Genomic DNA, 57671 nt, shown 5'->3' with positions numbered 1-57671 from the left:
CCGGTGATCGTCATCTCGAGGGTGCGCGGGATCGGCGTGGCCGACATGGAGAGGACGTCGACGCTGGTGCGCAGCGTCTTCATCTTCTCCTTGTGCTCGACGCCGAAGCGCTGCTCCTCGTCGACCACGATCAGGCCGAGGTCCTTGAACCGCACCTCGGCGTTGAAGAGCCGGTGGGTGCCGATGACGATGTCGACGGTGCCGTCGGCCAGGCCCTCCATGACCTCCTTGGCCTCCTTGTCGCTCTGGAAGCGCGAGAGCGCCCGCAGGTTGACCGGGAAGCCGCTCATCCGCTCGGCGAACGTCGAGAAGTGCTGGGTCACCAGCAGCGTGGTCGGCACGAGGACGGCGACCTGCTTGCCGTCCTGCACCGCCTTGAACGCGGCACGGACGGCGATCTCGGTCTTGCCGTAGCCGACGTCGCCGCAGACCAGGCGGTCCATCGGCACCTGCTGCATCATGTCGCTCTTGACCTCGTCGACCGTGCTCAGCTGGTCGGCGGTCTCCTGGAAGGGGAAGGCGTCCTCAAGCTCACGTTGCCACGGGGTGTCCGGCCCGAACGCATGGCCCTTGGTGGCCTGGCGGGCGGCGTAGAGCCTGATCAGCTCGGAGGCGATCTCGCGGACCGCCTTGCGGGCCTTGTTCTTGCGCTTGGTCCAGTCGGCGCCGCCGAGCCGGTCGAGGCTGGGCGCCTCGCCACCGACGTAACGGGTGACCTGGTCGAGCGCGTCGGCAGGCACGTAGAGCCGGTCCGGAGCGGCCCCGCGCTTGGCCGCCCCGTATTCGAGCACGAGGTATTCGCGAGTCGCGCCCTGCACCTCGCGCTGCTTCATCTCGACGTAACGACCCACGCCGTGCTGCTCGTGCACGACGTAGTCGCCGGGCTTGAGCTCGAGCGGGTCGATCTGCTTCTTGCGGCGCGAGGGCAGCTTGCGCATGTCGCGGGTGCTGGACTTCTGGCCGGAGATGTCCTCCCCGGTGAGCACGGCGAACGTCTCGCCCACGAGGCCCTGGATCAGCTGGGCCTGCAGCACGTTCACCACGCCGTCCACGCCCTTCGGTGGTCGAGAAGGGCGCTCTGCGCCCGTATCGAGACCGCCCTCGACCAGGCGGGCCGCGACCTCGTTCTCGCCGAGCACCTCGACGGTGCGCTCGGCGGGGCCGTGGCCCTCGCGGACCACGAAGACCTGCCGGCCAGTGTCGAGCCAGCCCTTGATGTCGCGCACCGCCTGGGCGACGTCGCCGCGGTAGGCCTCGGCCGGGTTCAGCTCGATGACCCGGCTGGACGGAGCATCCGGGTCGAGATCGCCGACGCGGTCGAGATCGTCGTCCAGCCCGAACGGGCTCACCGACCACCACGCCAGCCCCGACCCGATGGCGTGCTCGCGCACCTCGCCGAGCTCCTTGTAGGAGGCGGCACCCAGGTCGATCGGCGCCGTGCCGCCGCTGGCCGCTGCCGCCCACGAGGCACCGAGGAACTCCTCGCTGGTGGCGACCAGGTCGTGGGCCCGCGAGCGCACCCGCTCCGGGTCGAGCACCAGCACGCTGGTTGCCTCCGGCATCAGGTCGACCAACAGCTCCATCTCGTCGACCAGGACCGGGGCCAGCGACTCCATGCCCTCGACCGCGATGCCGTTGGCGATCTTGTCGGTCAGCTCGATCAGCTGCGGGTGCGCGGCACCCAGCTCGGCGGCGCGACGGCGTACGTCGTCGGTCATCAGCAGCTCGCGACACGGCGGCGCCCACAGCCGTTCCACGGTGTCGAGGGTGCGCTGGTCGGCGACCGCGAAGCTGCGGATCTCCTCGACGTCGTCACCCCAGAACTCCACCCGGAGCGGGTGCTCCTCGGTCGGTGGGAACACGTCGACGATGCCACCGCGGACGGCGTACTCGCCTCGCCTCTCGACCAGGTCGACCCGGGAGTACGCCGCATCGTTGAGGCGTCGCGCCACGTCGTCGATCTCGACGGTGTCGCCCTTGTGGATCTCGACCGGCGCCAGGTCGCCGAGCCCCTTGACCTGGGGCTGCAGCACGCTGCGCACCGGCGCGACGACGACCTTGAGCTCGCCCTCCTCGGGATGCACGATGCGGCGCAGCACGGCCAGCCGCCGGCCGACGGTGTCGCTGCGCGGGCTGAGCCGCTCGTGGGGCAGCGTCTCCCAGCTCGGGAAGTAGGCGACCAGGTCGGGGTCGATGAGGTCGGCCAGGGTGGTGACCAGGTCCTCCGCCTCGCGCTGCGTGGCGGTGACCGCCAGCACGGTGCGGCCCTCGCGGACCAGCCCGGCCACGACGAACGGGCGTACGCCGGCCGGCCCGGTCAGGTCGAGCGCGTTGACGGTGCCGACATCGGCCAGCGCTCCTGCCAGGGTCTTGTCGGCCAGCACGACCTCCGCGAGACCTTGCAGGCGCATGCCAGATTCGTTGGGCACGGCGGTTCCTCCACACGACGACAGCCCCCGGCCAGGAATGACAGGGGGTGAACTCGCCCATCCTACGCGGCCACGGGGACAGCCTTCTGTGGGCGGAGCTCGAGGACCAGCAGGGCGCAGCAGAGCACGCCCGCCCACAGCTCGGACCAGGGAACGGACGTGACCGCGACCAGGCCGGCGAGCACCAGGACCAGGGGCCCCCACGTGCGCACCGAGGAGTCGTGCAGCCGCAGGTGCACCGCCCAGAGGGCCATCAGGAACACCGCCGCCGGCCCGGTCACGAAAGCCGAGCTGACCACGTCGCTGATCTCGGAGTGGTGGGAGTAGTAGTCGATCCTCGCCGCGAGACCGGCTCCGAGGGCGGCACCGGAGGCGAAGATGAAGTAGTGGCCGAAGCCCCAGACAAAGGGGTTCACGTCATTGTCGCCCGACAGGACGTCGCCGGTGTCGCGCGAGAAGTAGAGCCACCAGGCGCTGAACACGACCAGCAGTCCCCCGACCACCACGAGGCCGGCCCGCCAGCCGATCGTCTCGCCGTCGATGGCGACCTGGATCGCCACCGTCGTGGACAGGACGGTTTCGCCGAGCACGATGATGAACATCAGGGAGTAGCGCTCGGCGATGTGGTGCGGGTGCCAAGGCGTCGGCCCGGACTGCTCGGCCCAGAACGGCACGGCGAGGTCGGCGAGGGCGAGCACCAGGAAGGCCGGCACGAGAAGGTCGTGGGGAGCCCAGAGGAACACCACCCAGCCGAGTTGCACCGCCACAAGCCCCAGGACGTAGCGGTGACAGGTCGCCCGCCCTCCCGGATGCCCCCGGGAAGCCCGCAGCCACATGGCGACGAGGCCGACCCGCATGATGACGTAGCCGACGACGATGAGGGTGAAGTCCTCCTCGAAGAGCCGGGGCACCCCCGCGGCAACCACCAGCGACCCCGAGATCTGCAGCAGGGTCAGCACCCGGTTGAGCGGGTCGTCACTGTCGAAGGCGGAGTTGAACCAGGCGAAGTTCAGCCACGCCCACCAGATCGCGAAGAACGCGATGCCGAAGAACAGCACCCCGTGCCCGACGTGGTCCTCGCTGATCGCGTGGTGCAGCTGCAGCGCGGCCTGGGCGATCGCGACGACGTAGCAGAGGTCGGTGAAGAGCTCGAGTGGCGTGGCTGCCCGGTGCTCCTCGTGGGGATCACGTGGTCGCAGGGCAAGTCGCGGCGTCACCATGGCGAGCAGTTTTCCATGCGCCCGGCCGGAGAAGTGGACGCGCCCGCGTGGTGATGCGGGCGCGCCCACTGCTCAGGCGGCCTCGACCGCCGGGGCCTCGGCCACCAGCGCCCGCTCGAGGATCTCGGTGACCCGACCGACCGGTGTCACGGTCAGCGCCGCCAGAATCTCCGCGGGCACGTCGTCGAGATCGGCCCGGTTGCGCTCCGGGATGAACACCTCGGCGACTCCCGCCCGCTGCGCCGCGAGCAGCTTCTGCTTCACTCCGCCGATCGGCAGCACCCGACCCGAGAGCGTGACCTCGCCGGTCATCGCGATGTCGGAGCGCACCGCCTGGCCCCGCAGCAGCGACACCAGAGCGGTCACCATCGTGACTCCCGCGGAAGGCCCGTCCTTGGGTGTCGCACCTGCCGGGAAGTGCACGTGCAGGGACCGCTCGAAGGCGCTCGCCGGGATCCCGAGCTCACCCGCGTGCGAGCGCACCCAGGACAGGGCGATGTGGGCCGACTCCTTCATCACGTCGCCGAGCTGTCCGGTGACCGTGAGTCCGGTCTCCCCGTCTGCGGCCGACGTCTCGACGTAGAGCACGTCGCCGCCCATGCCGGTGACGGCCAGCCCGGTCGCGACGCCTGGCACCGACGTCCGCTCCTCCAGGTCCGGCGTGAACCGGGGCCTGCCCAGCAGGCCGGTCAGCTGCTCCACACCGATGTCGACGCGTTCGACCTCGCCCGACGCGATCCGGGCGGTCGCCTTGCGGAACGCCTTGGCCAGCAGCCGCTCGACCTGCCGTACGCCGGCCTCGCGGGTGTAGTTGGCCGCGATCTCGCGCAGCGCCTCGTCGTCGATGGTGACCTCCTCGACGCTCAACCCGGCCCGCTCGAGCTGCCGCGGGACGAGGAAGTCGCGGGCGATGGCGACCTTGTCCTCCTCGGTGTAGCCGTCGATCGAGACCAGCTCCATCCGGTCCAGCAGGGCGGCCGGGATCTGGCCCACCTCGTTGGCGGTCGCGATGAACAGCACGTCGGAGAGATCCAGGTCCAGCTCGAGGTAGTGGTCGCGGAAGGTGTGGTTCTGCGCGGGGTCCAGCACCTCGAGCAGCGCCGCCGCCGGATCACCCCGGTAGTCGGAGCCGACCTTGTCGACCTCGTCGAGCAGCACGACCGGGTTCATCGAGCCGGCCTCCTTGATCGCGCGCACGATGCGACCGGGCAGGGCGCCGACATAGGTGCGCCGGTGGCCCCGGATCTCGGCCTCGTCGCGGACCCCGCCGAGCGCGACCCGGACGAACTCGCGGCCCAGGGTGCGCGCCACCGACTCGCCGAGGGAGGTCTTGCCGACGCCGGGCGGCCCGGCCAGCAGGATCACCGCACCGGAGCCACGGCCTCCCACGACGTCCAGACCGCGCTCGGCGCGACGCGCGCGGACCGCGAGGTACTCGGTGATCCGGTCCTTGACCTCGTCGAGCCCGTGGTGGTCCGCGTCGAGGACGGCCCTGGCCGCGGCGACGTCGGTGTCGTCCTCGGTCCGCACCGACCAGGGCAGGTCGAGCACGGTGTCCAGCCAGGTGCGGATCCAGCCCGCCTCCGGGTTCTGGTCACTGGCCCGCTCGAGCTTGTCGACCTCGCGCAGCAGCGCCTCACGCACCGCGTCGGGGACGTCGGCCGCCTCGATCCTGACCCGGTAGTCGTCGCCGCCGTCGGCGTCACCCTCGCCGAGCTCCTTGCGGATCGCGCTCAGCTGCTGGCGCAGCAGGAACTCACGCTGGGACTTCTCCAGGGACTCGCGGACGTCGGACTCGATCTTCTCGCTGACCTCGGACTCGGCCACGAAGTCGCGCATCCAGTCGACCAGCAGGCGCAGCCGCTCACGCACCAGTGGTGTCTCCAGGAGCTGCCGCTTGCGGTCGTCGGAGAGGTACGGCGCGTAGCCGGCCGTGTCCGCGAGCACGGACGGGTCCTCGATGCGGGTCACCTGGTCGGCGACCTGCCACGCCTCGCGTCGCTGCAGCAGGCCGACCACGAGCTGGCGGTACTCCTCGGCGAGGGCACGGACGTCGTCGTCCACGTCGCCGACGTCGACCGGCTCGACCTCCACCCACAGCGCCGCGCCCGGCCCGGGCACGCCGCTGCCGATGCGGGCCCGGCCCCCGGCCTTGAGCACCGCCGCGGGCTCACCGCCGGAGAACCGGCCGACCTTCTCGACCGTGGCGACCACGCCGTACGACGCGTAGCGGTCCTCGAGCCGTGGTGCGACGAGGACCTGCGCTGACCCACCGCTCTCGCGGGAGGCGATCTGCGCGGCGTCGATGGCGGCTCGGGCGGGCTCGTCGAGCTCGACCCGCACCACCATCCCGGGGAGCACCACGACGTCGGAGAGGAACAGCACCGGAAGCTGAATGGGGTTCGTCATGCCGGGTTCAATGCATTCCGGGCCGGCCGTGTTCCGGCGTTCGCGGACGGCGAACTCGGGAACACACGGGGCTTTCCATGGCCGGGTAGTTTCGGGAGCACCGTCGACAGGAGGCCACGATGACCGAGTTGACCACGGGCGAGCAGCTCGCCCTCACCGATGAGGAGTCGCAGCCGTTCGCCCGAGTGCTGATGGGTCTGGGCTGGGACAAGGAGAAGTCCGCCGGCTTCATCGGCTCCGGCGCACCGGACGTCGACCTCGACGCCTCGGCGGTGGCCTTCGCGCACGGGCAGTACGCCGACATGGTCTTCTACAACAACCTCACCACACGCGACGGGGCCGTCGTCCATCTCGGCGACAACCAGAGCGGTCGGGGCGAGGGCGACGACGAGACGATCACCGTCGACCTCACGAAGGTGCACCCGCAGATCGACACCATCGTCTTCCAGGTCAGCAGCTATCAGGGCCACACGTTGGAGTGGGTGCGCAACGCGTACTGCCGGCTCGTCGACGAGGGCGGCACCGAGCTGGCCCGGGTCACACTCACCAACGGCGTGCCCGAGACCGGCGCGGTGCTGGCCAAGCTCGTGCGCGACGGCGACCACTGGAGTCTGCACGCGATCGGCCAGGGCATCGCGGTGAAGATCCCCTCAGAGTCCGTGGCGGCACTGCTCCCCTACGTGTGAGCGTCGGCCGCGGGCGTCGCCGCCCGGTCGCGCGTTGCCTCTTCGGCGGCGCCGCGCAGCGCGGCGAGCACGTGCCGAACGGCCAGGCGCTCGGCCCGGTCGGGCCGCATCACCGCGAAGATGTGGCGTGCGGTCGAGATGCCGCGCAGCGGTCGTAGGACGACGTCGTTGCCCTGCGGTGAGGTGAACCGCGGGAGGACAGCGACCTTGGCGCTGGCCGCGACGAGTGCCTCGATCAACCGATTGTCACGCATGCGCTGAACGACCCGGATCCGCTTCCCGGTGGCTGCCTCGACGGCCAGCCGCACCGTGTCGAAGGGGAATCCGATCGGCACCCCGATCCACTCCTGGTCGACCAGGTCCTCCGGGCGTACGTCGGCCCGCGCCGCCAAGGGATGCTCTGCCGAGAGGGCCACATCGAGAGGTTCGCGGAGCAACTCGACGGCGAACAGGCGTTCGGTTCCCGCCGGCGCGAGCTGGGTCAGGCTGTGGGCGATCACGATGTCGTGCTCGACGACGAGATCGGCGTACGCGCTCTCCGCGACGTCCTCATCGGTGAAGACCAGGTCGATCTCGGTGCCCTCGAGTGCGGCGAAGGTGCGGGGCAGGAGGTAGGTCGCGGCGCTGGGCAGGCCGGCCACGGCGACGGTTCCCGAGAGGTGGCCCCGGAACGCATCCCAGCGAGCCTGCACCTGTGCGACGACGCGGGCGACGTCCTCGCCGCCCCCGGCCAGCACGTGGCCGGCCGGGGTCAACCGCAGTCCGCGTCCCGCGGGCTCGACCAACGGCGTGCCGAGCTCCCGCTGGGCCGCACGCAGCTGCTGGCTGACCGCTGAGGGAGTGCGGTGGGTGGCCCGGGCGACCTCGGTGACACTGCCGCGGACGGAGAGCTCACGGAGCAGTTCGAGATGACGCACGTCCATGAAGCGAGCCTACAGAGTCGATGAAGAACTATTCGCTTGTCCTTCATCGAGGTGTCAAGAACGATGGAGCGCGTGCCCACGAACCACCGCCTGCTCGCCGTCTGCGTCGCCGTGATGTGGGGGCTGAACTTCATCGCGATCCACGCGTCACTGGAGCACTTCCCTCCCCTGTTCCTCGTGGCCCTGCGGTTCGCGCTGATCGCCGCCCCCACCCTGCTTCTCGTGCCGCGCCCCGACGTGGAACTGCGTTGGCTCCTCGGCTACGGCGTCGGCTTCGGAACCCTGCAGTTCCTCTTTCTCTACTGGGGAATGGCGGCCGGCATGCCGGCCGGGCTGGCCTCGCTCGTGCTCCAGGCCTCGGCACCGTTCACGGTGCTGATCGGCGTGACCATCGGCTGCGACCGACTCGGCGCACGACGCAGTGTCGGCATCCTGGTCGCCGTGGCCGGCCTGGCCCTGGTCGGCTGGCAGCGCGCCGAGTCCGCGGCGCTGCTGCCGTTCCTGCTCGTGCTGGCCGGCGCCTTCGGGTGGGCGATCGGCAACGTCTGCAATGCTCGGGCGAAGGCGCCGAACCCGCTGCACCTCACCCTGTGGATGTCGGTGGTGCCGGTGCTGCCCATGCTGGTGCTGGCGCTGGTCCTCGAGGGACCGCAGCGCATCGCCGACTCCCTGACCGGGCTCGACGATCCCACCGCCGGACCGGCATGGCTGGGCCTGGTCTACACCGTGCTGATCGGCACCGTGGCCGGCTCGGGTGTGTGGTCGTGGCTGATGACCCGGCACCCGGCCGGCGTGGTGGCTCCGTTCTCGATGCTCGTGCCCGTCGTCGGCATGAGCGCAGCGTGGATCATGCTCGGCGAGACCGTGAGCACGGGCGAACTCGCCGGGGCGACCTTGGTCGTGGCCGGCGTACTGCTGGGCAGCCGACAGGCAGCGGCCCTGCCCGCACCGGATCGCGGTCTCGACGCACGAAAATCAACAACTCAACGGGCGAAGATCAACAAGTCGTGGGTCTAGGGGCCGCCGAGCGCGATCTGCTGGGCGAGGTACTGCTGGAGGCCGACCCGCTCGATCGCGTCGAGCTGGCCCTCGAACCAGTCGGCGTGCTTCTCCTCGTCGCGCACCATGTCCTCGAAGACGGCAGCGGTGCCGTGGTCACCGAGGTCGTGGCACTCCTGCGCGCCGGCGTTGAACTGGGTGACCGCCTCGCGCTCACTGGCCAGGGCGAGGGTGAGCATCTCCTCGGCGGTCTCCCCGATCTGGATCGCGCCGAGCTTCTGCACGTTGGGGTGGCCGTCGAAGAGCAGGATGCGGTTGATCAGGTCGTCGGCATCCTTCATCTCGTCGATGGAGAGGTCGTAGAACACCTTGCCGAGGTTGGAGAGACCCCAGTTGTCGAGCATGCGCGCATGCAGGAAGTAGGTGTTGGTGACCGTGAGCTCGAAGGTGAGGGCGGAGTTGAGCAACTCCACGACTCGAGGGCTAACTGGCTGCACCTTCCACCTCCACAGGTGACGTCGGGGCCAACGCTCCATGCTGGCACACCACACGCTTCACTGTGAAGATGCAGGATCCGCAATCCTGGCCCGCTCCGGTGGAGCGACAGACCTGGGAGACCGTGCGCGCGCCGTCGTCGTAGGCACGCCGGACCGCGTCGTCGTTGACGGCGGCACAGTGGCAGACGATCATCGCGAGACCCCGGTCGGTGAAGTGGGCGGTCCATGAATTGGGTAAGGGAAACCTTACCTAAACATGCCCGATCAGTCACCCCACCCTCCCACTGGTCGAGACGGCCGGGCCCGGGCTCGTGCCGGCCACGCCCACCCAGTGAGGGCTCAGGGCTCAGCGCTCAGGGCTCAGCGCTCAGCGCTCAGACCGACACGATGACCGACGAGCCGTGGCCGAAGAGACCCTGGTTGGCGGTGATGCCCACCCGCGCGCCTTCGACCTGACGCCCCTCTGCCTGACCACGCAGCTGCCAGGTGAGCTCGCAGACCTGGGCCAGCGCCTGGGCCGGGACCGCCTCGCCGAAGCAGGCCAGCCCGCCCGACGGGTTGACCGGGATGCGACCGCCGACCGTGGTGTCGCCGGCGCGGAGCAGCTGCTCGGCCTCGCCGCGCTTGCACAGGCCGATGTCCTCGATCCAGTCGAGCTCGAGTGCGGTCGAGAGGTCGTAGACCTCGGCCACGTCGACGTCCTCGGGCCCCAGCCCGGCCTCCTCGTAGGCCGCGTCGGCGATCGACTCCTTGAACGTGCGCTGCGGCTCGCCGGTCAGGTGGGTCGACTCGGTGGAGAACAGCGGCATGTCGATGACCGCCTGCGGAAACGTCGGCGTCACCGTGGAGATCGCGCGCAGCCTGACCGGACCCGCATCCCCTTGGCCGAGACCGTGCTTTCGGGCATAGTCCATCGAGGTCAGCACGACGGCCGCACCGCCGTCGCTGGTCGCGCAGATGTCGAGCAGGTGCAGCGGGTCGGAGACGATCGCGGAGTTCAGCACGTCCGCGGCACTGACCTCCTTGCGATAGCGCGCATAGGGGTTGTTCAGCCCGTGCCGGGCGTTCTTCACCTTGACCTGGGCGAAGTCCTCCTGCGTGGCGCCGTACAGGTCCATCCGCCGGCGCGCGTAGAGCGCGAAGTAGCCGGGGTTGGTCATCCCCATCAGCCGGAAGCGCAGCCAGTCCGGGTCGTCCCACCGCTCCCCCGCGTTCGGTGCGAGGAAGCCCTTGGGCGTGGTGTCGGCGCCGACCACCAGGGCCACGTCGCACTGCCCGGCGAGGATCCGCGAACGGGCCGTGTCGAGGGCCTGGGCGCCGGTCGCGCAGGCGGCGTACGACGTGGCGACCCGAGCACCGTTCCAGCCCAAGGCCTGGGCGAAGGTCGAGCCGGCGACGTAGCCGCCGTACCCGTTGCGGACGGTCTCGCCGCCCACGACCAGCTCGACGTCGGCCCAAGGGATGCCTGCGTCATCGAGCGCGGCGCGGGCGGCCGCGACGCCGTACTTCACGAACGAGTGCCCCCACTTGCCCCACGGGTGCATGCCGACTCCGGCAATCGCGACCTCGGTGCTCATGCCGACTCTCCCTTGGACGTTGCCGGGCCCTGCCCTGAACTGTCGCCCCGGTCGCTCGCTCGCGCCTCGCTCGACTCGGTCGGCAACCATTTCCACATCGTCCGCGGCCCCACCTCGTCGGTGTAGATCGTCTCCACGACCAGCTCCACCGGCGAGCCGACCTTCACGTCGGCGACACCGAAGCCGCCGGCCAGCTGGCCGAGCACCACGAGACCCTCGGGCAGCTCGACCGCGGCCAGCGCGAAGGGCTCGTAGGGGTCACTGGTCGCGATGTAGGGCGGCGGCGGCTGGTACTGCGCGTCGGTGTAGGACCACACCGTGCCGCGCCGGGACAGCTCACGCACCTCGAAGGCCTCCCCCGCGCAGGCGGGGTTCCGGCAGAAGTCGCGCTCGGGCGGGAACGCGATGTTCCCGCACTCGGTGCAGCCGCTGCCCAGCAGGGCGGGCTCGGAGCCGGTGGTGAACCAGCCCTCGATCGCCGGAGTCTCGGTCATTGCGTGTGAGGCCTTCCCAAACGACAAGATTAGAACGTGTTTCATTATTGCATCGCCCGCCCAAGCGTCTGGCGGCGTGCCCATTCCACCGCAGGGCGTCGTCCCGAGTGCCGCGGCTCCCGCTGGCCGGGAGGACCTCCCGAGACCTGCACAGAATCTTCACGCGTCGTCCACGACTCCTGACCACGCGGACTCCTACGCTCGATCCATGCCCGACACCACAGCACCGCGGATCCTCGTCGTCGAGGACGAGCCGGTCATCAACCAGGCCGTCACCGACCGCCTGCGCGGCTCCGGCTACGACGTCGTCCAGGCGTACGACGGCCCCGGTGCGGTCACGCAGTTCCGCGACACGACCCCGGACCTGGTGCTGCTCGACGTGATGCTGCCGGGCTTCGACGGCCACGAGGTGTGCCGCCGGATCCAGGCCGAGCGACCCGTGCCGGTGCTGATGCTGACCGCCCGCGACGACGAGTCCGACATCCTGGTGGGGCTGGGGGTCGGCGCCGACGACTACCTGACCAAGCCGTTCCGGATGCGTGAGCTGGTGGCGCGAGTGGCCGCCCTGCTGCGTCGTGTCGAGCGAGCCGCTGACCTGGCCGCCGCCCTGGCCGACGCTGCAGTCCCGGACCTCGGCGACCTGCGCGTCGACTCCGACGCCCGCCGGGCCTGGGTCTCCGACACCGAGGTGCACCTGACGCCGACCGAGTTCGATCTCCTCCTGCGCCTGGCCGGCAGCCCGGGTGTCGTCCTCAGCCGGGAGACCCTGTATGCCGACGTCTGGGGCTGGTCCGGCGCCTCGGGGACCCGCACCGTCGACAGCCACGTGAAGGCCCTGCGCGCCAAGATCGGAGCCGACCGGGTGCGCACGGTGCACGGTGTCGGCTATGCCCTCGAACCGGTGAGCGCGACGTGAGCAGCCCACTGCTCGACGTCGTCCCGTCGATCAAGGTCAAGCTCGGTCTCCTCGTCGCGGCCTCGGTGACGGTGGCTGCCGTGGTGGCCACCATCGGGTCCGGGGCCGGCGTACCGATCTGGCTGGGCATCCCCGTCACTGTCGCGCTGGCGCTGGGCGTGACCCAGCTGCTGGCCAGCGGTATGACCTCTCCCCTGCGCGAGATGACCGCCGCCGCCCGCCGGATGGCGACCGGCGACTACTCCGTCAGGGTGACCGCGACGTCACGCGACGAGGTCGGCGAGCTGGGCTTCGCGTTCAACACGATGGCCGAGGACCTGGCCGGCGTCGACCGTCAGCGCCGCGACCTGGTTGCCAACGTCAGCCATGAGATCCGTACGCCGCTCGCCGCGCTCTGCGCCGTGCTGGAGAACCTGGTCGACGGCGTCGCCGAGCCGGATCCGTCGATCGCGCGCAGCGCGCTGGCCCAGGCCGAACGACTCTCCGCCCTGGCCGCGGACCTGCTCGACCTGGCCCGCGTCGATGCCGGAGAGGTCAGCCTCGCCACCACCCGGGTCGACGTGCGCGACCTCCTCGACCGCGCGGTCGCCGAGGCGAGCGTGACCGCACGCCAGGTCTCCTACGACGTCAGCGTCGACCAGGAGCTGATGGTCGAGGCAGACCCGGCACGGATCCAGCAGCTGGTGGCCAACCTCCTCGACAACGCCTCGCGGCACAGTCCGGCGGGCGGAGTCGTCCGCGTCTCGGCCACGACGACGACCGGCGGGTGGCGTCTCGAGGTCACCGACCGAGGGCCGGGCATCCCGGGCGCCGACCGGGAGCGCGTCTTCGAGCGTTTCGGCACCCTCACCGAGACCGAGGGCGGGGGCGGCACCGGCCTCGGGCTCGCCATCGCCCGCTGGGTGACCGACCTGCACGGCGGCCACATCGCCTTCGTCGACCCCGAGCCCGGGTCCACTGGTGCCCGAGTCCGGGTCGAGCTCCCTGATCGGCCACCGACGGCCAGCGGCACGGCACGCCCAGCAGGCGGCCGCCCGCAGACCGCCCCTCCCTCGAGCGTGGGGGCCGACACCCCCACCAGCTCGTCCAACCCGTCCAGCCAGGAGAGTCCCGTGCCGACCCCACCCACGCCCTACCCGGTGCCACAGGTGGCGCCACCCGTCACACCCGAACCGGCCCTCGACGCGCTGTTCGGCAGGTTCTGGCCCGACCACGGCGTCCCCGGCAACCTCCGCGCCCTGTCGGCCTGTCTCGGCGTCGGGCTGCTCGCCGCAATCGTGCTGCCGTTCCGCGATCTCGGCCTCGGCACGTTCATCGTGCTGCTGGCTGCGGGCGGCGTGATCCTCGGGTTCAGCGCGAACCGTCGCTCCCCGTTCACCCTCGCCTGTGCCGCCCTGTGCGTCGCGCTCGCGGCCACGGTCGTCGTACGGGACGCGGAGTGGATCGTCGTCCTGTGCCTGTTCGCCGGCGGCGCACTGTGCATGGCCGGGCTGGCGAACGGGCGCACGCTGCCGGCGTTCGTACTGGCCGGCCTGGCCTGGCCGCTGGCCGGCTTGCGCGGACTGCCCTGGCTGGGACGCTCGGCCCGCGGCGTGACCGGCCGCGCGACCAGCGCCGCCGCGATCCGCACGGTCGTCCTCTCGCTGGCCGGCGTGCTCGTGTTCGGCCTGCTCTTCGCGTCGGCCGATGCGCTGTTCGCGGAGTGGGCAGGCAGGCTTCTTCCGGATCTCGAGCTCGACTCGTTCGTGCTGCGAGCGTTCATCACCGTCTTCGTCGGCGGTGTCGTCCTGGCGGCGACGTACGTCGGCCTCAACCCTCCGCAGGTCTCCGCCGAGGGAGGGCCGGCCCGCCCCGTGGCGAACCGCTACGAGTGGCTGGCGCCGGTGCTGCTCGTCGATGCAGTCTTCATCGCCTTCCTCGTCGCCCAGGCAGCCGTCATCTTCGGCGGCCACGACTACCTCGAGCGCACCACCGGCCTGACCTACGCCGACTACGTGCACCAGGGCTTCGGGCAGCTCACCGTCGCCACCGCACTGACCCTGCTGGTGGTGTGGGCGGCGGCACGCAAGGCGGGTCGTACGACGACCGCGGACCTGGCCTGGCTGCGCGGATCCCTCGGGCTGCTCTGCGCACTGACCCTGGTCGTGGTCGCCTCCGCGCTGCACCGGATGAGCCTCTACCAGGACGCCTACGGATTCACCGAGCTGCGGCTGCTGGTCGACGTATTCGAGGGCTGGCTCGGCCTGGTGGTCGTGGGCGTGATGGTCGCCGGGGTGACGCTGCGGGCACGGTGGCTCCCACGTGCAGCACTGCTCAGCGGCGCGACGCTGCTGGTGGGCCTGGCCGCGATCAATCCGGATGCCTGGATCGCGCAGCAGAACATCGACCGCTACGAACAGACCGGGAAGGCGGACTGGTTCTACCTGCGCCACCTCTCCGATGACGCCGTGCCCGCGCTCGCCACGCTGCCGGACGACGTGGCGGAGTGCGCGTTGGTCGGACGTTCGGCCGGCGACGACGACTGGTTGGAGTTCAACCTGGGCCGGCACCGCGCCCACGACCTGATCGGCACTCGGCCCGCGTTCGTGCCGCCGATCAGCACCGCCTGCGCGCGGACCTCCGACGACTGATCCCCGTTCAGCCGGCGGCGCGCTCGGCCTCGGAACGCAAGACGCAGAACTCGTTGCCCTCCGGATCGGCCAGCGTGACCCAACCGGTGCCGTCGCCCCGGATCTCACGGTGGTCGGCGACCTGAGTGGCGCCGAGACCGAGCAGCCGGGCGACCTCCTGATCACGGGTCCCGTCGGTCGGACGCAGATCGAAGTGGATCCGGTTCTTGATCCGCTTGGCCTCCGGCACCTCGATGAACAGCACCTGGTGGCCGGTGTCGGGGTGCACGATCATGCACTCCTCATGACCCGGCAGGTTCGGATCCCCCTCGATGTCCTGGTAGCCGAGCAGCGCCTTCCACCATTCCGAGAGCTCGTAGGCGTTGCCGCAGTCGACCGACGTGTGCGAGATGAAGGAGGTCATGCGATCAGTGTTTCCACGGCCACCATCACCTGTCGACCCGTTTCTTCGCCTCCTCCCCGGCGACCTGATCTGCGGACCGCGTGCTGCTCGGGCTGGATGTGGTGCTCGGACTAGCGGACCTCGAAGCCATTTGACCCGGGGATCGGACAATTCTTGCCCAAATCTTTCCCGGGGCAGTCACAATTGTCGGATGGACTCACATCAGGCCGCTCTGCTCGGACGCATCGACCCTGCCGTGCTGGGCCAGCGCCTGCGAGCGGCACGGGTCGCCAAGGGGCTCACCCAGACCGACCTGGCGGGCGAGCGCATCTCCACCGGCTACGTCTCGCGGATCGAGTCGGGGCAGCGACGCCCCAACGGCCGGGTGCTGACCGACCTCGCCGCCCGGATGGGCGTGGGCCTGGAGGAGCTGCTCGGCGGCGTCGCGCCGGCCGAGTACGACGAGATCCGGTTGACGCTCGACTTTGCCGAGCTGTCTCTCGAGTCGGGCGAAGCCCAGGAGGCGAGAGACCAGGCCAGCGCCGCCCTGGTCCGCGCCGAGGCCGCCTCCCTCGACGAGCTCGCGGAGCGGGCGCACCACCTCCACGCACTGGCCCTCGAAGGCCTCGGCGAACTCGACGACGCCGTCCTGGAGCTGGAGTCCTTGGTGGCTGACGACCGCGCGACACTGCTCCGCATCAGGGCAGGCATCGCGCTGACCCGGTGCTATCGCGACTCCGGCGATCTCTCGACGGCGATCGACCGTGGACAACGACTCCTCGATCAGGTGATGGACGCCGGACTCGACGCGTGCGACGAGCACGTGCAGCTTGCCGTGACCCTCGCCTCGGCCTACTTCGAGCGCGGCGACACCGGACACGCGGTCAGGATCTGTCGTACGGCGGTTGCGCGTGCCGAGCAGCTCGGTTCGCCGACAGCCCGCGCATCGGCGTACTGGAACACGGCCATCATGGAGTCGCATCGCGGTGACACCGCGGCCGCGGTGCCCTTGGCCGAGCGTGCCCTGGCACTGCTCGGCGAGGGAAAGGACACGCGCAACCTGGCGCGACTCCGCCAACAGCTGGGAACCATGCAGCTGTCACTCGATCCGCCGGCCGTCGACGACGCGCGCCGCAATCTCGAGCAGGCGGCACGTGAGTACGAGTGGGCCCGAGCCACTCCGGTCGACATCGCCAAGAACGATCTCTCGCTCGCCCGAGCGCGCTACCTGGCCGGTGACGCCGAGGGCGCGCGCGAACTCAGCGTGCAGGTGTTCGAGGCCGTCGAGGTCGTCGCCCCGCACGTTGCCGCGGACGCGAAATACATGGAGGGGCAGGCCCTGACCGTGCTCGGCGAGGTGGGGGCTGCCGACGTGGCCTACCGCGCCGCCGTCAGCATCCTCACCAGCATCGGCGCAGACCGCAGCGCCGCACAGCTCTGGTTCGAGCTGGCGTCACTGTTCGACGAGCTGGGTGATGGAGAGGCTGCCCGACATGCGTACCGCAGCGCCGCAGCGTCTGTGGGACTGCGGGTCCGCACGTCGAGCACCCTCAGCCGCACCCTCGTCTGAGGATTGGGCCGACGGAGGACCGACGACCACTCCGCACGGCGCTCAGCAGCACCAGGTGTCGTTCAGCTTCTGGACGACCCCCGCACCGCCGTTGCCCTTGGTCGGCTTGGCCTCCGCCGGGCCGGCGATCCCCATCGTGGCAATCGCGGTGATGATCAGTGCAGCCAGCATCTTCTTGGTCGTGGTACGCATCTGGTTCCTCCCAGGAACTCGGTCAATTTGGTGAACGGGCACTTCCAGGCACCACGACCGCACAGTCCCGCCCACTGGCCCAGACCCAGTGGGCCGCAAGATCGGTCGCGCATGCTCACTTCTACGGCCGAAATCGTCGTCCGCCGAGATCAGCTGGCGACTTCGTGTCAATTCTCCCAAAGACGAGACATCCTCGCCTGGGATTGAGTAAAGTTCAGTCAAGTCCAGTTGGCAACCATCCCCCCGGACGCCCTCTGGAACCACAACCCGTCTGCCACCCCACCCCCGGCAGCGGATCAGCGTTCAGGTCCACCCCTGCGCTACGAAGCCCCTCGCCATCCGATGGCGGGGGGCTTCAATCCACTTCCGGGCCGAACCGATCGCGCGGTTCCGATCAGGCACTGATCCCGTGGCCGACCAACAGATCGACCAGCGCGGGCGTGCCGGTGCGGTGGTGCCAGTGCTCGGCCGCCACCCCGGCAACCCGGGCACCCTCGACGTTGCGCAGCGAGTCGTCGATGAACAGCACCTGCTCACCCGGCGCACCGAGGTCCGACAAGACGTGCTCGAAGAAGGCCAGGTCCGGCTTGGCCAGGCCGATCTCGCAGGAGTAGTAGGCGGAGTCGAAGACCGCGTCGTAGCCCAGATGCTCGCGCATGTACGCCGCCCGCTCCGGATTCTGGTTCGTGACCAGATGAACACCGACGCCGGCGTTCCTGAGCCGTTCGACCAGCCCCAGCACGGCCGGCACCGCCTCGATGCTCGACCACACCGCGTCGTACACGTCGTGGGCCGCGGCGTTCACGCCCAGCGCCTGAAGGTGCCGCGCCAGCACGGGCATGAACGGCCCCTCGCCGCGGATGCAGGCCTCCTCGTCGGCCGCGAGGCGGGCGAAGAGCGCCTCGGGCTCGGGCACCCACGGCGCCAGCGCGGCCTGCCAGCCGCCGGGGAGGTCCTGGACCACCCCGTCAGCGTCGAGCAGGACGTGCCGGATCACCACGATCTCAGTCGGTGCCGTTGCGCTTGACGAACTCGACGATCTGTTCGGCCAGCTCGGGCCGGCAGACGATCAGGTCGGGGAGTGAGACGTCGTCCTTGTTGTAGACCAGCTCGGAGCCGTCGACGCGTGAGCAGAACAGGCCCGCGGCGCGCGCCACGGCGACCGGTGCGGCGTTGTCCCATTCGTACTGTCCACCCGCGTGCACGTAGGCGTCGGCGACGTCGCGCACGACCGACATCACCTTCACCCCGGCCGAGCCCATCGGCACCAGCTCGGCGTCGATCTCCTCGGCGAGCGCCTGCACGAACGCCGGTGGCCGGGTGCGCGAGACCGCGATCCGCGGGCGGGTCGACGTACGCGGCGGAACCGCCGAGGGAGTTCCGGTGTTGAAGGTCTCTCCGAGGGCCGGCTGGGCGACGGCCCCGACCGTGAGCTCGCCGTTCTCCCACAGCGCCACGTGGACCGCCCAGTCGTCGCGCGGCGGCTCGGAGAACTCGCGGGTGCCGTCGAGGGGATCGATGATCCAGACCCTGGTCGCGTTCAGGCGCACCTTGTCGTCGGCCGCCTCCTCCGAGAGAACCGCGTCCTCGGGACGGTGCTCGGCCAGCAGCTCGGCGATCAGGGCCTGGGCGGCGGCGTCACCGGCGTCCTTCAGCTCGCGGCCCTCCAGTCCCTGGCCGCGCACCTCGAGCAGGCGCTCACCGGCGACGGTGGCGAGCCAGGAGGCGAAGGCGTGGTCATCGGAGCGGGCATCGGCAGGCAGCGGGGTCTCAGGGGTCACGACGCGAGCCTACTGAACGTCGGGCCGGCCTCCCGGACAACCCCTGGAGAAGACCACGAGCCGGCTCAGCGCGTGAATGAGGACTCATTCGTCCCTCTGGTGATCACCCGTAACGAACCGTCCCCAAAAATGGGGAGAGGCTAGACACTTGTCAAGGAATCCGTCGTAGCGTGCTCGCCGTCGCGAACCATCTGGCCCACGTCCATGACCCCGACCCGCGACAAACCGGAGAGAGCACCCCATGTCCCACCCTCGCAAGCGCCTTGCGCTGGCCCTGTCGGTCATCACGGGGCTGGCCGTCACGGCCACCACGATGACCTGGTCGCCGGCCGCAGCATCGACCGCACCGGTCACGAACAGCGCGGCCACGGCCGCCACCGCAACGGCAGCGGCCCTGGCGCCGGTGAACCGTCGCATCCTCGACAGCCGCGTCACGGAGTCCAGCGGCCTCGCCCACAGCACGTACCGCCGCAACACCCTGTTCACCCACAACGACAGCGGTGACCGTCCCCGCGTGTTCGCGGTGCGTGGCAACGGGACCACCAAGGCCGTGATCACCTTGCGCGGGGCCAAGTCGTATGACTGGGAGGACATGTCGACCGGCCCCAACCACACCCTCTGGGTCGGCGACACCGGCGACAACGCGCGGTCCCGCTCGAGCATCCAGGTCTACCGGTTCCGTGAGCCGTCGGCTCTCTACAACCGAACGGTCAAGGCGACCCGCTTCCGGTTCGTCTACCCCGACGGTCATCACGACTCCGAGGGCATGATGGTGCACCCGCGCACGGGTCGGGTGTTCATCGTCTCCAAGCAGGACCGGGGTGCCGTCTACGTCGCGCCCAGGAGGCTGTCGACCACCAAGGTCAACCGACTGCGCAAGCTGCGAGGGGCCCCCACCAAGGTCACCAGCGCCACGTTCAACCCCAGCGGCCGCGGATACGCGATCGGCACCTACGGGTCGGCGTACACCTATCGCACGCTGACCTCACGGGCGCGCAAGGTCTCGGTGCCCTCGCGCCGCCAGGGCGAGTCGCTCGAGTACAACCGCACCGGCGGCCGCCTGCTGGCCGGCAGCGAAGGCAGCAAGAGCCCCGTCTACCAGGTCGCCGCGAGGCCCGCCGCCACCAGCACCGTCAGCAGCTCACGCGGCTGCGCCACCGCGCCGGCGTACACGCAGGCCGGAACCAGGTTCGGCACCAGCCTCTCCACGAGCGGCCAGACGCTGGCCGAGTCGGTCGACGATGTCGAGTCCAAGTTCGGCCCGGTGCCCGTGGTCCGCACCTTCGACCCGACCATCCCGCCCGACAAGGCGTGGAGCCGTCGCGCGCCCGCACTCGGCAACAAGATGATCGTGGCCTCGTTCCGAGAGGCTCCGGCGGAGATCCTCAGCGGCAAGTTCGACGCCAAGATCCGCGCCTGGTTCCAGGAAGCGCCCGACAACACGATCCTCTACAGCTACTTCCACGAGGCCGACGCCGAGATCGCGAAGCAGGGCTCGTTCACTGCCGCCCAGTTCCGTGCCGCCTTCCGCCACGTGGTCGACATCGCCGCCTCGCTGTGCCGGGACAACCTCTATCCGACGCTGATCCTGACCGGTTGGACCGCCAGCGAGTCCTCCGGCCGCGACTGGCAGGACTACTACCCGGGGAACAACTACGTCTCGGTCATGTCGTGGGACCCGTACAACAGCGCCAGCAGTGCGCCGACGAGGTACGCCGACCCGACCACGCTCTACGCCGACGTCCTGCGCGAGTCCAAGGAGGTCGGCAAGCCCTGGGGCATCGCAGAAACCGGTTCGGCTCGGATCAGCGGTGACGCGAGCGGAGTCCAGCGTGCGGCCTGGCTGACGAAGGTGGGTGCCTACTTCGACAGCAAGGGTGCGAAGTACGTGACCTACTTCCAGTCCACCCGCGACCAGGACTTCGAGCTGAGGGACCAGCCCTCGATCGATGCCTGGAAGGCCTGGATCCGCCGTTCCTGAAACAACGCCTCATCCCTCGGCCTAAGGTCGGGGGATGAGGCGTCTGCGGCTAGGGGTCGCCACCGGGTGCCTCAGTGCCCTGGTGGCGGCCTGCGGCGCGTCGCCGACCGAGCAGTCCGCGCCCGACGAGTGTTCGCCGGCCCCCGACTACACCAGTGGTGCCACCCTTGTCGGCACGAACCTCTCGAGTTCCGACGGGTCACTGGACGAAGCGCTGGCCCTCAACGACTCCCGTTTCGGACGGCTGCCCATCGTGCGTCAGTTCGACGCAACGGTGCCACCCGACGACGCGTGGGGGCGCCGGTCCGAGTTGTTCAAGGGCCGCGCGGTGGTCACCTCGTTCCGGGAGCCGCCGGCCGAGATCGTCGCCGGCACGTACGACGACCGCCTGCTCGATTACTTCCGTGAGGCCCCGCAGGACGCGCCGATCTTCTGGAGCTACTTCCACGAGCCGGAGAGCCACGTCGACGACGGCAGCTTCACCACCGAGCAGTACGTCGCGGCCTGGCGTCACCTTGTCGACCTGGTCGGCACGCTGTGCCGACCGAACCTCTACCCCACCCTGATCCTCACCGGCTGGACTGCCGAGAAGGAGTCCGGTCGCGACTGGCGCGACTACTACCCGGGCGACGACTACATCTCAGTCCTCGCTTGGGATCCCTACAACAGCGCAACCTCCGTGCCCACGTCGTACGTCGATCCGCCGGCCTTGTTCGCACCCGTCGTCGCGGCGTCCAAGCAGTCCGGCAAGCCCTGGGGCATTGCCGAGACCGGGACCCAGCTCGTCCCGGGCGACGACGGCCGGGGGCGCGCGCGGTGGCTGACCGAGTCTGCGGCGTTCTTCGACGAGCAGGGCGCCGCCTTCGTCACCTACTTCCAGTCCACCCGTGACGGTGACTTCAAGCTCACAGATCCTGCGTCGGTGCAGGCGTGGCGTGATTGGGTCAGCGGCAGCGGTGACTCACAGGTGGACCTGACGTGGTCGAATGACCGGCCCGCCCTGCCCGACTCCCCCGGGCTCGACATCGGTGTTGCCAGCCTGGACGACGGCGCCGTCTCACTCGACCCCGCGGTCACTGTCGGGCCGACGGCCATCAGGTTTCCGCAGTTCACGGACGCCGACGTGGTGCCGCGTGCCGTGCTGCGCATCCGCAACACCGGCACCGTCGACCTGCTCGCCCCCGGCGCCGCGGACTTCAGCTTCGGGGCCGACGTACGCCTCGACGAGGAGTCGTTCGGCTCGTCGGTCGACAACGGTGACAACGTGGTCCAACGCGGCCTGTCCAGCGATCCGGCCATGTTCAAGGCCGAGCTCGACGGCCGCCGCCCGGCCTGCACCGTGCACGGTGACGAAGGCAAGGTGATCGTGCGTGCGACCGACATGATCGGGCTCGAACGCTGGGTCCGGGTGCTGTGCCACCGAGTCGGGGAGCAGCTGGTGCTCGAGGTCACCGATCTGGACGACGGATCCCACGCCAGCTACACCGGGTCGGGCCCCATCGGCAGTGTCACGTTCGACGATCCGACGATCCCGCTGTCGGTGGGAGGCAAGCTGGCCCACAACGGCGACCCGGTCCGCTCGGCGACCGATCAGCTCAACGGATCACTGGCCAGGCCGGTCTTCCGGATCGAGCAGGGCTCGTGAGGTTCAGCTCAGGCACGGTCAGCGCCGGAACCGCACCCACCCGCGTGCCGCGACGCCCCCGACTCGGGTGAAGTCACCTCCGGCCACCACGCCCCGGGCCGAGACGTCGATCGCGAGCACACCCCAGAACCCGTTGAACTGCGGCCGGAAGTGGGGGTCGACCGCGCCGGTGGACGCGGACGCTGAGAGCAGCTTGATCTTGCGGTTGCCCTTGTAGCCGTCATGGAATCCGAAATAGACGCGGCCGCGGTAGTACTCGATCGCCTGGACGTCACCCATCACCCTCACGCCCCAGAGCCGAGCGCCCGTGCGGGTGTTCCAGGCCGCGGCGGTGTTGGTGTTCGTGCCGCCGGCGCCGTACAGCCGGGAGCCGTCACTGTTCACGGCGAGGCCGAGCGTCGGCCTGGCAGCGTGCGCGAAGGCACGGCCCGTGGTCGCACCGGTGCGTGCCCGGACCGCCCCGACCCCGTTGCGCCGCACCCCGTTGAGCCTGCTGAAGGGGCCGGAGACGAAGACCGTCGAGGAGTACCGAGGCTTGGCCAGGCCCCACACGACCTTGTCGGAGCGCGGCCTGAACCGCTGGTCCAGAGTGCCGCGGCGCGAGACCTTCGCAATCCGCAAGCGGGTCGCCCCGTTCACCTTGGTGAATCGACCACCGACGTAGACCGCCGCAGCATCCACGTCGATCGCACGCACGGTGCCGTTGAAGCTGGGCCGGAAGGTCGGGTCCACCACCCCGGTGGCGACCCTGATCTTCGCCATCCGCGTCCTGAGGAGGCCATCCACCCGACCGAACGCTCCCCCGACATAGACGTAGACACCGTCGTTCTCCATCGTCCACACCGGCGCTCCGGCATCGGCCTGCCAGTTGGTGAGCAGGGCACCCGTACGCATGTCGAAGGCGGCCAGGTTGCGCCGCCGCACCACGACACCCCGGGGGCTGATCGCTGCCGTGAAGGCGCCGCCCACGATCACGGTGTTGCCCACCATCGTGGTGGCGTGCACCCTGCCGTTGACCCTCCAGGATGCCGCGGGCACCTGCTTGGCTTCCCTCAGCATGGCGGCGGAGCCGACACCGTCGACGACGAGGCTCAACGCCGTCGCCAGCAGCCCGGCGACCAGCAGCCGGACCATCCCCCCTCGCGAGATCATGGCGCTGCCAGCGTCACCACGAGGACCGGCCCGAGACCGTTCGACTCCGATGACGCATAGTCCGCACCGTTCGCCGACTGCGGCGAGAGGCGCAGGGCGACCGGGCCGTCGCCGGTGACCAGGTTGGTCACGTCGATCTCGTACCAGGATCCGACCTCCACATCGGGAAGGACACCCACCGGAGCCTCCGCCGGCGGGGCGCTGGCCCAGGTGACGTCGTCCTCGTTCCAGTTGGTCGCGACCGGCGACACCACGCCCCCACGGTCCGAACGATCCAGGTTGTGGACGCGCAGCACGGCCCGCTGGACCTGACGTCCGCTCGTTCCGTTGACCTCGAACCGCATCAGCGAGTCCATGACGGCCGGGCTGCTGTCGACCTGGAGTCGGTCGGCAGCGCCGGCGTTCGCCTGCGGTTGGTCCTGCTGGATCGTGGCGTCATCGCTGGCCGGGATGCTCAGCACGTCACCGGACGGTGGTGGGGGTGGTGCCGGTGCCGCTCCGGTGCCGGTGAACCTGGCCCATCCCTGCGCCGCCACTCCACTGACCTGGGTGAAGTCACCACCCACGACCACGCCCCGCGGAGAGGCGTCGATCGCCATCACTCCCCAGAACCGGTTGAACCGTGGTCGGAAGCCTGCGTCGAGCGCACCCGTTTCAGCGTCCGCGGCCAAGACCTTGATCTGGGTGTCGTTCTGGTACCCGTCGTGGAATCCGAAGTAGACAGTGCCCTGGAAGTAGTCCACGGCCTGGATGTCACCGCCGGTCATGCGGGTCCAGATCCGGTTGCCGGTGCTGGTGTTCCAGGCCGACACGGCGTTGCGCCAGGTCCCACCGGCGCCGTACAGCCGGGAGCCGTCGTCGTTGACGGCCAGGCCGAGCGTCGGGTTGACCGCACTGCCGAAGACACGGTTGGTGGTCGCACCGGTCGTCGTGTCCAGCGCTCCCACCCCCGTGCGGGTGACTCCGTTGAGGGTGGTGAAAGGCCCGGAGACGTAGACCGAGGACGACGAGGGCGCCTTGGCGACCCCCCACACGTAATTGTTGGCGCGCGCGTCGAACTGCGGGTCCACCGTGCCGTCGCGCGAGAGCTTGACGATGCGCTGCCGGGTGATCCCGTCCACCGCGGTGAAGTTGCCACCGACGTAGACGTCCGTGGCATCGAGGTCGATCGCCCGAACGTTGCCGTTGAAGTTGGGACGGAAGCCCGGGTCGACCTCGCCGGTGCCCACACTGACCTTGGCCATGCGTTGACGTGTGACGCCGTCGATCTGGCCGAAGGACCCGCCGACATAGATCGAGGTGCCATCGGTCTCGATGGCCCGAACCGTGGATCCGGCGTCCGCGCGCCAGCCAGTGAGGAGCGCACCGTTGGTCATGCTGAACGCCGCCAGGTTCCGCCGCGCCACGTTCTGCCCGGTTGGGCTCGTCGCCGTCGAGAAGGATCCGCCCACGAACACGGTGTCCCCCACGATCTTGGTGGCGTACACCGTGCCGTTGACCCTCCACGACGGGTCGGGGGTCGAGTCGACGAAGACCTCGGCCGATGCCGGCGCCAACGTGCCGTTGGCCAGGATGCCGAGCGAGGCGCCCAGCAGTCCCGCCGCGACCAGGCGTAGCAGTCCGGCGCCCGTACGCCTGTTGCTCTTCATGTCATCTGCCGATCAGTTGTGAGTGAGCGTGGCCAACAGGTCGAAGGTCAGGTCAGTGGTGCGGCGGTAGTTGAGATGCGTTTCGACGGCGACCGTGTTGGTGCCGTCGACCAGCAGCCCGAGCGGAACTTCGACGGAGATCGGGTCGTTGGCCGCGACCGTGTAACGACGGCCCGACAACGCATATGTGGTGTGCGTGATCGCACCGGTAGGCATGTTCGACCGTGCAACCTCGGTCCCGTTCACGTAGACCACCGCGCCGTCGTCCCCGGCCGACTCGAGCAGCAGTCGGGTGACGTCAGAGGCGTCGGAGACCTGGAACGACTTGGTGAAGTACGCCGTACGAGGTCGGTCGGTGGGGTCGGCGAACGTGTCGATGTTCGTGACCACGATGGGCGCTCCCCACCCGAACGCGCCGGCACCCAGGTTCCAGGCGGAAGCATCGAACGTGCGCGCATTCCAATCGGCAGGGGGCGCCGCAGTCGCGTAGCGCCAGCGCCAGTCGGAGCCGGCTGGGATGACCACGTCAGTAGCGGGTTGCGCCGCGATTGACACATGGCGCGTCGTGCTCGCCGTGCGTCCCGAGTTGTCGGTGGCGGTCAGCGTGATGTCGTAGTCACCGGGAACGGCGTAGTGGTGGTTCACCACCCGCCCGGTGTCCGCACCATCACCGAACGTCCAGGCATAGCTGCTGATCACGCCGTCCGGGTCGTACGACGTCCCGGCATCGACGCTCACGCTCTGTCCGGTCGTGTCGACGGTGAACAGCGCGATCGGGTCGGCTGGTGGGCCAGCGGCCTGCTGCGAGGTCATCGTGGCACGCAGATCGAAGGTGAAGTCGGTGGTGTTCCGGTAGTTCAGGTGCGTCTCGGCGGCGATCACGTTGGTGCCGTTCCGGAGCAGTCCGAGAGGAACGTCGACGAGGACCGGCGACGCATTCGCCACTGCCGTTCGTTGTGCCGAGGGTGCATAGGTGGTGTGCGTGATCGTGCCGGTGGGCATGTTCGATCGGGTCACCTCGACCCCGTTGACGTAGATCACGACCCCGTCATCGGCCACAGACCGGAGAGCCAACTGGGTGACCCGAGAAGCGTCGGAGACCTGGAAGGCCCTCCGGAAGTAGGCCGCACGGGCCCGGTCCTGCGGGGTCGCGAAGTCGTCGATGTCGGTCGCCACCGCGGTCGCACCGAAGCCCAGGACGGCGTCACCTTGGTCCCACGACGTGGCGTCGAAGTCCACGTCCTTCCACGTGGTCGGCGGCGCCGCGGTCTCGTACCGGTAGCGCCAGTTGGCGCCGTTGGCGACCACGACCTCCGTCACCGGTGGGGCGACCGCGGTGACCGTCTCGGTCGCTGTGTCGGTGAGCCCACCCGCGTCGGTGACCGTCACGGTGACGTCGTAGTCACCGGCCGCTGCGTACGTGTGCGTCGGGGTCTGCCCGGTGCCGGTCCCCCCGTCACCGAAGTCCCAGCTGAAGGAGTTGAGCGGTCCTTCCGCATCAGTGGACGCACTGGCGTCGAAGCTGCCTGCGAGCTGGTTCATCGAGGCCGAGAGGTGCGCTGTCGGCGCGGTGTTCGCCGGCGGGGTCACCGAGGTCGCGCCGAGGCGCCACTGCTCGGCGACCTGGGCGGCGGTGAGCGTCTTCAGGTAGACCACCCCCTCGTCGATGTTGCCGGCGAGATAGCGCGAGGACGCGCCGGACCACAGGGAGTCACCACCGACTCGCCAGTAGCCGAGGAAGTTCTCGGCGGTGGTGTTCGGGTTCGAGTCGACCAGCTGGCCGTCCATGTAGAGACGCATGCCGACGGTCGGCGAGAGGGACGCGGTTGCGTAGTGCCAGCTGCCGTCGCGATAGGTGCCCGGTGAGGTGACCCGGTTCTCCGCCCCGTTGTAGGCACCGAACACGATCTGACCGTTGTTGGTGATGTAGAGGTGACGGTCGTACTGCGTGGAGTCCCCGCTGTTGGAGTTGCCGTAGCCGATCAGTCGGCCGCCGAGCAGGCTGGTGGTGCGGAACCAGACGCCGATGGTGAACTCCGTCGGTGCCGTGCTCACCCGGGGCGAGGCGACGAAACCGTTGAAACCGTTGGTGGCGATGCCCGGGTCGTCAGTGTTGACCAGGGCCCCGGGCTGTCGATAGCTGATCGACCCGGAGTAGGTGCCGTTTCGTCCGTCCGGACCCGCGTCAGCCGCGGTCGTGCCGCCCGCCTCGTTGAGGCGGTAGTAGGCCCAGGGCACCTGGTCGAAGACCTCGGCGCCGTAGAGATCGGTCGGGCTCGGGTTCGGCGGGTTGCCGACGGTCACGCTCTGACCGGACGAGCTCGCGTTGCCGTCGTCATCGGTCACCGTCAACGTCACCAGGTAGTCGCCGCCGGTCGCGTAGCTGTGCGTGGCGGTCGCGCCGTTCGCGGTGGACCCGTCTCCGAAGTTCCAGGACCAACCGACGATGTTGCCCGTGGCGCTGCTCGATGTGCTGCCGTCGACGCTCAGCTTCTCCCGGTCAGCCGACCAGGTGAACGCGGCCGTCGGCGGCACCTCGCCGCTGCCCAGCACCAGGACGTTGCTGCTGGCTCCGACGTTGCCCTCCCCGTCGACGGCGCGGATGAAGTAGCGGCCGGTCTCGCTCTTGGGCACGGTGAGAACGCGGGTGTTGCCGGTCGTCGCGGCGACGGTCCTGTCGTCGCGCAGGACCTGGTAGTGAATGCCACCGGAGGCGTCGGTCACGTTGCCCCATTCGAGCGTGGCGGTGGTGGCGGTCTCACTGGTCATCCGGAAGCTCGCCGGCGTGCCCGGAGCGGTGGAGTCCTGCATCGGGAAGCGCGCGAAGCCGCCGGAGAACCGGCCACCCTGGTTGGTCTGGACGTTGGTGATGTCACCGCCCATCCAGATCGTTCCGTTGGTGTCCGGCTCGATCGCCCAGATGCCGGAGCCCAGACGAAGGCTCATGGTCGGCACGAAGTCAGGGATCCGCGCACCCGTCGACGCATCGAACGCGGCCGCCCACTTCACCGTGTTCGCCTCGGTCCAGTCGGAGTTCATCGTCGGCCAGAAGAAGGCGTTGGAATAGGTCATGTCACTCGCGTGATTGCCCTGATAGACAACGCCGGCAGAGGCAGCCACTGCTTGGACGTCGCCACCCTTGTTGTTGGCGATCTCCCCGCTGAGGCGTTGGAACGTGGAGGTGTCGTAGGAGAAGAAGTTGTGCTCGGAACCACCGATCCACACCCGGTCCCCGACCTCCATGACTCCCTGCTGGTAGTCCTGCCGGGTCGAGCTCCAGACCGGCGCCCAGGTCGGCGTGGCCAGACTGGCACCCGACGCGGTCTGGATCGCGGCTGCGCTGTTGGAGGGGTTGCCCTGCGAGCTGTCGAAGTAGCCGGCGGCGTACGTCCGGTTGGTGTCGTCGGAGCCGTCGATGCTCACGACGGTGCCGTTCAAGTCCGGGTTCCAGTCGGAGCTGGGCGTTCCGTTGGCGACCGAGACCCGTCCGAGGTTGCGCATGTAACGGGCGGTGTTGGGCGTGGAGCCACCGGAGAAGTGCGTCATGGAGCCACCGATGTAGACGAAGGCGCCACTGACGTCGAGTGTTCGCACCATCAGCGTCCCGGCCGTGGTCCGGTTCTCGATGCGCACGTTCCAGGTGGAGCGGGTCGCACCGGTGGTGGGGTTGAGTGCCACGATCGCGGTGGCCGGCTGACCGTTGGCCTGGGAGAAGTCACCGCCGGCGACCACGGTCCCGTCCGGCAGGGTGGTCAACGACCGCACCTGCTCGTTCAGCGTGGGGCGGAAGCCGGAGATCCACTCACCGGTGTCGATGTCGAAGGCCGCAAGGAACGGCTGGTTCACCCGGCCGGTTCCGGCCGCGTCCCGCTGGACGTACGCGAAGTTGCCGCCGACGTACATGTTGTTGCCGGACTGGGTCATCGCCTGCACCTCGACCGAGCCTTCACGGCCCGTCGAGCCGGCGATCCCACTGACGCCCCAGGGGGTCACCATGGCCGTCGACCGGGGCACGACCGTGCGTTCGACCGGTTCGGTGCCGTCATCGGGGATCGGGGTGAACCCGGGGTCCGTGGACAGGACCTGGGGCCGCAGGTAGACCTGCGCATAGGGCAGAGCGCCACCGACACCGTCGCCCTCGGCCCACAGGTAGGAGGTGTTGTTGTTGAAGCCGGCGATCGAGGAGCCGTACCCGTAGCCGTAGCGGAAGTTCTTGCCGGAGTTCGTGGTGGTCACCATCCGGGTGAGCAGCTGACCGGACCCGAAGGACTGCCAGGAGCCTCCCGATCCCGGGGCTCCGTCGAACGAGTAGCCGGCCAACGGGTGCTGGGAGCCGAACGTCCAGGCCCAGCCGCGCATCTTGGCGAACCGGACTCTCGCCTCCTGCCACTGGGTGCCGGTCGAGTTGGCCGCTCTGCGAATCCGCACGCCGTCGGGCAGTGTCGAGACCAGCTGACCGTTGAGCAACGCGTCGACGTCATGCCCACCGAGCTGGTGAGCCTGCGGGCCCATCGCCATGTCGGGGCTGAGCAGGGCACTGGCCTGGCCCTTCCCCTCGTAGTACGACGTCCAGCCCTCGCGGCCCTTCCCGATCAGGACCCAGCCGCCGCCGTCGGTGACCATGTCGCAGTAGAACTCCTGGGGAGCGCTCATCTTCGGCGTGAGCAGCCAGTAGTCACCGCTGGGAGCGGCAGGTCGGACCTGCTTGATCTCCCAGCAGGATCCGGCCGCGTCGGCCTGGGTCGTGCCCAGCACCGCCGGGTCGATGGGTGCCACCGCGGCCGCTGGCGCGGCCTGGGCACTGCCACCGCTGGCCGTGGACAGCACGGCCGTTCCTGCTGCCGCCAGGACACCGGCAAGCACCTTGCAAGTCGTCGAACCCATGAACGCCTCCGGCATCGTGTTGGTCATTGCTCATGCACAGAGGGAACCCGAACCTCCCCACCGATCAACACGCTAGGACCGGGCGCCGGGAGCGAATTCGGCTTCGGTCCTATTTCACCAATCCTGAGTACGCACCAGCCGCCTCACGTGGCGAATACTCTTGCTGCGTGCAACCACTCGCGATGCTCGAGCAGCAACTCTGGGCACCTGCTGTGTCCGAGGACGTCCGCGTGGTGCTCAACCCGGAACCTGATCCGCACTGGCGCGACGCCGAGGCCTACCGGGTGCTGCCGCGCGTCGCGAGCGCGCGGATGCTGTTGCCGGACGGTCCCCGCGCCGCTGTGGTCGGCAGCCTGATGAACTACCGGGGCCTACGTCGCCGCCGGGAGAACCTCGTGCGCGCTGCCCTGGGCACCGCGGCACGGGTGGGGCTGCCGTTCCCGCTCCCCCGTCTGGCCGTCCAGGTGCGCGCAGGCACGACCGCTCCGGGCCTTCCCCTCGCCGTCCTCGCCGAGGCGCTGGGCCGCGAGGCCCTCCATGCCTCCATCGGGGTGCGCACCGGAGCCAACCGCAAGGCCACCCTGCAACTGGTCGACGCCGACGGTGCACCGGCGGGCTACGCGAAGTTCGGCTGGAACGCGGTCGCCGACGAGTTCGTCGCCACGGAGGCCCGTGCGCTGGCCGCACTCGTCCGCGAGCCTGGCGCCGGAATGCTGGCCCCGCGGGTGCTGGCCAGTCTGGACTTCCACGGCCACCCGGTGGTGGTCACCGAGCCCCTGCCCGGCGACGTGCGTGGGTCGTACGACGACCCGGGCCCCCCCTCGCCCGCTGAGATCTACTCCCTGTGCCCCGTGCATCGGTCCGGGCCGATCCACTCGACCGGCCACTACCGGGCACTGGTGGCCCGGCTCGACGGACTCGACGACGGCATCATGCACCGCGAGCTCGGTGAGGCCGTCCGCGCTCTCACGGCCCGCACGGGCACGCTCCATGCGCCGGTGCCGGTCAGCAGCCGTTGGCACGGCGACCTGACCGCCTGGAACTGTGCCCGGGACTCCACCGGGCACCTGTGGGCGTGGGACTGGGAGTCCAGTGAGACCGACGCGGTGGCCGGCCTCGATGCCCTGCACTGGGACTTCAGCGATCGTCGGCTGAGGGCCCACCACCTGGCCGACGTACGCCTCGGCGAATGCGTGGCCGCGGCCGCTCCCCACCTGCGCGCCGCGGGGACGCCACAGTCACTTCATCCCGCCGTCGGCGCGGTCTACGTGCTGACCGTCGTGGAGCGAGCCGCGACACTGGCCTCGCGCAACGGCGGGTGGGAGAAGGTCTGGATCTCCCAGGCAGCGCTCCTCGGCCTGGTCGGTCAAGCGCTCACCCTGATGGGTTAGGAGACCCGGCGCCGACCGAGCGCCGCCAGCTCGTGCAGCTGCAGGCGCCTGCGGTCCAGGATGCAGGCACCGACCAGGAGCAGTCCACACAGGGCGAAGGCCAGCAACAGCTGCGGAACGCCGCGACCCCAGAGCAGTGCGATCGCCCAGGCGGGGACGGCGATGCACCCCGCCACGAGCACCATGACCCGACCGATCGAGCGGAGCGAGAGAGCGATGCCGGTGGTCTTCCGAACCTGGTAGGCGGCCAGGGCCGTGTCGAGCAGCATGCTGACCGCCCAGGTGATCGCCGCCCCCATGATGCCGATGACCGGCACCAGCACGAGGTTGCCGGCGACGTTGAAGGCCAGCACGATCGACTTGTTCAGCGCGCCCAGCCCGCTGCGCCCGCTCATCAACAGCAACGACTGCACGTTGCCGGCGGCGAGCACCACGATCGAACCGAGGCAGAGCACGACCATGGCGTCGGCGCCCTTGACGAAGCCCTCACCGAGGAAGCTCAGCACGGTGGGTGCGAAGGCCGCCAACAGCAGGTACACCGGCGCGCCGAACAACAGGATCCAGCGGGCGGTGACCGAATAGAGCTCCTCCACTGCGCCCTTCTCACCGCGGGCCAGGAGGGCACTGAACCGGGGAGCCACCACGATCCGCAGCGCGGTGGCGATGATGACCCCCGCGGCAACGAAGCGGGCAGCCGCGCCGTAGACACCGGCCGCGGCCGACCCCGCGATGACACCGACCAGGATCACGTCGATCCAGATGATCGACTGCTCGAGGGCAGCGGCCACGGCCCGTGGGCCGGCGTACCCGGCAATGGTGCGGCGCAGCTCGCGGTCTGGCACCAGTCCGCCGGTGCCCTGCCAGGCCGGTCGCCGCAGCATCCGCAGCAACACCAGCAGCGCGGCCACCATGCCGACCACCCACGGAACCGCCCAGCCCAAGGTCGCCGCGGTGGTGGCGCCCCCCAGAGCCACGGCGACGATCACGCCCAGGGGTCGCAGAGCCGGCAGAGCCAGGTTGTCGATCGCGTTGAAGGGCACCACGCCGCCGAACGCCCGGGTCGCCGCGAGCGCCACCGTGGTGAGCGCGGCCGCCGGCAGGAAGCAGGCAACCACGTCGATGGACTCGTAGACCGCACGGCGCCCCGGTGCCGGATCCGCGAGCAGCTGACGGCCGATCAGCCAGCACAACGCCAGGATCGAGGAGGACACCAGGGCCGGGACCAAGAGCCCGACGACGGCCGGACGCACCCGGTGTGGTGACGACGAGACCATCCGGGGCAGCAACCAGACCGCCGTGGTGTCGAGGCCCAGCCGGGACAAGCTGAGTGCGATCCAGAACGCAGCCGTCGCCTGGAAGACCACGCCCGCACCGGTCGTGCCGAGTGTTCGGGCCAACAGGACGCTCAGCACGAAGCCGAGGGCCGAGCTGATCCCCACTCCGGCAAAGGTCAGCGCACCGCCGCGAGCGGCCTGGGCCAGTTCGTGCCCGGGGCGCGCGACTGCACCCTGTGCGGAAGAACCCTGCGTGGGCTGAGGAATGACGACTCCTCGAAGGCCTGAGAAGTGAGCGATGTCGCTCTAGACTAGGACCACCACGTCGCGGCCGCCGGTGAATCACCGGACTCGGCCGTGCCCACTGAGGGAGTCCGATGCGCAGATCACCCAGTCCTGTCACGCGCGCGGCGATCGTGGCAGGCGTACTGCCGCTGTTGCTGCTCGCCAGTTGCTCCGGTGACGACGACCCCGCCGACAGGGCGACAGCGAAGTCCACCCCCTCGGGCTCGACCAGTCAGGCTGCGGGGGATCCTTCGGCGTCACCCACGCCGGCGGCACCTCCCACGGCAGTCACGGTTCCCCCGTCGGTGCGAGCCGCGGCACGCACAGGTGTCACCACCTGGATCGACGCCACCGGCGCTGCCCTCGGTGACCCGGACGCCACCACGAAGGGTGCTGGGCCCGCGGGCGTGGTCGGCGATGCCCGCAGGCAGACCATCAACCTGGCCGTCGAGTACGCCCACAACGACTGGCACGTCGAAGGCCGGGGACGCGTCGTGCGTCAACGCGTGATCGCACGTACGACGAAGCCGGCGACCCTCACCCTGGAGGTGTGCGTCGACAACTCCGGCGTGCGCATCCTCGACGGCTCCGGCGCCCAGGTCGGCCTGGACCAGGGCACACCGGAACGCACCCTCAACCTGGTCACCCTGACCCGCAAGGCCGGGGGGTGGGTGGTCAGCGACGTCACGTTCCCCGACGACCCGAACTGCTGACCCCGCCGAGCACCCAGGTCACGAACGACGAGCATCGGCCCTGTCGCGCTTGGTGCGCCCGCTCTTCGGGTGGCCGTCCCTCGAATGGTCGGTCTTCTTCTCGACCACAGGCAGGGCGGTGCGACGCCCACGCGGAACCAGGACGCTGCCGTGGACGACAGCGCCGACGGCGTGCAGCTCGGTGGACAGACGGGCGAGCTGGTCGATGCGGGTCTCGCCCTCCGACACGATGAGGATCACCGCATGCCCGAGTCGACCGGAGACCAGCCGCAGAGCCCGGCTGGAATCCGGCGGAAGCGCGATGATCGTGAGGCCGGGGCCGGATGACCCTGACCGCAGTCGCTGACCGACGAGGTCGGCCGGAACCCCCGATTGGCCGGTGGCAGAGGCAACGGTGACAGTCAGGCCGGGGATCGTGGGCGTCCTCAGCTGCTCCCACCCTTCGGACTTGTCGAACCGTTGCAACCCCAGTCCTTCGCGGAGCGCCTCGACATTCGCCGAGGAGTGCTCGGGGAGAAGCAGCTCCACCGGCAGACCGCTGGCCACGATGCTGCGGGCCAGGTTGACGTGCACGTCGAGCTGCTCATGACCACGGTTGACCTCGATCACCGACATCACCGGGTTGTCGACGCGCAGCGAGGCGAGCAGACGCTCTCGCAGGCTGCGGATCGCGTCGTCGTCCGCCTCGTCGGCAACCAAGGTGCCTCGGGTGGAGGTCAGTCGTGAGAGGACGGCGCCACCGCCGGCACCACTGATGTCGTAGGGGTCGCGCACCCGACGGTCGAGCACGTTGACGGTGAAGGCGGCCACGATGCCGAGCAACAGCCCGCCGAACAGCCCGCCGAGCACGAACGTGGAGCGATTCGGGCTGACGGTGACCGTGCCGTCAGCGGCACTGGTCAGGATCGTGCCGCCACCGGTGTCGATCGAGTTGAGACTGTTGATCTGACCGAGGAGGGAGTCGAGGTCGGCACTGAGGATCTGGCGGTCGGTCTCGGCCTGCGTGGCCGCCGGAGTTCCTGCGGTGGCCTTGCTCAGGCGGGCGTTCGCGTCACGGAGACCGGCAAGGACCTCGGTACGCCGCTTGCCCAGCGACGTGGAGATCGACGTGATCCGATCGGCAGCCTGGTCGGAGCGGAAGTCGAGGTAGGCCTGCGCGATTGCGTCGGCCGCTGCGGTGGCCTCCCGCTTGCTGTCAGCCGTGAACGCGATACGCACGACCGTTGCCTCCGGAAGCACGCTGACCTCCATGGCGCTTCGGACGTCCGCCGGTGTCATCGATCCGGAGAGCTCCTCCGCGGCAGCAGTGACGACGCGTGAGGACCGAGCCAGCTGGACCTCGGTCTCAGGGTCGACCAGGTCGGCGCTGGATCGGTCGGAGGTGAACGGTTCCGTGCTGATCACGTTGATCTGAACCTGCGTGGCCGCGGTGAGCTTCTGCGGAACCATCGCCAGGTAGAGCACGGCCAGCCCCAGACCCAGCACGAGGCACAGAGCAACCACCCGCCAGCGCCTGCGCAAGATGTTGCCGTAGCGCGCCAGGTCCATGGAGGTGCCGGCATCCACGTGCTCACTCATCGCGGTCCCTTCCGCTGGTCACCTCGTCCCGGGGAGTCCCGGCAGCCAAAAGCGCGGTGGTGACCGCGCTCCCACACTACAATCGGTGATGTGAATGCGCAGGCAGGTGACGGCATTCCGGGGGCGCCGTTGACCGGACCCGCGGCAATCGAGCACCTGCGCCCGTCCGGCCGCCTCCCGTCGTGGCCGTTGACGGTCGCGTTCGCCGGCTTCCCCCTCTGGTGGGTGATCGGCATCGTCGACTTCATCTGGCTGCCGATGGCCGCGGTGATGACGCTCTACCTGATCCGTGCCCGGACGGTGCTGACGCCGCGGGGTTTCGGGATCTGGTTGCTCTTCCTCCTCTGGTCGACACTCTCGGTGATCCGACTCGATCGGCCCGGTCAACTGATCGTCTTCGGCTACCGCGAGTCGGTCTACCTTGCCTGCACGGTCTTGTTCCTCTACGTCTACAACAGCCGCGAGGCCCTGACCCAACGGTTCGTGACCGGGGTGCTGACGGTGTGGTGGCTGATCACGGTCGCCGGCGGCTACCTCGCGCTGATGCTGCCGACCGCGGTCTTCCGGACGCCGATGAGCTACCTGCTCCCCCAGTCGATCGTGTCCAACGAGTGGGTCAACCACATGGTGATCCGCCGACTCAACCAGTACGACCCGGACTCGTTCTTCGCCAGCGACCCGCGCCCCAGCGCACCCTTCCTGTACACGAACAACTGGGGCAACGTGTACTCACTGCTGGTGCCGTTCGTGATCGTCTACCTGATCCAGGTGCGAGGCACCCGCCGGTTCTGGGCAGTCGCTGCCATGCTCCCGCTCTCACTGGTGCCGGCATTCCTGACTCTCAACCGCGGCATGCTGATCGGGTTGGGCATCGCCCTGGTCTACGGCGCCCTCCGCCTGGCGATCGCCGGCCGACCCAAGGGCCTGGTCGTGCTGGCAGTGGTCGCTGTGCTCGGCTTCACCGTCTATCAAGCCCTGCCGACCACCGAGCGACTCGAGAACCGAGCCGAGCAGGGCGGCAAGAGCACCGAGGACCGTGCCTCGTTGTACGAGCAGTCGATCGGCACCGTGCCCGACTCCCCGATCTTCGGGCACGGTGTCACCGTCGAGGCCGAGAACCCGAACCTCGATCCAGTGGGCACCCAGGGGCAGTTCTGGCTGGTGCTGGTGTCCCACGGACCCGGCGCGACGCTCTGCTTCATGGCCTGGTTCCTGACCGCCTTCGCCAGGTCACTGCGTCGTCGGGACATCACCGGTCTGGCCAGCAACACCGTGTTGCTGGTGGGATCCATCGAGTTCTTCTACTACGGCGCCGTGCCCTACGGGCTGCCGCTGATGATGGTCGCGGCCGCGCTGGCACTCAGGGTCGTCTCGCCACGGCAGGGCCCACCGTCCGCGGCCGATCGGGGACTCAGCTCAGGACTGGAGTTGTCCGCCGTGTCCGCAACCCCGCAGCTGCGTCCAGGTCGTCGCGACTGAGATCGTCCGGGTCCACGCTGATCGCCAGTGACCGGGCGGCGAGCATGCCGGCCACCTCGACCTGGTGGTCATCGACCATCTCCTGCTTGCTGCTTCGACGCGGCAGGATGACTGGCACCTTGCCCTCGTCCAGGCACACCAAGGCGGAGCCGACGCCGGCGTGCATGACCACGACGTCGGCTTCGCGGATCCGTCGGCGAAGCTCCTCGGCCGGCAGCCACTGCTGCAGGGTGTGACCCTCATGTCGGTAGTCGGTGACCCCGGTCTGCCAGCAGATCTCGGCATCGGGCAGCAGGTCCAGCACCCGGCGTACGGCGCGATCGAAGGGCCACAGCTCGGACCCGAGGGTGACCACGGCCCTGCGGATCTCCGGGGGCGGATCGAGCGCTGCGGTGTGGTCGACCTCGAAGGAATCGAAGACGCTCGGCACAGGAGTCCAGCGCGGATCACCCCACCCGTCTCCCTGGGCGAAGAGCTTGGCGCGAGTGAGGTGTTGCGCGAATCGGCCCGTGGACGAGGGAGCAGCGACGCGGGTCGCGCTGTCGATGAACCAGGTCTCGCAACGCGCCAGTCTGGCCGCGAGCAGGTGGGGCGTGGAGAACAGCGCCCCGGTGCTCACCACCAGGTCGGGTCGCACCCGGCGGTGGATGCGCACGGCCTCCGGCACCCCGGCCATCGCCTTGCGAACCTCACCCGACCCGACCCGCGGCACCCAGACCACGTCCCGCCCGGCCAGGAGTGACTCGGTCTGAGGCGTCGGGCTGGTCACCCAGACTGCGTTGCTCTCGGCGATGCCGAGTCGTTGCGCGTGGATGCGCAGCTCGTCGAGGTGTCCGCCAGCCGAGGCGACCAACAGCGTGCGGGTCATGCCGGCTCCTTCGTTCGCGCGTCGAGGTAGCCCCACTTGCGCAGCACCGGGTAGCTCATCGCGGTCACCAGGCGCCGGTCGCGTACGGGCAGCGACTCGCGCCACGACGTGTCCGCCGCCAACGTGGTCCGTCCGGTGCGGAAGCGCATGGGGTTGCCGGCCACCGAGTGCGTCGGATGCAGGTCGACGGTGTGCTCATCGAGCATCGGCAGCCTCGGTGCGCCCGGCAGGCCGAGCGCGCGCCAGGCGCTCGCGACCGAGTCCTGCGGCGCGTCGACGAGGTCTTCGTAGCGCATCCGCACGAGCGGTACGCCGCGATGGGCCAGCGCCTTGACGGTCAGGTTCCCCGAGAGCCAGAAGGCCGTGCTGGTCGCAGGACCGTAGCGCTGCATCGGCTCGGCGGTCGTGGACTCGGGGCGGGTGACGGTCTTGGACCAGCTGTAGGCCACGCCTCGACTGTCTCTGACGATGTGCAGCACCCGCAGGTCGATCACCGGGTCGTGGCTCAGCGCGAGAGCTGTCGGTATCTCCTTGCTCGAGTCGACGACGATCGTGGCTCCGGTGATCGTGCGGGCCGCGTCATAGATGCGCCGGTAGTGGTCGGCGTACTCCTGGGTGAGCGCGACGGTCCGAGGCGTCGGCCGCAGCCGGCCGGTCTGCGGGATCCGCCGTTGCCGATCGACCTCGTGGCGCAGCCACGCGAGACGATCCGGATCGACGCGCGACCACCCGCCGAAGGCGCGCTCCCCGACCTCGCTCCAGAACGGGCACGCGTGGAAGGGCTGACCGCATGCACAGCGCTCGTTGTGGCGCAGCCCGCGCTCCCACAGGTGGACCACCTCACCCAGCACCACGACGTCGTCGAGCTCGGCCAGCAGGCACTCCAACAGGGTCGAGCCGCTGCGACCCCACCCGCCGATGTAGAGGAGCGGTGCCTCCGCCGGGCTCATGCCTCCGCTCCAGCTGACCACTCCAAGGAACGCCCGAGGTGTTCCTCCAGATCCCGATTGTGAGACGCGTAGAACGCAGTGAGCTGGTCACGGGCTTCCTCGGGCATCGACTCCGGGTTGCTCCTGGCACCGAACGCCCGGGTGGTGGGCAGGGTGTGCGGCGGCAGGCCCAAGAAGGCACAGACCGAGTCGAAGACGCCTTGCACGTCGCGATACATGTCCTCGCTGCGCAGCACCAGCAAGTGCCCCGCGGGGAATCGCGCCTTCCAGTTCAGCAGCTGCGGCAGGTAGATGCCGCGCGAACGATAGGAGTACCAGTCGTGGGCCTCGCTGTAGTAGGTCGGATCCGCGGCCATCCGTTCAGCCTCACCCTGCAGCCGGTCCTCCTCCGCAGCCAGGGCATCCACGAAGCCCAGTGGCTCGACACCGTTCGCCCTGCGCTCCTGGAAGTGGGACCACGCCCGCTTCACGGGATCCCGGAGCAGGGCGATCGCCCTGATCTCCGGCGCCACCTCGTGCACGGCGTCGGCCACTCGCGGATCCCAGAGGTAGTAGGGAGAGGCCTCTCCGGACGCGGGTCGGTAGCCGAGCTCGCGCCCCTTCCGTTCCCGGAAGACCGTGGTGTGGAAGTGCGAGCGATACCAGTCCTCCCCTCGCTCGAGCTCCTTGAAGAAGTAGTCGCTGCTCTTGCGGCCGCGCGGCTGCGGGAACAGGCCGAGCACTCCGGGGTGCATGAGCAGGTAGTTGAACAGCGCGGTGGTGCCGCCTCTCTTGGTGCCGATCACCAGGAAGTCCGGAGTGGTGCGCCACCCGGCGGTCGCCATCGCGTAGCGACGCGTGGTCAGGTTGGCGACATCCTTCACCCAGCGCGGCGACCTCTCCTTGAGGTCTGCGACCGCCGAGGAACGGCCTTCGAAACTGACCTGAGGTGCAGGGCACACGTCAGATCCCCTTTCCCATGCGCTGGACGGTGCGAATCACCCAGGGAGCCGAGACCAACCGCAGGGAGATGCCCAGTGCCAGCCAGGCCTTGACCTGGAACGGGTCGTTGCGTAGCGAACGGCGTACCCAGTGCCGGGCGTGCGCACGCTCACCGTTGGCGGCCCGGGCGAAGGCGATCTGGCCCGCGATCCTTCCCGTGGCCCGGCGGTCGTCGGCGAACTCCGTGTGCCGCTCGAAGAGGTAGGTCAGTCCCTCCGCGTAGGCACCCCAGCGTCCGAAGTAGAAGGACTGGCCGCTCCAGGTCACCGACACGAGTGGCTCGTTGACCACGACGATCGGTGCGACCTTGGCGGTGCGCAGCAACAGGTCGTAGTCCTCGCCGTAGCTGCCGGGGAGGTCTTCGTCGACCAGGCCCACCGGACCGAGCAGGTCCTCACGACGGAAGACGAACGTGCTCGAATGGAGGCCGGCCATCCGATCTCGGATGAGGTCCTGATGACGGACCAGCTCGGCCGGCACGAGCCGTTCGAAGGTGCGTTCGCCGTCGTCGAGCACCATCGCACTGCCGACCAGGGCGGGGCGGGTCGCGTCGTCGAAGTGCGGCATCTGGGCGTCGAGCTTGCCGGGCAGCCAGTGGTCGTCGTCGTCGAGGAATGCCACGAAGTCGTGGGTGGCGAGCACGATGCCGGTGTTGCGGGCACCGGCCAGCCCGCGGGTGCGTTCGTTGACCACGGTGCGGACCGAACGACCCCGGGGAATCACCACCGGCGGGTCGAACGGGTCGCAGGCGTCGAAGACGATGATCACCTCGATCTCACCGTCGTACTTCTGGTCGAGCACGCTCTCCAGGGCGCGCTGCATGAGTACGGGCCTGTTGTGCGTCGGAATCACCACGGTGACTGCGGCGGTCTCCATCTTGTCCCCCTCGAGGCTCTGCGATTCGTTCACTGTGCCCGTGCGGGGGCCCGCGAACGGGGCGGCCTCCCAGCAATTACCGAGAGTTGGGTACATCTCCGTCATCACTCTCGCCGCCCCGTTCGCCGCCGGTACTGTCCTGAATTCGGGGCGTGGGATGGCTCGCGCCGGTTGACTCGGCGGACATCGCCGGAAGGGACGTGGCACGTGGTTCGCCTGGCAGTCGTGGGAATCGGCAAGATGGGGCTCTCACATCTCTCCATCCTCCGCCAGCACCCGGACGTCCAATCGGTGGCCATGTGCGACTCGAGTGGTTTCGTGCTCGACGTCCTCGGCAAGTACACCGGCCTGACCTCCTACCGCGACTACGACCGGATGCTGCGCGAGGAACCGCTTGACGGCGTCGTCATCGCCACGCCGACCAAGGCCCACTTCCCCATGGTGCGCAGCGCGATCGAGCACGGCGTGAACGTCTTCTGCGAGAAGCCACTGACTCTCTCGGCCAACCAGTCGATGGAACTCGCCGAGCTCGCCCGACGTTCCGGGCTCCGCACCCAGGTGGGCTATCACAACCGCTTCGTGGCGGCCTTCGCCGAAGCGAAGCGGCTGCTGGAACTCGGTGCCATCGGCGAGGTCAAGCACGCACTGGCCGAGGCCTACGGTCCGGTGGTGCTCCGTGCGAAGGCCAGCACCTGGCGCGGACGTCGTGCGGAGGGCGGGGGCGCCCTCTACGACTACGCGGCCCACCCGCTGGACCTGCTCACCTGGTATCTCGGAGAGCCCTCAGCGGTCAGCGGCACCGTGCTCGGCAACATCTTCTCGGTGGAGACCGAGGACGAGGTCTACGCGACACTGCACTATCCGAAGGCGAGCGCCCAGCTCTCGGTCAACTGGTCCGACGAGTCCTACCGCAAGATGTCGACCAAGATCACGTTGACCGGCACCCTGGGTCGGATCACCGTGGACCGCCAGGAGTGTCAGGTCTACCTGCGCGAGCAGGCAATCTGTCCCAGCGGCTACCAGCACGGATGGAACGTGCGCTACACCACCGACCTCACCGACCAGGTCTGGTTCTACGTCCGCGGCGAGGAGTACAGCGCCGAGCTGGACTACTTCGTACGCTCGGTCGCCGGCAACCTGCGCGCGGGTGAACCGGCCGAGCGCAACTCGTTCACCAGCGCCGCCGTGACCGATCGGGTCATCGAGCGGTTGGTCGGCGACGCCGCGCTGCCGACGACCCCCGTCTCCGGACCCGTCGCCCTGCCCGGCCCACGCCGCCAACAGGAGCCTGCCTCGCGGGTGAGGCAGCTGCGCAGTCGGATGCAGGACCGGTGGCAGCGCCGCCGCCAGACCGCCTGATCACCGCACCGAGAGGACACCCCCGATCATGGACCGACTGCTGTTCGGCGACAACCAGTTCTTCGGCGTCAACCACATGTCCGAAGAACGCGCCCGCGCCCAAGCCATGCGCTTCCAGAACCTGGACGCGGTGATGAACGTGCTCGACACCGCCTACGACGAAGGCATCCGCACCTTCATGTGCACCACCCATGACCGGATCGCGGAGGTGGCGCAGCGGGTTCGCAAGGACTCCGACCGCTATGCAGACTTCGTCTTCTACCCGTGCATGCCCTACGCCCACAAGTACGCCAACGCCGTCACCGACTACGGCATGCTCGGCGTGCTGAAGAAGTTCCTCCCCGACGAGAGTCTGCTCTCAGCCACCCTGCGCGGCGGCAAGGCCTTCGCCAGGAAGGACATCGAGAGTGTCATCACGATGCTCGTCGACGCAGAGATGAGCATGTTCGAAGGACTTCGCACGCCCGTCGTGTTCCTGCAGAACGTCGTGGTCGACCTCCTGCTCGGCCTCGGCTTCGACGAGGCATTCGCAGTCTTCGCCCGCCACGTCGAGCAGCGTTACGGTGCGGAGCCCGGCTTCATCACGATGAATCTGCCTCGACTGCTCGACACCCTCGACCGGGTCGGTGTGGCAAACCCCATCGTGTGCAGCAGCATCAACAAGCTCGGCTTCCGCATGTGCGGCGGCGTCGAGGCCTATCGCACCGTTCTCGAGGAGCGTGAGTTCCGGGCGATCGCGATGTCGGTCTATGCCTCGGGAGCGATCCCGCCCCGTGAGGCATTCGAGTGGATCTCCGGCTTCCCGCGGATCCAGTCGGTGGTCTTCGGCGCCTCCAGCGGGGCGAACATCCGTGGCACCCGGGACGTCGCCTCAGCCACGTTCACCAGCCCAGCAGCCTGAGCAACGACGCACGGCCCGAGGCCGTCGCACGACCTCAGCTGTTGAAGCGGGACTGGGTCTTGGCCAAGCCCTCGGTGGTCAGTGACTCGACCGCGTCTGCGGCCTCCATGACCTGGAACGGAAGCTCCTTCTTCTCGGTGCTGGAGTAGTTCGACAGCACGAAGTCGGCGACCTCCTGGCGACCGGGCGGGCGGCCGATGCCGGCGCGCACCCGGTAGAAGTCACCGGTGCCCAAGGAGGACCGCATGGACCGGAGTCCGTTGTGGCCGTTGTCGCCGCCGCCCAACTTGATGCGCAACGTGCCGAAGGCGATGTCGAGCTCGTCGTGGATCGCGATGATCCGCTCCGGGGGCAGCTTGTAGAACGCGGCGACCGCCGAGACGGGGCCGCCGGACTGGTTCATGTAGCCACGGCCACGCATCAGGACGACCCGCGGGCCAGGGGCGCCGGGGGCGGTGAGACGTCCCTCGATCACGTCGGCGCGACCGGTCTTGTGGGCGCGCCACGGCGAGCCCATGCGGTCGGCCAACTCGTCGGTGACGAGGTAGCCGATGTTGTGCCGGTGGCCGGAGTACGAAGGACCGGGATTCCCCAGCCCGACCACGAGCCACACGTCCTGTGGTTCGGTCATGGCTGAAGTATCCCGGTCCTTGCGAGAAAGGCGGAAGATCACTCGCCGGAGGAGCCCTCGGCAGACTCTTCGCCGACCTCGGGAACCTCGGCCTCGTCCTTCGCGATACCGGCCTCGGCCTCGGCCTCAACGAGCTCGGCCTCGACCTCTTCGGTCGTCGGCGCCTCGATGATGTTGACGATCAGGAGCTCGTCGTCGGAGAGCAGGGTGCTGCCCTCGGGGAGCGTGATCTGGTTGGCCAGGATCTGGGTGCCCGCCTCGAGGCCCTCGATGGAGACCTCGAAGTACTCGGGGATGTGCGTGGCCTCGGCCTCGACGTACAGCGTGGTGTTCTCGGTCATCACCAGCGTCTCCTTGGCGGCCTCGCCGACCAGGTGGACGGGCACGTCGACGGTGACCTTCTCGCCCTTGCGGACGGCGACGAAGTCGATGTGCTCGATCAGGCGGCGGACCGAGTCAACCTGGACGGACTTGGTCAGCGCAAGCTGGCTCGTGCCGTCGATGTCGAGCTCGAGCAGGGCGTTGGCGCCACCGTGGCGCAGTGCCATCGTGGTCGCGTGCGTCGGCAGGGTGACGTGGATCGGGTCGTTGCCGTGGCCGTAGATGACCGCGGGGATCTGGTTGGCGCGACGAGCACGGCGGGCGGCGCCCTTGCCGAACTCGGTGCGGGTCTCGGCCTTGAGCTTCTCGGCAGACATGTCTTCTCCTGTGCGTGCTTCTCGGAATCGTGCTTCTCAGATGAGAGGGCTGGGGCTGCCGGAGAACGAAGAACGCCGCGTCTCCGGAACGGAGAGCGCGGCGCAATGGATCAGAACCGGCCCTGTCGATCACGGAGTCTCTGCTGATGCAGCGCTCCCTCGCCGAGGCAACCTGACGATCTTAACCGCCGGGCGGCCAACCCACCAATCCACGGCCGAGGCGCCCCAGTACGGTCGAGGGGTGACCTCTCTCAGCCTTGTCGAGTCGCGTCAGCGCGCGGCACTCCTCCGCCCCACGTCGTACGACGTCCGCCTGGACCTGACCGACGCCGAGACCTTCGGCTCGCACTCCACGATCCGGTTCACCGCCCGTGAACCGGGAGCCGAGACCTTCGTCGAGATCGCCGACGCCCTGTCGGTGCGAGCCACCCTGAACGGTGCCGAGCTGCCGTCCACCGCATGGTCGTCCGGCCGGATCACGCTCACGGACCTGGCCGAGCACAACGAGCTCGTCGTCGAAGCCCGACTCCCCTACGTCACCGACGGCGACGGCATGCACACGTTCACCGACCCCGCCGACGGCGAGCGCTACGTCTCGGCGTACTGCGGCATGGACATCGCCAAGAAGGTCTTCGCCTGCTTCGACCAACCCGACCTCAAGGCTCCGATCACCCTCGAGGTCCGCGGCGAGGAGCACTGGACGGTGCTGGCCAACGGTGTGGTCACCTTCGCCGACGCCGGCACCTGGACGTTCGCGACCACGCCGCCGATCTCGACGTACCTCTTCGTGGTCTGCGCCGGCCCGTGGCACTCGGTCGCCTTCGAGCACCGCGGCCTGCCCTTCGGGTGGCATGCCCGCCAGTCGCTCGCGGCCGACCTCGAGCGCCAGGCGGGTGAGCTCCGGGCGATCACCACCGACTGCTTCGACCACTACACGCGGGTCTTCGAGGAGCCCTACCCCTTCGACTCCTATGACCAGGTGATGGCGCCGGGTCAGAACTGGGGCGCGCTGGAGACCCCGGGCTGCGTGACCTTCCGTGACGAGCTGCTCTTCCGTGGGGAGCCGAGTGCTGCGCAGAGACAGCAGCGGGCGATGACGATCGCTCACGAGATGGCGCACATGTGGTTCGGCGACCTGGTCACGATGAAGTGGTGGGAGGACAGCTGGCTCAACGAGTCCTTCGCCGACTACATGGGCTACCAGGTCGCCGCGGAGGCAGCCGGGTTCACCGACAGCTGGATCGCCTGCGCCCAGACCCGCAAGCCCATGGGGTTCCGCGCCGACGAGCGTCGCTCGACGCACCCGGTCGCCGAGGAGACCGAGGCGATGGTCGACGTCGACACCGCCTTCGGCAACTTCGACATGATCACCTACGCCAAGGGCAATGCGGTGCTGCGTCAGCTGGTCGCCTGGCTCGGCACCGAGACCTTCCATGCCGGGGTGAACGCCCATCTCGGGGCGCACCGGTTCGGCAACGCCGAGCTCGACGACTTCCTGGCTGCGCTCGACTCCGTCAGTGACCGCGACGTCCGCGGCTGGGCACGGGCCTGGCTGGGCACGACCGGGTTCGACACGATCCGGGTCGAGCGGGTCGACGGCGTTCCTGTCCTGCACCGCGAGGGCGTCCGGCCGCACCGGTTCACCGTCAACGGGTACGACGAGAACGGGGCGCTGGTCGCGGACCAGCTGGTCGATCTCGCGGACGGGCCGCTCGCGTTGCCGGCCCTGAGGGACCTGCCGGTGGTGGTCAACGCGGGTGACGAGACCTTCGCCCGGGTGCACCTCGACGAGCAGTCGAACGCCTTCGTCGACACCAGGTTGGGCCAGCTCGACGACCCCCTGGTGCGCGCGGTGCTCTGGCGGGGGCTGGTCGACCAGACCCGCACGGGGATCAGGTCCGTCGACGAGCTGCTGAGACTGGTCGCCCGTCACCTGCCGACCGAGCGCCACCCCCTTGTCTTCGAGGGCGCTCTCAACGCCGTGCACGTCTTCGTGGGTCAACGGCTGGTGGACCCGACCCGGCTCCCCCACGCGCACGACGTCCTCGCCACGACCTGTTCGCTGGCCCGCCATCACCACCGCGTCGCGGCCACCAGGGTCCTCGTCGAGACGACCTCCGACCGGGAGCTGCTCGAGCACTGGCTCACGGACGGCCAGACCGACCTCGGTGACCCGCTCGACCAGGATCAGCGCTGGGCCGTCGTACGCCGTCTCGTGGCGCTGGGCGCTGACCCCGGCATCATCGACGCCGAGTCGGGCCGGGACAACAGTGCCGCCGGCCGGCTCGCCACCCTGCGGTGCCGGGCCACGGTGCCGAGCCCGGAGGCCAAGGCGGCCGCCTGGTCACTGGCCTTCGACGGCGAGCCGTCCAACCGGGAGTTCACCGCGATCGTCTCCGGATTCTGGACCGTCGGACAGCACGACCTGCTGGCCTCCTACCTGCCACGGTTCCTCACCGAGGCACCGGCGATCGCGCAGCGACACGGCCAGGCATTCTCCAAGGTGGTGGGCCAGTCATTCCCGCACCTTCCCTGGCCGCTGGAGGTGCTCGAGTCGGCGCGCAGCGACCTTGCCGCGAGGCTCGCCGACAGTGGGCTGGCCGCCGGTGGCCTGCCCACCGTCCTGGAGCGGGAGTGGAACGACCTTCTCGACGAACTCGACGTCACGCTGCGGGTGCGGCGGCGCCCGGCCTAACCTGAGGCCCGTTCAGGCCCGGTCGACCTGCGCCAGGAGCTCCAGCGCCCTCGCGGTGAGCAGGGCCGAGGCCTCCTGGTCGTACGCCGGCAGGGTGGCGTCACTGAACAGGTGCTGATCACCCGGGTAGAAGAAGAGTTCGGCGCCCGCCTTCTCCAGCTCGCGGGCCGCGGCGAGGTCGCCCTCCTCGAAGAACGGATCGGCCTCCATCGTGTGGACCTGGGCCGGGAGACCCGGCCACGTGCCGAACTCGGAGGGCGAGATCGCGGCGTGGAACAACAGCAGCCCCCTGGCCCCGTCCCTGGTCTGGGCCAGCTGCTGGGCGGGCATCGCACCCAGCGAGAAGCCGGCGTACACGAGCTCGTTCGGCAGGTCGTCGGCCGCACGGACGCCTCGCTCCCGGATGACCCCGAACCCGGTCTCCGAGGCGTAGGCCAGCCCGTCGTCGAGGCTGGTGAACACCCGGCCCTCGAAGAGGTCGGGCGTGTGAACACGATGGCCGGCCAGCTTCAGGGTCTCGGCAAAGCCGAGCACTCCGTCGGTCAGTCCGTGGGCGTGGTGGAAGAGAAGAATCTCGGTCATGGGTCCACCCTCCCGCAGGTTCCGGCCGAAAAGCGTCCGGATCAGGCCCAGGGGTCGGTGATCTCCCGCAGCGACGTCAGGGCCGCACAGAGCTGACGCATCGTGGTGGCCCCGAGGTGGTGCTCCCACTCGACCTCTATCTGCCGCTCCATCTCGCGGGCGGCCCGTTGTGCCTGGCGTCCTCGCTCGGCCAGGCAGACCAGCCGGGCGCGGGCGTCACTCGGGTCCGGTTCGCGGGTCACGTAGCCGGCCCTCTCGAGCTGGTCGACCAGGGAACCGGCACTCTGCTTGGTGACCTGAGCCTGCTCGGCCAGATCGGTCAGCCGAGTTCCCTCCGGGCCGATCCGGGCGGCCACCCGCCCCTGGGCCAGCGTCAGGTCGCCGAACCCCTCGACGGCGAGGTGCTCCAGGATCTTCGTCTCGGCGCGTCGGAAGGACAGGAACATCAGCAGTGCCGGGTTCATCGGCTCCTCGTCGACCATCGGCTCCCTTGTCGCTCGACTCTTGACAGGAATGGTCAGACAGACTGACCATATTAGTCAGAAAATCTTACTACTTTCGGTGGGCGACATGGACCTCGAGACGTTGTGGAACCACATTCACGACGAGCGAGAGTCCCTCGCGGTCACCTTGGGAGAACTCTCCTCCGAGCAATGGCAGGTCGAGTCCTTGTGCCCCGGTTGGACCGTCAAGGACGTCGCCGCCCACGTCATCTCCAACCCTCAGATCGGTTGGAGCGCCATGCCCGGCATGGCGCTGCGCAACCTCGGACGCGGCTACAACTCGATGATCTTCCGCGAGGTCAGGCGACTCGGTCGCACGCGGTCCTGCGAGCAGATCCTGACCGACTACGCGACGTACGCCGACTCACGCCGGCACGTGCCCGTCACCACGAACGTCGAACCGTTGATCGACGCACTGGTGCACCACCAGGACGTCGTGCGCCCCCTCGGGCGCGCTCATGAGATGGATCCGGGTGCCGCATCGGTGGCCGCCGATCGCGTCCGACGGCTCGCGTTCCTGATGGGCAGCCGCGACGTCGTACGCCGCGTGCGCATGGAGGCCACCGATGTCGACTGGGTCCGCGGCACCGGCCCCACCCTGCGCGGACCGATGCAGGAGCTGCTCATGGTCTGCGCCGGGCGCGCCCGTGTCGCCGCCGACCTCGCCGGTGACGGCCTGGCCCTGCTGGCGTGAGCGGGGCGGTCCGCTCGGTCCCCGCCCTCAACCGGTCGCCGTGGGCAGTGCGCGCGGACCATCGGACAGGTAACTCGCGCTCGATCGGCTCACGTGCACGCTCAATGGCAGCCGCGAGCAGGTGAGTTACCTGTCGTACGGTCCGCCCCACGCCGGTCTCGACGCGGCCCACCCAGTCGCCGCCAGCATGCGCGCCGGGCGGCCCTGGTTATGCGTGCCCGTCGAACATGGAGGTGACGGAGCCGTCCTCGAAGACCGCGCGGATGGCGCTGCCCAGGAGCGGAGCGATCGAGAGCTCGGTCAGCTTGTCGAACTTCTGGTCGTCGGCCAGCGGCAGCGTGTTGGTCACCACGACCTCGGTCGCCGAGCAGTTCTTCAGACGGTCGACGGCCGGGCCCGAGAGGATCGGGTGGGTGGCCGCGATGATCACACCGGCCGCGCCCTCCTCCATCAGCGCCTCGGCGGCCTTCACGATCGTGCCGCCGGTGTCGATGATGTCGTCGGTCAGCACGCAGTAGCGCCCCTTGACTTCACCGACGACCCGGTTCGCCACGGTCTCGTTGGGCCGGTCGGTGCGGCGGGTCTTGTGGATGAACGCCAACGGCACGCCACCGAGACGGGCCGACCAACGCTCGGCGACCTTGATCCGGCCGGCGTCCGGCGAGACCACGGCGAGCGGCTGGTCGCCGTACTTCTCCTTGACGTAGTCGGCCAGGATCGGCAGCGCCATCAGGTGGTCGACCGGGCCGTCGAAGAAGCCCTGGAGCTGGTCGGCATGCAGGTCGACGGTGATGAGGCGGTCGGCGCCGGCGGTCTTGAACAGGTCGGCGATCAGGCGCGCGGAGATCGGCTCGCGGCCACGGTGCTTCTTGTCCTGGCGGCTGTAGCCGTAGAACGGCATCACGACGGTGATCCGTTTGGCCGAGGCGCGCTTGAGCGCGTCGACCATGATCAGGTGCTCCATGATCCACTCGTTGATCGGAGCCGTGTGGCTCTGGATCACGAAGGCGTCGCACCCGCGGACGGACTCCTCGTAGCGGACGTAGATCTCGGAGTTCGCGAACTCGTACGCCTGGGTCGGCACCAGGTCGGTGCCGAGGTGCTCGGCGACCTCCTGAGCGAGATCCGGGTGGGCCCTCCCGCTGAAGACCATCAGGTTCTTCTCGGTGGTCCGCTTCATTCCGCTCACTCCGGGAGCTCCTCAAGTTCGAGTGGTCGTGCGCCGGTGGTCATGATTCTGCCCCCAGATTTCACCGGCCGCCAATCGCGCTCAGTCCTCGGAAGCCGGCGGCTCGTCGCGCACCGCGGCGCGACGCTCCTTCCACCGCTCAAGATTGCGCTGCGGACCCGCCGAGACGGCCAGGGCACCGTCGGGAACATCACGTCGCACGGTGGTGCCGCCACCGGTCGAGGCGTCATCGCCGATCTCGATCGGGGCCACGAACGTGTTGTTGGCCCCGGTCTTGGTGCGGTCCCCGATCTTCGTGCGGTGCTTGTTGGTGCCGTCGTAGTTGGCGAAGATCGTGCCGGCCCCGATGTTGGTGCCTTCACCGATCTCCGCGTCCCCGACGTAGGTCAGGTGCGGCACCTTGGATCCGTCGCCGATCTGGGCATTCTTGGTCTCGACGAACGCACCGATCTTGCCGCGCGCGCCGAGGTTGGTGCCGGGCCGCAGGTAGGAGAAGGGACCGACGTTGGCCTCGTCACCGATCACCGCGAGCTCACCGTGCGTGCGGACGACTCTGGCGCCCTGGCCGATCTCGCAGTCCTTGAGCGTCGTGTCCGGACCGACCACGGCGTCCTCCCCGATGACGGTGGCGCCGAGCAGCTGGGTGCCGGGCAGGATCGTCACGTCGCGGTTGAGCACGACGTCCGCGTCGATCCAGGTCGTCTCGGGGTCCATCACGGTCACGCCGTCCTTCATCCACTGCGTGACGATGCGCCTGTTGAGCTCGCGGCCGAGCGCGGCCAGCTGGGCCCGGTCGTTGGCACCCTCGGTCTGACTGACGTCGTCGATCGCATAGGCGCCGACCGTCAGGCCCGCGTCACGGGCGATGCCGACGGTGTCGGTCAGGTAGAACTCGCCGTTGGCGTTGTTGTTGCCGATCTTGGTCAGCGCCTCGATCAGGAACTCCGCGTCGAAGGCCAGGATGCCGGAGTTGATCTCGCCGATGTCGCGCTGCAGCGGGGTGGCGTCCTTCTCCTCGACGATCGCCTCGACGTCGCCCTCCTTGTTGCGGACGATGCGGCCGTAGCCGAACGGGTTCGGCACGATGCCCGACAGGATGCTGACCGCACGCTCGGCCGCCTCGTGCTCCTCGGCGAACGCGCGCAGACTGTCGCCACGCAGCAGCGGGGTGTCACCGGTGACCACCACGACGGTGCCCTCGAGACGCTCGCTGACGGCCTCGATCGCCACGCGCACGGCGTGGCCGGTGCCGTCCTGGGTCTCCTGCACGGCCAGGATCGCCTCGGGGACAAGCTGCTGGATGTGTGGCCCGACCTGCTCGCGCTGGGTGCCGACCACCGCGATCACGCGCTCCGGCTCCATGGCCCGGACCGCGTTGAGCACGTGGCCGATCATGCTGCGCCCGCCGACCTCGTGAAGCACCTTCATCGTCTTGGACTTCATCCGGGTGCCGCCTCCAGCGGCAAGGACGACGACGGTCAGGTTCTTCGGCACAGCAACTCCTCCGTTGGATGGCACCGGCGGACGGCCAGCGCCAGTCCCCGAGTTTGCCACGCGAGGATGCCTCCCGGGAGCCGACCACGTCCATTCGCCGAGTGACTGCCGGCGGCGGGGCCGCATTGTGAGGCCGATCCCTGGGTGGAGAGCGCGTCGACGCTGGGTTCCGGCATGATGACACGGAAAGAGCCCGGTCACCCGGGAAGAACGCAAGGAGCATGGTGCCCCGAACCGTCCCCACATCAGACCCCGAAGCCGACCTTGCCTCACTGACGCGCACCAGCCTCGTCGTCGCCGTGGCGACGTCCCTGCTGTGCCTTGCGTGCGTGTATGCGGCGGTCACCAGGACGAGCGATGCGGCCTCGGACTCCGTCACGCAGGTGAGCGTCACGGTTCAGGAGGTCGGTACCCACCGGGAGCGGCGCGGCGGACGCAGGTCCCGCCACATGGCCGAGGTCCGACACGTCGAGGTGGTTGCCGCGGACGGCAGGACGGGCCGGATCGACAACGCGGACCTGGAGGTCGGCGACAAGGCGGACCTCTGGCGCACCAGTGACGGAACGCTGTCTGAGGACGACCCCTCGGGCATCGGCTTCGGCGACCTGGTGTTCCCGTTCCTGTTCATGATCGGCGCCCTGCTGTTCGGCGCCATCGCCGTGGGGTCGTTCCGGCGGACCCTCCTCAAGAACGTCGACATCGAGGAAGCACCCCGCCTCCTCCTCCAGCTCGACCGGGAGAAGCTCACGTCCGATCCCACCCGGGTGAAGGACGGATACTGGAACCTGCCCCTGACGGTCGTCGAGTCGGACACCGCCAAGTTCCCCGTCGGCAAGGAGGGTGACCTGGCCGTCCACCGCGGCACCTCCCCCGTCGATCTCTCCGCGGGGATCCCCGACCGCTGGGAGGGCCGACTGCTCCACAAGGGCATGGTGATGAAGGTCTTCGCCGTCCGGCTGCCCCACCAGGACGCCTGGTGGGTCACTGACCTCTGAGCGTGGCGTTCGCCACCGACGGTTCAGTGTGCCTGGGCGGCGTCGACCTGCCGTGCCACTTGCTCCCCGGGTAGGAGTCGAACCTACGTCGCTAGTCCTGATTCAAAGTCAGGCGGGCCCTGCCGGCAGACCAACCGGGGATTGAGTGCCCACAGGCTACTGGCCCGCCTCGCGGGACGAACAATCTGCCCGGCAGACCAACCGGGGATTGAGTGCCCACAGGCTACTGGCCCGCCTCGCGGGACGAACAATCTGCCCGGCTACTGGCCCGCCTCGCGGGACGAACAATCTGCCCGGCAGACCAACCGCGGAACGAGTGCCCTTGACTACACTCGCCTGCCATTCCCATTGCATGCCCGGGCGCAGTGTTGGCCGTCGATTGCTGTCCTGGTCGAGCTGGGCGCCGACGTCAATGCACGCGACGAGATCGGTCGTACGCCGATGCATGCGGCTGTCACGAGGCCCCACCACCTCGAGTTGTTGATCGCCAGCGGAGCCGAGGTCGACCCGGTCTACAACCATGGCATCACACCCCTGCGGGCCGGGCTGATCTCCTGCAGCAACGCGGGCATCCCCCGGGTCGCGCAGTCGGCAGCAGTGCTGCTCGCCGCCGGAGCCGCCGTCCCGGACGACGCCACGGAACTCGTGACTCGGATCGGAACCAACTTGGAGTTCGCCCGGTCGAAGTTCAACCCGGACTTCATCGAGGAGACCGACGCCGGGTTGGCGCAGCTCTACGAACTCTTCGACGTCGCACCGGTGCCGGGTCGCGTGACGCATGAGGGCACGTCGCGGATCCAGGTCACCACCACCGATGTCGACAGCCGGTACGACGAGCTGTGGACGCTCCTGGTCCCGGTGTCGGGGCCTGCCGCCAACGTGCAGGGCGAGGCGCTGCGCCTTGTGGGCCAGATCTCCCGCGAGATCGCCGGCAACGGCTCCATCAACTGGAACAACGACTTCCGGGCGATGACCGACGCGATCGGCGTCCACCTTGCGTCCGGCAGGCCGGTCGCCAACCTGGACGAGCTCGCGCCAACGCTCAAGCGGATCAGGACCGGCGGCGCGGACGCCGCTGACCTGCGCAGCATGAAGGACGCGGCCGTGACTTGGATTCTCGCCAACCCGGACCCCACGCTGTTGCCCACCCCGTCGTACCGACACTGAGGCCTATGGTGTTCCGGTGGACCTTCCCGTGATGCCGCCCGTGCGCCCCATGCTGGCCAAGCCGGTCAAGGGCATCCCCGACCCAGCCAAGCACGGCGGGCTCTCCTTCGAGCCCAAGTGGGACGGCTTCCGCTGTCTGGTCTTCAAGGACGGCGACGAGGTCGAGCTCGCCTCCCGCAACACCAAGCCGCTGACCCGCTACTTCCCCGAGGTGGTGGCCGCGGCGCGTGAGCAGCTGCCCGACCGCTGCGTGCTCGACGGCGAGCTCTTCGTCGCCGTCGAGCAACCCGGTCGGACGCCGCGGCTGGAGTTCGAGGTCCTCCAGGAGCGGATCCACCCGGCGGCCTCGCGGATCGAGATGCTGGCGGAGAAGACACCGGCCGGCTTCGTCGCCTTCGACCTGCTCGCGCTCGGTGACACGTCGTACGTCGACCGGCCGTTCTCGGAACGACGTACCGCCCTCGAGGAGTCGCTCGGCGGGCTGACCGGGCCGTGCTACCTGACCCGCACCACGAGTGATCCGGCCGAGGCCGAGGCCTGGTTCGAGCAGTTCGAGGGGGCCGGGCTGGACGGCGTGATCGCCAAGCCGCTCGGTGCGACGTACGAGCAGAACGCCCGCACGATGCTGAAGATCAAGCACTCCCGCACCGCCGACGTGGTGCTGGCCGGCTATCGCGAGCACAAGACGTCGACCCCCGAGGCGCCGCTGCTCGGCTCCCTGCTCCTCGGGTTGTACGCCGACGGCGAGCTGCAACACATCGGGGTCTCGGCGTCGTTCACCGCGGCCCGTCGCGCGGAGCTGATCGCCGAGCTGCAGCCGCTGGTCTGCGACATCGCCGACCACCCCTGGGGCCGCTGGAACGAGTTCCTCACCGCCAACCCGGACCGGGTGCCGGGCACCCAGTCGAGGTGGAGCGCGGGCAAGGACCTGTCCTTCACTCCCCTGCGCCCGGAGCGGGTGCTCGAGGTGGGCTACGACCACATGGAGGGACGCCGTTTCCGGCACACCGCCCAGTTCAAGAGGTGGCGTCCGGACCGCGACCCGGAGTCGTGCGGATATGACCAACTCGAGGAGCCGGTCTCCTATGACCTGGGTAGAATTCTAGGTATCAGCGCTGACGATCCGGAGGCTTGATCATGGCTACTCATTACGACGTCGTTCTCCTGTGTGAACAGGCGCTCTCCGACGAAGACGCAGCGCAGGTCACCTCGCTGCACAACGAGATGGAGGAGTCGGCCGCCTACCACGTCCTGATCCCCGTCGAGGACGCCGCGGCCCGGGTCGAGGCAGCCATGGGCTCGCTCGCCGCGGGCGAGGTGATGGCGGCGCCGGCGATGGCGATCGGGGAGGTCGACCTGGCCGAGGTCCGCAAGGAATGCCTCGACCACTCCGAGCGCGAGCTCGCCACCACATTGGCGGCGCTGAAGAAGGCCGGGGCCGCGGCCGACGGCAAGGTCGTCCACGAGCACCCCATCGACGCGCTGGCCGCTGCCGTGGCCGAGCACGACGGCCGCGAGGCGATCATCCTGACCCGTCCGCACGTCGTGGCCGAGTTCTTCCACGTCGACTGGACCTCACGCGCCCGGCGCAAGATCGGCGTACCCGTGCTGCACCTGCTCGAGCACGAGACGTTCGACGAGCAGGCCGAGGGGTACGGCGAGGGCATCACCGGCGTCTGAGCGCGGGGCCTCCGGGTGCGTCGTCACGTCCCACCATTTCGGCGTGGATGGGGTTACATTCGAGAAAACGTCACGCACCGTTGCGCGGCATGACCCGGTAGGAGTGAGCATGCAGATCCTCGGCCTCATCGTCATCGGCATCGTCATCGGCGTCGTCGCACGCCTTCTCAAGCCCGGGCGGCAGAACATCAGCCTGGTGATGACCTTCGTGCTCGGCATCGCGGGCGCACTGATCGGCGGCATCATCGCCTCACTGATCGGCAGCGGCGACATCTGGGAGCTCAACGTGATCGGCACCATCGTCGGCATCATCGCCGCCATCCTCCTGATCGGCGTCGCCGAGGGGACGATGGGCAAGAAGAAGGTCTGAACCCGATGCCCCGGCACACCTGATTGCTCGGACCCTTTCTGGACCCCGGCCGACCCGTTCGGCCGGGGTCCTGCCTGTCGTGGACAGTTCCTGGGTTCCTCGCGGGAAAGTGCACCCAACCCGAGCCGCCCCGTTAATGTTCACCCTGCATCGATTTCAGGCTGCACACCGTTCGACCTGCCCGGCGCTGCCGTGCGGCGTACAGGAGGGGACGAGACATGGCGGGCAACGGGTCGGTCCAGTGGTGCGTCGGCTGCGGGAACCGGTTGGAAGGTGCCCGTTTCTGCACCGCCTGCGGTCACGCCGTCCCCCACCGTGACCCTTCGGTCGCGACGACCATGGCGGCAGCATCTTCCGCAGCACCTGCCGCAGCACCGTTCGCACCGCCTGCCGCAGCGCAGGTCCTCGCCCCGGCATCCACGACTCCCGGAGGCCGGCCACCGCGTCGTCCGAGGGCCGGCACCGCTGCCATCGTGATCGTGATCGCGTTCCTCCTCAGCGCGGTCGGCATCGGCGCCTACCTCATCAGCTCACAGGACCCTGGGAAGAAGGATGCGGCGACGGGGACCGACGACGATTCGGGCCAGACCACCTCGACCTCTCCCTCCAGCTCCGCCGACTCCAGCGAGGCCGAGGCGAGCACCGGGCCCGACCCGAGCACCGGGGTCGACGAGGTGCTCGAGCCGATGACGCTCGATGACCCGGTCGGCGACATGCAGCACCTCAACGACGGGGTCGAGGTGTCGCGCGAGGGCGACGTCAAGGGCGTGCGGGTGATCCCACCGGAGCACGACGGGGCCGGTTGGATCATCGTCCAGTTCGCCGGCGCCCCGGCACCGCGCGGTGCGGTCATCGTCAGCTTCGACACGGACGCCGACTCCCGGCCCGACTACATCGCCTGGCAGGACGGGGCGACCGGCCAGGCTGGTTCGTTCGCCACCACCGACTGGATCCACGGGCGCGACATCGACGACCTGGGCACCGCCAAGGACGCTCGCTTCGACGTCACTGCCGGGCCTGCCCCGAGGACGGCATCGCGTTCCCGGTGCGGTTCCTGGCGGGTGAGCTGGACTCCGGTCGACTCCGGGTGAACGTGCAGGTCGTCTCCTCCGAGGACTACTACGACTATGCGCCTTCCCGCCGCAGGTGGTCCCGCACGGTCCGCTTCCAGGTCGCACGTTGAACGAGACCCGACGCCTCCGAGCGGTCCTCGCGGTCGTCGTCCTGGCCCTGGTGGTCGCGGTGGCGGCGTTCGCCTGGGGACGCACCGACGACTCCGCTGACCGGGGCGCGGACTCCGACGCTCCGTCCGGCGCCCGTCCCACGGACGAACCGAGCCCGTCGCAGGCCAACCCGGGTCAGTCGGAGCCGGTCAGCCACGTCATCGCCGTCTCCGTCGACGCCCTGTCCGTGCCGGCGATCCGGAAGCTCGGGCCCACCGGAACCCCGGTGCTGCACCGGCTGATCGATGAGGGCTCCAGCACCCTCAACGCACGGTCCGCCTTCGAGCAGAACGTCACGTTGCCCAACCACGCCGGGATGATCACCGGACGTCGGATCAGCGCGGGCCACGGCGGCCACGGCGTCACCTGGAACGTGGACCGCCCCCACGACACCGTGCAGGCCTCGTCCGGCGATCCCGAGATCGAGTCGATCTTCTCGGTGGCCCACGATCACGGACTGAGCACGGCCCTCTACGCCAGCAAGGACAAGTTCGACATCTTCACCGACTCGTGGCCCGACTCCATCGACACGGTGCACGTCCTCGAGGACGACGGCGAGCTGGTCACAGACCTGATCGATCAGCTGGACGACGAGCTCCCGGCACTCACCTTCCTGCACCTCGACGCCCCCGACGCCACCGGCCACGAGTTCGGTGGCATGTCGCCGGAGTACCTCGCCGCGGTGACCGACACCGACGAGCAGCTGGGTCGCCTCGTCGACGCCCTCGAGGAGCGTCCGGAGGTCGACGGGTCGACCACGATCGTGCTCACCGCCGATCACGGCTTCATCGCCGGCGCCACGACACACAGCGCTCACGTGAGAGCGAACTACACGATCCCGTTCGTGGTCTGGGGTTCCCACGTGAGCTCGGGTGACCTCTATGCGATCAACCGCCGGTACGCCGACCCCGGCACCTCGCGGCCGTCGTACGCCGGGAGGCAGCCGGTGCGCAACCTCGACCTGGCCGACGTGGCGATGGAGGCGCTGGGCCTCCCCGATGTCGTGGACCGTCGCGGTCGACCGGATCTCAGGTGGCGCACGCCGGTCAGCTGATCGATGGAGAAGTTCCGGCACCTGG

Annotated in this window: 48 protein-coding genes and 1 tRNA gene (1 of these 49 running past the window's edge); 21 read left to right on the top strand and 28 right to left on the bottom strand. The window is 69.2% G+C overall.

From position 1 onward, the window contains the following. From mfd to lon, 3 genes are all read right to left on the bottom strand, one after another. Window positions 1-2453, bottom strand: the 5' portion of a protein-coding gene (gene mfd, locus NJ4_RS17140; RefSeq protein ID WP_407668077.1) for a transcription-repair coupling factor. It extends 1150 nt beyond the left edge of the window; the window shows 2453 of its 3603 coding nt (coding positions 1-2453); the start codon lies at window positions 2451-2453; its stop codon lies off the left edge, out of view. A 38-nt stretch (window positions 2454-2491) separates the two neighbouring features. Then, window positions 2492-3649: a low temperature requirement protein A gene (locus NJ4_RS17135; protein ID WP_067437849.1), complete on the bottom strand. Its 1158-nt coding sequence runs from the start codon at window positions 3647-3649 to the stop codon at window positions 2492-2494. Window positions 3650-3721: 72 nt separating this feature from the next. Next, window positions 3722-6058, bottom strand: coding sequence for an endopeptidase La (gene lon, locus NJ4_RS17130; protein ID WP_067437847.1), 2337 nt, complete (start codon window positions 6056-6058; stop codon window positions 3722-3724). Between the two features lie 119 nt (window positions 6059-6177). Here lon and NJ4_RS17125 point away from each other — a divergent pair, with 119 nt between their 5' ends. Then, window positions 6178-6744, top strand: coding sequence for a TerD family protein (locus NJ4_RS17125; RefSeq protein WP_067437845.1), 567 nt, complete (start codon window positions 6178-6180; stop codon window positions 6742-6744). Here NJ4_RS17125 and NJ4_RS17120 read toward each other — a convergent pair. Continuing rightward, window positions 6735-7667, bottom strand: coding sequence for a LysR family transcriptional regulator (locus NJ4_RS17120; RefSeq protein ID WP_067437843.1), 933 nt, complete (start codon window positions 7665-7667; stop codon window positions 6735-6737). The genes NJ4_RS17125 and NJ4_RS17120 overlap by 10 nt on opposite strands. A gap of 72 nt (window positions 7668-7739) precedes the next feature. Between NJ4_RS17120 and NJ4_RS17115 the strand changes: the two genes are divergently transcribed. Then, complete coding sequence (locus NJ4_RS17115; protein WP_067437875.1) at window positions 7740-8684, top strand: EamA family transporter; 945 nt, start codon at window positions 7740-7742, stop codon at window positions 8682-8684. Here the strand turns inward: NJ4_RS17115 and bfr are convergent. The 4 genes from bfr to NJ4_RS17095 all read right to left on the bottom strand — a co-directional run bounded on the left by bfr (window position 8681) and on the right by NJ4_RS17095 (window position 11234). After that, window positions 8681-9139: a bacterioferritin gene (gene bfr, locus NJ4_RS17110; protein WP_245644604.1), complete on the bottom strand. Its 459-nt coding sequence runs from the start codon at window positions 9137-9139 to the stop codon at window positions 8681-8683. The genes NJ4_RS17115 and bfr overlap by 4 nt on opposite strands. A gap of 10 nt (window positions 9140-9149) precedes the next feature. Next, complete coding sequence (locus NJ4_RS17105; protein ID WP_067437840.1) at window positions 9150-9356, bottom strand: (2Fe-2S)-binding protein; 207 nt, start codon at window positions 9354-9356, stop codon at window positions 9150-9152. 181 nt (window positions 9357-9537) lie between these two features. Then, complete coding sequence (locus tag NJ4_RS17100; protein ID WP_067437838.1) at window positions 9538-10740, bottom strand: lipid-transfer protein; 1203 nt, start codon at window positions 10738-10740, stop codon at window positions 9538-9540. Further along, complete coding sequence (locus tag NJ4_RS17095; protein WP_067437836.1) at window positions 10737-11234, bottom strand: Zn-ribbon domain-containing OB-fold protein; 498 nt, start codon at window positions 11232-11234, stop codon at window positions 10737-10739. Before NJ4_RS17095 ends, NJ4_RS17100 begins: the two co-directional genes overlap by 4 nt. Before the next feature lie 208 nt (window positions 11235-11442). On the opposite strand from NJ4_RS17095, the gene NJ4_RS17090 reads away from it, so the two are divergent. Both NJ4_RS17090 and NJ4_RS17085 read left to right on the top strand, forming a co-directional pair. Then, window positions 11443-12150 carry a response regulator transcription factor gene (locus tag NJ4_RS17090; protein ID WP_067437834.1) on the top strand — a complete coding sequence of 236 codons (708 nt, stop codon included), beginning with the start codon at window positions 11443-11445 and terminating at the stop codon, window positions 12148-12150. Further along, window positions 12147-14780: a DUF4153 domain-containing protein gene (locus NJ4_RS17085; RefSeq protein WP_067437832.1), complete on the top strand. Its 2634-nt coding sequence runs from the start codon at window positions 12147-12149 to the stop codon at window positions 14778-14780. The genes NJ4_RS17090 and NJ4_RS17085 overlap by 4 nt, the downstream gene beginning before the upstream one ends. Window positions 14781-14787: 7 nt before the next feature. Here the strand turns inward: NJ4_RS17085 and NJ4_RS17080 are convergent, their stop codons facing one another. Further along, entirely contained in the window at window positions 14788-15183 is a 396-nt protein-coding gene (locus tag NJ4_RS17080; protein WP_067437830.1) for a VOC family protein, read from the bottom strand. A gap of 190 nt (window positions 15184-15373) precedes the next feature. Between NJ4_RS17080 and NJ4_RS17075 the strand changes: the two genes are divergently transcribed. Then, the gene (locus NJ4_RS17075; protein WP_067437828.1) at window positions 15374-16732 is read left to right on the top strand and encodes a helix-turn-helix domain-containing protein; all 1359 of its coding nucleotides are present in this window, start codon (window positions 15374-15376) and stop codon (window positions 16730-16732) included. A gap of 42 nt (window positions 16733-16774) precedes the next feature. On the opposite strand, the gene NJ4_RS25720 is transcribed toward NJ4_RS17075, so the two are convergent. From NJ4_RS25720 to NJ4_RS17065, 3 genes are all read right to left on the bottom strand, one after another. After that, window positions 16775-16924: a hypothetical protein gene (locus tag NJ4_RS25720; RefSeq protein WP_157551192.1), complete on the bottom strand. Its 150-nt coding sequence runs from the start codon at window positions 16922-16924 to the stop codon at window positions 16775-16777. A gap of 394 nt (window positions 16925-17318) precedes the next feature. Beyond that, window positions 17319-17924 carry an HAD family hydrolase gene (locus tag NJ4_RS17070; protein ID WP_067437826.1) on the bottom strand — a complete coding sequence of 202 codons (606 nt, stop codon included), beginning with the start codon at window positions 17922-17924 and terminating at the stop codon, window positions 17319-17321. 4 nt (window positions 17925-17928) lie between these two features. Further along, the gene (locus tag NJ4_RS17065; protein ID WP_082748814.1) at window positions 17929-18705 is read right to left on the bottom strand and encodes a 3'(2'),5'-bisphosphate nucleotidase CysQ; all 777 of its coding nucleotides are present in this window, start codon (window positions 18703-18705) and stop codon (window positions 17929-17931) included. A gap of 241 nt (window positions 18706-18946) precedes the next feature. Here NJ4_RS17065 and NJ4_RS17060 point away from each other — a divergent pair, with 241 nt between their 5' ends. Both NJ4_RS17060 and NJ4_RS17055 read left to right on the top strand, forming a co-directional pair. Then, window positions 18947-20686: a glycoside hydrolase family 26 protein gene (locus NJ4_RS17060; protein WP_067437824.1), complete on the top strand. Its 1740-nt coding sequence runs from the start codon at window positions 18947-18949 to the stop codon at window positions 20684-20686. Window positions 20687-20720: 34 nt separating this feature from the next. Further along, window positions 20721-22331 (top strand): glycoside hydrolase family 26 protein, encoded by a 1611-nt coding sequence (locus NJ4_RS17055; RefSeq protein ID WP_157551191.1) that lies wholly within the window; start codon window positions 20721-20723, stop codon window positions 22329-22331. A gap of 18 nt (window positions 22332-22349) precedes the next feature. Here the strand turns inward: NJ4_RS17055 and NJ4_RS17050 are convergent, their stop codons facing one another. From NJ4_RS17050 to NJ4_RS17040, 3 genes are read right to left on the bottom strand one after another with little or no spacing between them, the layout of a single operon-like run. Then, the gene (locus NJ4_RS17050) at window positions 22350-23483 is read right to left on the bottom strand and encodes a hypothetical protein (RefSeq protein WP_157551190.1); all 1134 of its coding nucleotides are present in this window, start codon (window positions 23481-23483) and stop codon (window positions 22350-22352) included. Beyond that, window positions 23480-25132, bottom strand: a complete 1653-nt coding sequence (locus NJ4_RS17045) for a CBM96 family carbohydrate-binding protein (RefSeq protein ID WP_067437818.1) — start codon at window positions 25130-25132, stop codon at window positions 23480-23482. Before NJ4_RS17045 ends, NJ4_RS17050 begins: the two co-directional genes overlap by 4 nt. 12 nt (window positions 25133-25144) lie before the next feature. Beyond that, window positions 25145-30016: a PKD domain-containing protein gene (locus NJ4_RS17040; protein WP_157551189.1), complete on the bottom strand. Its 4872-nt coding sequence runs from the start codon at window positions 30014-30016 to the stop codon at window positions 25145-25147. Window positions 30017-30183: 167 nt separating this feature from the next. On the opposite strand from NJ4_RS17040, the gene NJ4_RS17035 reads away from it, so the two are divergent. Further along, entirely contained in the window at window positions 30184-31407 is a 1224-nt protein-coding gene (locus NJ4_RS17035) for a hypothetical protein (protein WP_157551188.1), read from the top strand. Here NJ4_RS17035 and NJ4_RS17030 read toward each other — a convergent pair. Further along, window positions 31404-32861, bottom strand: coding sequence for an oligosaccharide flippase family protein (locus NJ4_RS17030; RefSeq protein WP_407668076.1), 1458 nt, complete (start codon window positions 32859-32861; stop codon window positions 31404-31406). The genes NJ4_RS17035 and NJ4_RS17030 overlap by 4 nt on opposite strands. A 197-nt stretch (window positions 32862-33058) precedes the next feature. Here NJ4_RS17030 and NJ4_RS17025 point away from each other — a divergent pair, with 197 nt between their 5' ends. After that, complete coding sequence (locus NJ4_RS17025) at window positions 33059-33679, top strand: RAD23 family protein (protein ID WP_157551187.1); 621 nt, start codon at window positions 33059-33061, stop codon at window positions 33677-33679. A gap of 18 nt (window positions 33680-33697) precedes the next feature. Here NJ4_RS17025 and NJ4_RS17020 read toward each other — a convergent pair whose 3' ends face one another. Continuing rightward, entirely contained in the window at window positions 33698-35257 is a 1560-nt protein-coding gene (locus NJ4_RS17020) for a Wzz/FepE/Etk N-terminal domain-containing protein (RefSeq protein WP_067437809.1), read from the bottom strand. A gap of 90 nt (window positions 35258-35347) precedes the next feature. Between NJ4_RS17020 and NJ4_RS17015 the strand changes: the two genes are divergently transcribed. Then, window positions 35348-36736: an O-antigen ligase family protein gene (locus NJ4_RS17015; RefSeq protein ID WP_157551186.1), complete on the top strand. Its 1389-nt coding sequence runs from the start codon at window positions 35348-35350 to the stop codon at window positions 36734-36736. Here the strand turns inward: NJ4_RS17015 and NJ4_RS17010 are convergent. Genes NJ4_RS17010 through NJ4_RS16995 form a run of 4 tightly spaced genes read right to left on the bottom strand, consistent with a single transcriptional unit; the run spans window position 36669 to window position 40411 of the window. Continuing rightward, complete coding sequence (locus NJ4_RS17010; protein ID WP_067437806.1) at window positions 36669-37604, bottom strand: glycosyltransferase; 936 nt, start codon at window positions 37602-37604, stop codon at window positions 36669-36671. The two genes, NJ4_RS17015 and NJ4_RS17010, sit on opposite strands and share 68 nt — an antisense overlap. Beyond that, window positions 37601-38554, bottom strand: a complete 954-nt coding sequence (locus NJ4_RS17005; protein ID WP_067437804.1) for a sulfotransferase — start codon at window positions 38552-38554, stop codon at window positions 37601-37603. Before NJ4_RS17005 ends, NJ4_RS17010 begins: the two co-directional genes overlap by 4 nt. Beyond that, window positions 38551-39495 carry a sulfotransferase family protein gene (locus NJ4_RS17000; protein WP_067437802.1) on the bottom strand — a complete coding sequence of 315 codons (945 nt, stop codon included), beginning with the start codon at window positions 39493-39495 and terminating at the stop codon, window positions 38551-38553. Before NJ4_RS17000 ends, NJ4_RS17005 begins: the two co-directional genes overlap by 4 nt. 1 nt (window position 39496) lies before the next feature. Further along, window positions 39497-40411 carry a glycosyltransferase family 2 protein gene (locus tag NJ4_RS16995; protein WP_169799286.1) on the bottom strand — a complete coding sequence of 305 codons (915 nt, stop codon included), beginning with the start codon at window positions 40409-40411 and terminating at the stop codon, window positions 39497-39499. A gap of 225 nt (window positions 40412-40636) precedes the next feature. On the opposite strand from NJ4_RS16995, the gene NJ4_RS16990 reads away from it, so the two are divergent. Both NJ4_RS16990 and NJ4_RS16985 read left to right on the top strand, forming a co-directional pair. Continuing rightward, a complete protein-coding gene (locus NJ4_RS16990) occupies window positions 40637-41770 on the top strand; it encodes a Gfo/Idh/MocA family protein (protein WP_217996902.1) in 1134 nt (377 codons plus the stop codon). Between the two features lie 28 nt (window positions 41771-41798). Next, window positions 41799-42671, top strand: a complete 873-nt coding sequence (locus tag NJ4_RS16985) for a hypothetical protein (RefSeq protein ID WP_067437796.1) — start codon at window positions 41799-41801, stop codon at window positions 42669-42671. Window positions 42672-42705: 34 nt separating this feature from the next. On the opposite strand, the gene pth is transcribed toward NJ4_RS16985, so the two are convergent. Then, entirely contained in the window at window positions 42706-43302 is a 597-nt protein-coding gene (gene pth, locus NJ4_RS16980; RefSeq protein WP_067437794.1) for an aminoacyl-tRNA hydrolase, read from the bottom strand. Window positions 43303-43340: 38 nt separating this feature from the next. Then, on the bottom strand, window positions 43341-44000 hold the full coding sequence (locus NJ4_RS16975) for a 50S ribosomal protein L25/general stress protein Ctc (protein ID WP_067437792.1): 660 nt from the start codon (window positions 43998-44000) through the stop codon (window positions 43341-43343). A 241-nt stretch (window positions 44001-44241) separates the two neighbouring features. On the opposite strand from NJ4_RS16975, the gene pepN reads away from it, so the two are divergent. Further along, window positions 44242-46695 carry an aminopeptidase N gene (pepN, locus tag NJ4_RS16970; RefSeq protein WP_067437790.1) on the top strand — a complete coding sequence of 818 codons (2454 nt, stop codon included), beginning with the start codon at window positions 44242-44244 and terminating at the stop codon, window positions 46693-46695. A 12-nt stretch (window positions 46696-46707) separates the two neighbouring features. Here the strand turns inward: pepN and NJ4_RS16965 are convergent, their stop codons facing one another. Continuing rightward, entirely contained in the window at window positions 46708-47277 is a 570-nt protein-coding gene (locus NJ4_RS16965; RefSeq protein WP_067437788.1) for a dienelactone hydrolase family protein, read from the bottom strand. Window positions 47278-47318: 41 nt separating this feature from the next. Continuing rightward, entirely contained in the window at window positions 47319-47759 is a 441-nt protein-coding gene (locus NJ4_RS16960) for a MarR family winged helix-turn-helix transcriptional regulator (RefSeq protein WP_067437786.1), read from the bottom strand. Between the two features lie 88 nt (window positions 47760-47847). Here NJ4_RS16960 and NJ4_RS16955 point away from each other — a divergent pair, with 88 nt between their 5' ends. Next, the gene (locus NJ4_RS16955) at window positions 47848-48474 is read left to right on the top strand and encodes a maleylpyruvate isomerase family mycothiol-dependent enzyme (protein ID WP_067437784.1); all 627 of its coding nucleotides are present in this window, start codon (window positions 47848-47850) and stop codon (window positions 48472-48474) included. 208 nt (window positions 48475-48682) lie between these two features. Here NJ4_RS16955 and NJ4_RS16950 read toward each other — a convergent pair whose 3' ends face one another. Together NJ4_RS16950 and glmU are read right to left on the bottom strand one after the other, a co-directional pair. Next, a complete protein-coding gene (locus tag NJ4_RS16950) occupies window positions 48683-49654 on the bottom strand; it encodes a ribose-phosphate diphosphokinase (RefSeq protein ID WP_067437782.1) in 972 nt (323 codons plus the stop codon). Between the two features lie 90 nt (window positions 49655-49744). Further along, window positions 49745-51157 carry a bifunctional UDP-N-acetylglucosamine diphosphorylase/glucosamine-1-phosphate N-acetyltransferase GlmU gene (glmU, locus tag NJ4_RS16945; RefSeq protein ID WP_245644603.1) on the bottom strand — a complete coding sequence of 471 codons (1413 nt, stop codon included), beginning with the start codon at window positions 51155-51157 and terminating at the stop codon, window positions 49745-49747. A 449-nt stretch (window positions 51158-51606) separates the two neighbouring features. Here glmU and NJ4_RS16940 point away from each other — a divergent pair, with 449 nt between their 5' ends. Beyond that, on the top strand, window positions 51607-52152 hold the full coding sequence (locus NJ4_RS16940; protein ID WP_157551185.1) for a hypothetical protein: 546 nt from the start codon (window positions 51607-51609) through the stop codon (window positions 52150-52152). Window positions 52153-52214: 62 nt separating this feature from the next. On the opposite strand, the gene NJ4_RS16935 is transcribed toward NJ4_RS16940, so the two are convergent. Further along, window positions 52215-52293, bottom strand: a tRNA-Gln gene (locus tag NJ4_RS16935). A gap of 207 nt (window positions 52294-52500) precedes the next feature. Here NJ4_RS16935 and NJ4_RS16930 point away from each other — a divergent pair. From NJ4_RS16930 to NJ4_RS16905, 6 genes are all read left to right on the top strand, one after another. Then, complete coding sequence (locus tag NJ4_RS16930; protein WP_067437778.1) at window positions 52501-53319, top strand: ankyrin repeat domain-containing protein; 819 nt, start codon at window positions 52501-52503, stop codon at window positions 53317-53319. Between the two features lie 16 nt (window positions 53320-53335). Further along, entirely contained in the window at window positions 53336-54454 is a 1119-nt protein-coding gene (locus NJ4_RS16925; protein ID WP_067437776.1) for an ATP-dependent DNA ligase, read from the top strand. A 2-nt stretch (window positions 54455-54456) separates the two neighbouring features. After that, window positions 54457-54999, top strand: coding sequence for a hypothetical protein (locus NJ4_RS16920; protein ID WP_067437775.1), 543 nt, complete (start codon window positions 54457-54459; stop codon window positions 54997-54999). Between the two features lie 109 nt (window positions 55000-55108). Further along, entirely contained in the window at window positions 55109-55369 is a 261-nt protein-coding gene (locus NJ4_RS16915; RefSeq protein WP_245644602.1) for a GlsB/YeaQ/YmgE family stress response membrane protein, read from the top strand. 479 nt (window positions 55370-55848) lie between these two features. Beyond that, window positions 55849-56460 (top strand): hypothetical protein, encoded by a 612-nt coding sequence (locus tag NJ4_RS16910; RefSeq protein WP_157551183.1) that lies wholly within the window; start codon window positions 55849-55851, stop codon window positions 56458-56460. Window positions 56461-56548: 88 nt separating this feature from the next. Beyond that, entirely contained in the window at window positions 56549-57646 is a 1098-nt protein-coding gene (locus tag NJ4_RS16905) for an alkaline phosphatase family protein (RefSeq protein ID WP_067437771.1), read from the top strand. The last annotated feature ends 25 nt before the right edge of the window (window positions 57647-57671 follow it).

Source organism: Nocardioides jensenii JCM 1364 = NBRC 14755, assembly GCF_001552535.1.
Lineage (GTDB): Bacteria > Actinomycetota > Actinomycetes > Propionibacteriales > Nocardioidaceae > Nocardioides > Nocardioides jensenii.
Note: the sequence above shows the minus strand (reverse complement) of the source record. Positions and strands in the feature narration are given on the sequence as shown.

Coding starts and splice junctions, on each gene's coding strand:
- NJ4_RS17025 (WP_157551187.1), top strand. CDS start 33,059: ATGCGCAGATCACCCAGTCCTGTCACGCGCGCGGCGATCGTGGCAGGC.
- NJ4_RS17040 (WP_157551189.1), bottom strand. CDS start 30,016: ATGGGTTCGACGACTTGCAAGGTGCTTGCCGGTGTCCTGGCGGCAGCA.
- pth (WP_067437794.1), bottom strand. CDS start 43,302: ATGACCGAACCACAGGACGTGTGGCTCGTGGTCGGGCTGGGGAATCCC.
- NJ4_RS17020 (WP_067437809.1), bottom strand. CDS start 35,257: ATGAGTGAGCACGTGGATGCCGGCACCTCCATGGACCTGGCGCGCTAC.
- NJ4_RS17125 (WP_067437845.1), top strand. CDS start 6,178: ATGACCGAGTTGACCACGGGCGAGCAGCTCGCCCTCACCGATGAGGAG.
- NJ4_RS17075 (WP_067437828.1), top strand. CDS start 15,374: ATGGACTCACATCAGGCCGCTCTGCTCGGACGCATCGACCCTGCCGTG.
- lon (WP_067437847.1), bottom strand. CDS start 6,058: ATGACGAACCCCATTCAGCTTCCGGTGCTGTTCCTCTCCGACGTCGTG.
- NJ4_RS17010 (WP_067437806.1), bottom strand. CDS start 37,604: ATGACCCGCACGCTGTTGGTCGCCTCGGCTGGCGGACACCTCGACGAG.
- NJ4_RS17095 (WP_067437836.1), bottom strand. CDS start 11,234: ATGACCGAGACTCCGGCGATCGAGGGCTGGTTCACCACCGGCTCCGAG.
- NJ4_RS17105 (WP_067437840.1), bottom strand. CDS start 9,356: ATGATCGTCTGCCACTGTGCCGCCGTCAACGACGACGCGGTCCGGCGT.
- NJ4_RS17080 (WP_067437830.1), bottom strand. CDS start 15,183: ATGACCTCCTTCATCTCGCACACGTCGGTCGACTGCGGCAACGCCTAC.
- NJ4_RS16950 (WP_067437782.1), bottom strand. CDS start 49,654: ATGAAGCGGACCACCGAGAAGAACCTGATGGTCTTCAGCGGGAGGGCC.
- NJ4_RS17050 (WP_157551190.1), bottom strand. CDS start 23,483: ATGATCTCGCGAGGGGGGATGGTCCGGCTGCTGGTCGCCGGGCTGCTG.
- NJ4_RS17005 (WP_067437804.1), bottom strand. CDS start 38,554: ATGAGCCCGGCGGAGGCACCGCTCCTCTACATCGGCGGGTGGGGTCGC.
- NJ4_RS16965 (WP_067437788.1), bottom strand. CDS start 47,277: ATGACCGAGATTCTTCTCTTCCACCACGCCCACGGACTGACCGACGGA.
- NJ4_RS16975 (WP_067437792.1), bottom strand. CDS start 44,000: ATGTCTGCCGAGAAGCTCAAGGCCGAGACCCGCACCGAGTTCGGCAAG.
- NJ4_RS17090 (WP_067437834.1), top strand. CDS start 11,443: ATGCCCGACACCACAGCACCGCGGATCCTCGTCGTCGAGGACGAGCCG.
- NJ4_RS16995 (WP_169799286.1), bottom strand. CDS start 40,411: ATGGAGACCGCCGCAGTCACCGTGGTGATTCCGACGCACAACAGGCCC.
- NJ4_RS16920 (WP_067437775.1), top strand. CDS start 54,457: ATGGCTACTCATTACGACGTCGTTCTCCTGTGTGAACAGGCGCTCTCC.
- NJ4_RS17120 (WP_067437843.1), bottom strand. CDS start 7,667: ATGGACGTGCGTCATCTCGAACTGCTCCGTGAGCTCTCCGTCCGCGGC.
- NJ4_RS17060 (WP_067437824.1), top strand. CDS start 18,947: ATGTCCCACCCTCGCAAGCGCCTTGCGCTGGCCCTGTCGGTCATCACG.
- NJ4_RS17045 (WP_067437818.1), bottom strand. CDS start 25,132: ATGAAGAGCAACAGGCGTACGGGCGCCGGACTGCTACGCCTGGTCGCG.
- NJ4_RS16960 (WP_067437786.1), bottom strand. CDS start 47,759: ATGGTCGACGAGGAGCCGATGAACCCGGCACTGCTGATGTTCCTGTCC.
- NJ4_RS25720 (WP_157551192.1), bottom strand. CDS start 16,924: ATGCGTACCACGACCAAGAAGATGCTGGCTGCACTGATCATCACCGCG.
- NJ4_RS16985 (WP_067437796.1), top strand. CDS start 41,799: ATGGACCGACTGCTGTTCGGCGACAACCAGTTCTTCGGCGTCAACCAC.
- NJ4_RS16955 (WP_067437784.1), top strand. CDS start 47,848: ATGGACCTCGAGACGTTGTGGAACCACATTCACGACGAGCGAGAGTCC.
- NJ4_RS16915 (WP_245644602.1), top strand. CDS start 55,109: ATGCAGATCCTCGGCCTCATCGTCATCGGCATCGTCATCGGCGTCGTC.
- NJ4_RS17135 (WP_067437849.1), bottom strand. CDS start 3,649: ATGGTGACGCCGCGACTTGCCCTGCGACCACGTGATCCCCACGAGGAG.
- NJ4_RS17055 (WP_157551191.1), top strand. CDS start 20,721: ATGAGGCGTCTGCGGCTAGGGGTCGCCACCGGGTGCCTCAGTGCCCTG.
- NJ4_RS16940 (WP_157551185.1), top strand. CDS start 51,607: ATGGCCGAGGTCCGACACGTCGAGGTGGTTGCCGCGGACGGCAGGACG.
- NJ4_RS17100 (WP_067437838.1), bottom strand. CDS start 10,740: ATGAGCACCGAGGTCGCGATTGCCGGAGTCGGCATGCACCCGTGGGGC.